Genomic DNA, 57,671 nt, shown 5'->3' on the forward strand with positions numbered 1-57,671 from the left:
CGCCATCACCGCCGTACGAAATCGACACCTCACCCGCGTCGGGCAACGTGCCATGCGTCGGCCTGCCATCAGCGGTGAAGCGGTCGAAGACCGTGCCGTCGGGGAGCTCCTCGCGGACGACGCGGCCGTCGTCGTCGTATTCCACAACTGTGCCGTCGGCGAGGTTCTGGGTGGGCACCGGCACACTCCTGCGGTCGACCGTCCCGGACAGCGACAGAGGCTATGAGCCGACCGGGATCGCGAACAAGACATCCGTTCGGGGACGTCCGGCATTTGTCGCCTGCGTCCTCGAACCGAGGGGCCCCCGCGTACGTCTCAGGTGAGATCTCCGGTGACACACCGGGGAAGTGCGTGGAGGAGCGCCGTGTACAAAGTCGCTGTGGTGGCAGAGCAGCCGATCTGGCGCGCTGGTCTCGAGAAGCTGGCCGGGGACGACCCGGACCGGCTGGTGGAGGTCGCGGTGGCCGACGTCGAGGAGTTGGTGGGCAGCTTCGACCTGGTGGTGCTGGATGTGGCACGGCCGGAGCCCACGGTGAGCAAGCTGATTACCCGGACAATTGCGCACGGTCCGGTGCTGGTCTGCGCGGAATGGCCGGGGCGCACCGGCCTGATGGAGTCGATTCTCGCGGGCGCGCGGGGCTGCGTGAGTCGGCAGGCGGATCAGGACGCGGTGCGTGGGGCGATGCGGGTAACGGTCAAGGGTGGGTTCTATCTGTGCCGACGTCTCGCGGATCGGCTGCCGGAGGAGCTTTCCCAGGTGTCGGCGGAGGAGCCGGGCGCGTTGGCGCCGCGCGAGGCTGAGACGCTGCGGTGGATCGCCTCTGGCTACACCCATTCACAGATCGCGACGCGGATGGGGTTGTCGCAGGCGACTGTGAACACGTACGCGAAGCGCATCCGCGCGAAACTGAACGCCGGCAACAAGGCAGAGCTGACCCGCCGCGCGATCGAACTCGGCCACCTCCTGCCCGTGGACCGCTGAGCACCGGGACGGAACTTCTCAGAACAGCGTCCGGCCCACCATCACCAGGTGGCCGAAGACGCCGAAGACGCCGAGCGTGAGGGGTGCGATCGCCATCGCGGCCCCCGCGCCGACGACCTCCGAGCGGCTGCGGCGGATCGGCGGTTTCGGGCCCGAACCGGTGTGCCGCTTGCGGGGTGGCACCAGCACGCTCATGCCGATGCCGAACAGCACTGTCGTGAGCCCGACGCCCACGAGCACCGCCGACGCGGCGGCACCGCCCATCGACATGACGAGCGCGGCCAGCAGGCCGAACCCACCGGCGGCTGTCGCAGCGCCGAGCATCCACAGCTCGACGGTGAAGGCGGCGATCCGTCCGCGGGCGAACAGGGCCAGGCAACAGATCCCCGAAAGGATGACAGCGACAGTACGTCCGGAGAACGCCATCAGCGGCAACGTGACGCAGAGTGCGACAGCCGGCCCGCCCATGACGACCCCGGTGATCCAGGCGGAACGGTTCACGAGCCCGGTGGTGGCCTCGGCGAAGGACTGCCGGCCTCGCGGCAACTTCTGGCCCCAGGCGGTGATGGTGGCGGCGAGCCGACGTGACACCGCCAGCATGCCGATGGCAACGGCCGCGACGACGGCACTGGATTCGACGGCGTCGGCTCCGAGGCCCGTGGTCAGCGCCACGAGGCCGGCTCCGGCGGCGAGAGACAGCTCGATCGCCACGAGGAGGACGTCGCCGAGCATGGCGATGGCCATGAGCATCGCGGTGTTGGCGCCGATCGCGGCGCCGGCCCAGCCGGAGAAGGTGAGGCCCTGCGCGATGAGGGCGCCGGCGGCGCCCATGGCCGGTACGGCGGTCAGCGCCATGAGTTGGACGAGCAGCGGCGGCGTCGCCGATTCCTTCTGGCGCACGCCCCACGCCATCCCGAGCAGCAGGAGCCCGCCCGTGGTGAGCCCGATCGCCGCCCCGGTGTCGGCGTTGTAGCGCAGGCCGACAAGCACCGCCGCGGCCAGCAGGAACAGCAGGCCGATGCCGATGACCACAGGGCCGGGATGCGCCGAGCGCAGCCGCAGTTCCTCGGTCTGCTCGGCGACGATCTCCTCGATGTCCTTGACGATCGGGGCGTCGACCGGGTCACCCGCCAGGTCGTAGAGGTAGAGCACATCACCGTCAACGATGCCGGCCTGCAACAGGCTGGTGTCCAGGGCGAGGGGGCCGGCGTCGGGGCGCGACAGGGTCCATACGGGTGGGAGCTGGTCGTTGCTGTCCTGACCGCACACCTCGGCGAGCCGCGCGGTGAACTCGCCGAGCGGGCTCAGCGACGGGAGGGCGACGTCGGCGCTGCGGTAGGTGCCTACCACTGTGACGCGGGTCTGTTCGTTGGCCATGACGGGTCTACCCCTGGGTGGTTTCGGTGACTGCGATCTGGACGAGGCGGTTGGGCTGGCCCCGGCGTACGAGCACGCCCCGGCCCGGGGGCCGCTGCGCCGCGCGTTCGTCGCCGAGGACGACGCCCTCTTTGGGGTCGCCGGAGAGGATGAGGCCACCGCACCCCATGTCGCGGATGCGTGTGGTGAGTGTGTCGGACATGCCGGTGCGGACCATTCCTGCGACGCGGCGGGCGAGGACCAGGTGCAGGCCCACCTCGCGGGCCTGCGGGATGAACGGCAGGAACGGCGCGAGCACGCTCTGCGGGCCGACGATCAGGTCGTAGTCGTCGACGACGACGTAGATCTCGGTGCCCTCCCACCAGTCGCGCGCCTTCAGCTGCGCGGGGGTGATGCCCGGCGGGGGTACGCGTTCCTTGAGCTTCTCCACCACCTGCTGCACGTACACCTGGGCGGTTCCCGCGTCACCGGCGTACGCCCCGAGGTGCTCCTCCGGCACGACGTCCATGAGCCCGTGCCGGTAGTCGAAGAGCACGACGCGCATGTCGTACGGCGAGGTCCGCTCGGTGAGCCCGGTGAGCCAGGTGCGCAGCAGTGAGCTCTTGCCCGACCCGGCGTCGCCGTAGATGAGGAAGTGCGGATCGCCGCCCAAGAGGTCGAGTCCGACCGGGGAGAGGTCGTGCTCGGCGAGGCCGATCGGCACGGCGTCACCGGCCAGCGGCGGCAACTCGTCGACGAGCACGCGTTGCGGCAGCAGCCGGACGGGCGGCGCCACCGGGCCGTTCCAGTGCTGGGAGATCTTGGCGAGCGCCTCGTCCTGTGCCTCGCGCAGCCCGTCGACGGAGTCGATGCCGTCGAGGCGGGGCAGGACCAGGTGGAAGAAGACGCCTGGCGTGCTGACTCCGCGACCGGCCATGTTGGCCGGGATCCTCGCGGCGAGCCGGCGGTTGACGTCCGACTCGGTGGGGTCGTTGAGCCGCAGCTCGATGCGGGTGCCGATGCTGTCGCGCAGGGCGGGACGGATGTCGTTCCAGCGCCCGGACGTCAGCACCAGGTGCACGCCGGCGCCGAGGCCACGCGCGGCGATCTCGGTGACGTACACCTCCGCGCTCTCGAACTCGGCCCGCAGCGCCCCCCAGTTGTCGATCATCAGGAAGACGTCGGCCATGCGCAGCCCGTCAGGTAGCAGCCCTGCCTGGCGGCGCTCGCGCAGCTCGGCGATCGACTCGACGCCGAGCTCGCGCATCTCCCGCTCGCGCTGCACGATCAGCCCGCGGATCTCGGCGAACATGCGATTGACCAGCTCGGGTTCGTTACGCCCCGCCACGCTGCCGACGTGCGGCGCGGCGGCGTACGGGTGCAACGTCCCACCGCCGAAGTCGATGCAGTAGAACTGCAGCTCGTCGGGGGTGTGGGTGAGCATCCCGGACATCATGATGGTGCGCAGGAACGTGCTGCGGCCGGTACGCGGAGCGCCGACAGCGGCCAGGTGCCCGTGCACGCCGCCGAAGTCCATGACCAGCGTCTCCTGGTCCTGCTTGAGTGGCAGGTCGATGAGGCCGATCGGCACGGCGAGGCGCCCGGCGAGCGGCCACACGCGGGCGGCGTAGCCGCGGCCGGCCTTGGGCGCCGGCCGCCCGATGAGGTGGTCGAGAGCCAGGGCGGCGGGCAGCGGCGGCAGCCACACCTGGTGCGCGGGGCTGGCAATCGCCTGCAACCGGTCGGCGAGGACCTGCAACTCGGTGGGGCCGGGCCGGGCGGCCAGCCGCGCGAGTTCGTCGCTCTCACGCTCGACGACTACAGCGTCGGAGCGCAGGTCGAACGGCACGATGGAGGTGCCGCCCGCGGTCATGCTGGCGAGGCGGTCCTCGGCGCTGACGTACGGCGCGGAGACGTGGGCGACACGGAACCGCTGGTAGACCGATTCGTCGACCTTCAGGTACGCGGACCCGGGGACCGGCGGCAGCTTGTACGCGTCGGTCGTCCCGATCACCGTCCGGCTCTCGGCGGCCGAGAACGTACGCAGGCAGATCCGGTACGACAGGTGCGAATCGAGGCCGCGCAGCTTGCCCTCCTCGAGCCGCTGGGTGGCCATGAGCAGGTGCATGCCCAGCGACCGGCCGACCCGGCCGATCTGCACGAACAGCTCGGCGAACTCGGGGCGGCCGGAGAGCAGCTCGCCGAACTCGTCGACGACGATGAGCAGCGTGGGCAGCGGTTCGAGGGTTTCCCCGTCGGGGCCGGCGGCGCCGGCGGCGCGGCGCATCTGGTACTCGCGTACCGTGTCGAAGTTTCCCGCGTCGCGCAGGATGCGCTGACGTCGCTGCTGCTCCCCCATGAGGGCGGCCAGGACGCGATCGATCATCGCCGCGTCGTCGGCGAGGTTGGTGATCAGGCCCGAGACGTGCGGAAGCTCCTTGAGGGGTGCGAACGCCGCACCGCCCTTGAAGTCGATCAGGACGAACGAGAGCAGCTCCGGCGAGTGGGTGAGCGCCAGGCCGGTGACGAGCGTACGGAGGAGCTCCGACTTGCCGGAGCCCGTCGCACCCACGATGAGCCCGTGCGGCCCGGAACCGCCCTGGCCGGACTCCTTGATGTCCAGGACGACTGTCTGGCCGTCGCCGTCGGTTCCGATCGGGACGCGCAGCATGCGCGGGTCGCCCGCCGTGACCCAGCGGCCCGTCAGGTCGGCACGGCCGGGGTCGGTGCCCAGCACCATCTCGCTGAGTGAGCGGGTACGCGTCAGCACCTGCTCCCGTTCGTCGCTGAGCCGCAGCGGGGCGAGGTTGCGGGCGATGAGCTCGGCGAACTGCGGGGTGAGATGGTCGGGCTTGCACCGGTGCGCGGGCGTGACCACCGTGTCGGGGTGCCCCTCGGTCACGATGTTGCCCTCGTCGTCGAAGCGGATCCGGAGGTCGACGCGGCTCGGCTCGTCCCGGTCCTTCTCGCTGAGGAAGATCAGGGTGATGCCGAGTTGCGGGCCGGCAGCCTGCAACAGGGCGTTCATCAGGTCTGAGCGGCCCCAGTCGGAGAAGGGCGCGAAGCCGGTGAAGAGCACGACCAGGCGGCGCTGCTTGGCGTCCCCGAGGCGCTCGCTGCTGAGCATGTTGCGCCGGCTCATCACCTGCTCGTTGCGCCGGGCCAGCTCACCGGCGAGGAAGGCGCCGAGCACCTCGGGGTCCTCGGCGACAAGCGACACCGTGCCGCTCTCGCCCTTCGCGTCGGGCTCGAAGGTGTGCGGCAGCCACTTGGTCCACTCCCAGTGCTCGGCGCCTGAGGTCTCGACGGCGATGGTGACGTCGTCCGGCGCGTGCAGCACCCCGATCTGGGTCAGCATGGAGCGGGCGAGCGTGTCTGCCCGCGTCGGGTCGCCCACGACGCTGATGACGCCGGCGCGGCCCACGTCGATGATCATCGGTTGCTTCTCGACGTGGCCCATCCGGTCGATGAGCCGGTGCGCGGCCTGCAACGAGTCCCAGTCGTAGTCGCCGAGCGGATCCATGCCGGGGTCCAGCCCCATCGGCGTGACCAACCGGACCGTGCCGTGGCCGACGCGTACCCGCAGGAAGTCCTTGTCGCTCTGGCGCCGCTCCCACACCCGGTGCCGGTTGGCGCTTATCGACCAGAGCCGGTGCGGGTCGGGGTCGACGAGCATCGAAACCGCGCGCTGGGCGTTCGCGACCTCGCGCGCCTCGTCACGGGCCCGGGCGAGGTGGCGCCGGTAGCGGACACGGGCCCTGCGAGCCTGCTTGCCGTTGGCACTGCGCTGCGACATCCGCATGCCGACGACCGCGCCTGTGGAGGTCAGGAAGAACAGCACGCCGATGATGATCAGGGCGGGTCTGCCGAACGTCACCATGTAGGCGGCCATGCCGACGCTGGACAGTAGCGGCAGCACGAGGCTCCACGCGTTGTTGCCCGGGTTCTCCTTGGGAGGCTCCGGCGGGTTGGGGAGGGTGACCTGCTGGGAGGGAAGCTGCGGCAGCAGCATCCGGGCGGGCCGGTGGAACGCCAGGCGGCTCATCGGGCTCCTCAGCCTCTTACGTCGAACGCGACGTCGGTCAGGTCGGCGGCCTCCAGGGTGCTCAGCTGCTCGTCGCTCGGGTCGTCGAGCTCGGCGATGCGGCCGGCGTGGTTCTCGGTCATCTCCTGGAAAACCTTGCGGGCGAAGCGGCCGTTGCCGAAGCCCTCACCGCGGTCGACGGTCCTGAAGTATTCGGTCAGGCGCGTGCGAGCCTCATCCGACAGCCGGTAGTCGTGGTCCCCCGCGTGCTTGTCGACGATCTGCACGAGCTCTGTCTCGTTGTAGTCGGCGAACGTCAGCGTGCGGGAGAACCGCGAGGACAGACCGGGGTTGACGCCGATGAAGCGGCCCATCTGGTCGGGATAGCCGGCCACGATGACCACCACCTCCTCGCGGTGGTCCTCCATCAGCTTCACGAGCGTCGAGATCGCCTCGTTGCCGAAGTCGCTGCTCTGCCCCTCGGACACCAGGGCGTAAGCCTCGTCGATGAAGAGGACACCGCCCAGCGCACGCTGGAACGCGGCCTGCGTCTTGGGTGCGGTGTGGCCGACGTACTCGCCGACCAGCGTGCCCCTGTCGACCTCGACGAGATGACCGCTGCTGAGCATGCCCAGCGCCGCCAGCAACTGGCCGTAGAGGCGGGCGACAGTCGTCTTGCCCGTACCGGGATTGCCGGCGAAGACGAGGTGGCGGGACATGGGCGGCGGCGCCAGCCCGGCTTCGCGGCGGCGCTTCACGAGGTGCATCAGCTTGACCATGGTGCCCACGTCCCGCTTGACGCTGACCAGACCGATGAGCTCGTCCAGCTGACCGAGCAGTGGCTGCAGCGTGTCCTCCGACGCCTCGGCCTCCGGCGGGGTGCCCGCCTCGGGTGCCTTTGACGAGGTCTGCGCTGCGGCGGGCGCCGGCCCCGCGGTCGCCGGCCACACCGCCGAACCGACCCGCTCGCTGCGACACTGCTCGAAGACGGGCTCGGCGTCCGCACCCAGGCTGACGTCCTCGTCGCAGTCGAGCACGACGCATCGGCGCAGTACGGGGTCAGCCGCGTCCCCGACGTAGAGCGCCGGGTAGCCCGTACGCGAAATCGTCACGTCCTCCGCCTCGCCGTGCGCACCGGTCCCGAAGTAGAGGCCGTTCTTCTTGACCTCGGTGATCGTCACCCGTCGCAGCGTCGGGCGGGCGCCCGTCCACACCGCGAGACCGCTGCCGCCGATCGTCTCGATCCGGCAGTTGTCGAGCACCGGCTCAGCGTCGACGTCAACGAAGACGCCCGCGGCCCCACAGCCCGCCACAGTGGTACGCACCAGCGTGGGCGCCGAACCGGCCGCGATCTCCACACCGGTCTGGGCGATGTCGCGCACGGTGCAGTCGGCGAGCAGAGGGCGGTGCGGTGTGTCCACGCGAACACCTGTGCGGCAGTTGGCGATTGTCACTTCGCGCAGGACCGCGTCGGCCACGTCGTCGACCTGCACGCCGGTGAGGTCGGCGCGGTCGATGCCGGTGCCCTTCGCGTGGAGCACCGAACGGCCGGAGGCACGGATGCCGAGTTCGGCGGTCGTGGTGACAGCGACGCCCAGCAGCGTCACCGACGCACTCCCGGTGAGATGGACGGCTGTGAAGCCGCTCTCGCGCACCTCCGCGTCGCGCAACTGCAGGTGGCTGTCGCCGACCGCGAAGACGCCGTTGGCCTTCGAACCGGTCAGCGAGCCGCCACGCCATCGCACCTGGGCGCTGTCGCGCAGCGCCACGCCGGTCTGGGTGCTGTTGCTGACGCGCACCGAGCGGACCACGACACGGCTGTCGTGCGCGGCCAGCACGCCCGCGCTGCCGGCCCGGTCGATCACCGTGTCGTCGACGAGCGTCACCGAATCGCCACCTGTCACGAGGCCGGCGGCTCCGGTACGGCGGATCTCGCACCGCCGCACCACGACTCCCCCGGTCGTGCCCGGCTCGGCGGGCGTCAGGTCGTCGGGCCGGCCGGGGTGCAGTTCGGGCCACCAGTCGGCGCCGAAGCCGGCGCTGCCGAGGACGCGTACACCGTCGCCCTCGATGTCGTGGATGTGGCTGTCGAGCAGGCGCAGGCCCGCGCTTTCGCGAACCTCCACGCCCGCGTCCCCGGCCGAGCCGATGACGCAGCGCTCCAGCACAGCGGTGGCGGTCTCGCCGACGCGTACGCCGACACCCCGCACGTCGTTGAGCACCGCGCCGGACAGCGCCAGGTACGACGAGCCGCCCGCCGCCACCGCGACGCCGGAAACGTTCGTGACGCGCAGGTCGTAGGCCTCCAGGCGAGCGCCGTCGGCCACGTTGAGCGCACACGTGGAGGTTTCCTCGACGGTGCAGCCGTTGAGCCTGGCCGCCGAACTGCCGGCCACGTGGACGAACCCGCCGCTGACCCGGCTGTCCGACAGCTCGAGGCGCCCGGCCGAGACCACCACTGCGGCGTTTCCCGTCCGGCTGCCGCGGATCGTGAGGCCCCGCAGAGTAGCCGAACCGCCGCGGAGCTGGACCGCGGGTCCCTCCGGCGCGATCAGCTCGACAGTTGCCGACTCGTCCTCGGCGACGATTGTGACGTCGCGGTCCAGGACCAGGCACTCCCGGTACGTGCCCGGGGAGACCGCGACCACCGCACCGGGCTTGGCCGCCCGCACGGCAGCACCGATCGTCCTGTGCCGACTCCACGCACGTGTGGAAACCCGTTCGATCTTGGCGGTCGCGGGCGTACGGGCGGCGGTTCCCGCGGCGAGAGACTCAGTACCCACAGTTCACCCGCGCCTGTCCGAACACCACACGGGCGTTGCTCGCACCAGAGGTGTTCGAGGCGTCGAGGCTGACAGCGAGCTGGTTCTGGTGCACGGGGTAGGTCCCCGCGTCGAACCATTTGCCAGCGTTCGCGTCCTGATCGACTGTGAAACTCGCGAACGGCGTGCCCGTCGCGCCGGCTCCGACCATGTACGTCGCCTTACTGACAAGCGCCGAGCCGGTCTTCGGCAGGTAGACGCTGACGGCGCAGGATCTGATGTTCGGCCCGGGGGTGAACCACCAGGTCGCCGACTGTCCGGTGGCCGCACGGCCGTCCCTGCTGGCGGGCCGCGGCAGCGTCACCGCGGTGCCGTGGCAGCCGCCCTGCGACCAGCCTCCCTTGCCGATCGTGCGCCACGCCCCGATCCGGCCACGGGCATCGAACCCGCGGTCCGCCGCCGCCTCGCAGTCCCAGCCGGCCACCGCGTCGAACGTGCCCGTCGGCAGGACGCTGGGTGCGACAGTGGTGCCCTTCGCCGCCGCCTTCTGCTGCGGGGTCATCGGCCGGACGAGGTGCCAGAACACCCCGACAACGAGCGCGCCGACCGCCACCGCGGCGGTCACGGTGATCAGGGTGGGCAGGCGTACTGTCACCCGCTCGCTCGCCGGGCGTTCCGCGGCGTGCTCCACGAACGCGCGAACGAACTCGCGCCGCTGGCTGACCTCTGCCGACGCCCGATGCTCAGGTGCCGGCGGCGCCGCCACCGTCGCCCGGCGCACCGGCTGCTCAGCCGCGGGATCCGTGCTCACAGGTCCAGTCATGTTGGTCTTTCGCGCTTCGCTCGACGTCCGTGACGCACTGAGACGGCTCGTGGGACGTGGGGGTTCACGCCCGCCCGAATTTTCTCCGCTCCCGTACCGCTACCCGGCGCCAACCTCCTCGGCCGGCTCGACATTTCGTGGCAGGAACAGGCACGACAGCGCGCGGTGCAGCCCGACGGCGCCCGCCTCGGCCGCCACGAAGCCGGCGTCGCGGGCATGCCTGAGCAGCCCCTCGTCCGGCGCGATGCCGTGTTCGCGCAGGTAGTAGGCGACGGCGTCGGTCCAGACCCAGGCCCCGTCGGTACGGAAGTTCGTCGGTACGACGGGGCCGCGCTGCGGGTCCACCACATCGTCCTGGGTCTGCGGCGTCAGCAACAACGTCTGGCCGCTCTCGAGGAAACCGAGCGCGGCGTCGCGCTCGGGGCCCTCCAACCGCGGATGCCCCTGGTCGAAGTACGGCCCGGCATACGGGTCGACGCCGTCGAAAACCCGCGCCACCTGGACCGGCTCGTCGGCGTCGAACGCCCAGAGCAGCGCGGAGGCGCCGAGCGCCGCGTGGGCCGCCGGAGGCACCAGGTCCCCGGTCGCGAACTCGATCAGCAGGGTGGTGTCGGGACCGGCCTCGGCCAGTGCCGAACGCACCGCCGCGGCGGCGACTTCCGGTTCCTCCGCCTCAAGCAGGTAGACGCGGGTCCCCGGACCGTCGGTCGCGTCGGCGGCGAAACGCCACGAGCGCCAGAGCGCCGACGTGCCCGGGGCGGCGAGCACCGCCGCCACCACAGCGTCGTCGTAGTCGTCGGTGGCCGCGGCCCACAGCGGCCCGGTCGCGGCCGTCAGGTCCAGCACGGGCGGCATCACCTCGCCCAGGGCCGGGACGTCGGTCCGCAGCACCCGATGGACGTGGGCGCTGTCGTCGATGCTGTCCATGTTCCTCGTTCCCCTCAGGTGCCGGCCCGGTGAACGGGCACCGCGCATCGTCGCGCGGGCCGTGGGGGCGCGGCCAACCCCCGCGAACGGGGGACCCGGCGGTACGCCCTCGCCGGCGACCTCGTCACCGGCAGTCGAAAACCAGCTCGGCGAGGCTGGCCAGCACCGCACGGTTCGCGCTCGCCGGACCCGCGAGGGACAGCAGGGCGTTCATCAGCGGGCTCTTCGTCCCGACCGACAGGCCATTCGCCGCGCCCAGGACCCGGTCGGCAGGTACCGGCTCGCCGCGCAGCGCCGTCTGGGCGTAACCGAGGACCGCCGCCAGCGCCACATCGGAGCGATCCGGGTTCGCCAGGCCGAGATGGAGCTCCGGCAGGGCCCCGCGGACGGCGTCGCCCGCACCGAGCAGGTCGAGCAGTATCCGGTCGCGCGCCGCCGCGTCCGGCTCGGCCAGGAACGCAGCCGCGGAGTCCCCGTAACCCGCGGCCCGGAGCGTGGTCAGGGCGTCGTGAGCCGGACCGGCGTGCGTGTCGACTGTCGGTACGCCGGTCAGCCCACCCGACGTCGCGTCCAGCTCGGGCGCGCTCTGAAGCATCGGCACGGGCGGGCGCTGCACCTCGGGGAGCGGGCTGAGCCACTGCACCCCCTGCCGCCCCGGCTCGACCGGAAGGCGCTCGATGAGGTCGAGACCGGCCCGCGCGACGGCCTCGGGGACCGGCACGCCTGGTACGCCGACAACTATCGACGCGTTCCCACCGTCGGAACCCGAGCGGACCCGTGTGGCGAGTTCCGGATCGGGCGACCCGGCGGGCCGTGCCCACACCCGCTGCGGCAGGTCTTCCAGCACCCAGCCCTCGGGCAGCTCGAACAGCCCGGAGCGGCTGCCCTGCCGGAGCCCGTACGGCGGCGGGGTCTCCTGGGTGGCCGGGCGGACGAGCCAGTGTTCCGCCCAGCGCTGCAGGGTCGGCGTACCGTCCGCGGTGACCGGCACCGCCCGGCGTGCCTGCCGCGCGTCGGTCGGCCGCTCGGTGTACGCGACAGTGACGCCGTAGCGGTTGCCCAGCGTCCTGAGCACCGCCTCGGGCACCGTCGGGGCATGCACGACGATCTTGGCGCGCTGTGCGGGGTCGGTGACCCGGCCGGTGACCTCGGTGAGGAAGCCGGCGACGTCGGCGCCGGGAGCCACGATGACACGCTGCTCCCCCGGGATCGGGACGAAGGAGTCCGCGACCATGGCCATCCCGTTCACCGGCGGGGCGCCCGGCTGGCGTAGCAACAGGCCCGAACCGACAGCCGCGGAACCGCCGGGCAGCGTCGCGGCCGCGTCGAGCAGCGCCTTACGCAGGGCGGCCGGGCTGAGCAGGTCGTGGTTCGGCAGCTCGATGCCCACCCGTTCTGCGAGATCCCGCAGGCCGGTCTCGGTCGCGGCGGCCTCGCCCTGGCTCGTCGCGCCTCGAAAGAGCCTGTCGTAGCGGGTCAGCCATTCGTACGCGAAGGCGACCGACAGCGTCGCGACGACGCTCGACGGCAACGCGTCGCGGGTGGCCAGCAGGCCCTCGAAGGCACGTTCGGCGTGATGCAGCTCGGCGCCGACCTGCGCGTGGTGCAGGAGGCGTGCGGGCACCGACTGGGCGAGGCCTGCCGTACGCTCCGCCAACTCGGCGACTGCCGCCGCGACCGCGATCTCGGTGTTGCCGCCCCGCTCGGCGCGGGCTCGGGCCGCGGTGCCCGCCTCGCGCAGCACCGCCTCGATCTCGCCGGCTATGCGATCGCGGACGTCGGCCGGGACCTCCCGGCCGTCGCGGTGCAGCGCCGCCGACACCCCGGCGCGTACGGCTTCGAGGATCGGTGCCGCCGCACTGTCGTACGCGGTCCCGGGTGTCCCCGCCGACTCGGGCAGTGCCGGGGCGCTCGGGTCGGCGTCGGCCGTCGCGGCGCGGGCGGCGTACTCGCGCAGCTTCTCGTCGTCGAAATAGCGCGCGATATCGCGCTCGATCTCGGCGGCGACGGTGTCCCAGTGTGCGCCCTGACTCTTCGCGAACGGGTCGAGCTGCTCCTTCACCGTCGCACGCAGCTTCGCCCCGGCGGCGGCGAGGAACTCCTCCCGGGCCATCGTGTAGGCCGACTCCGGCAGCGGATCCCGGCCGGATTCCGCGGACACCACCCTGTGGTTCGCAGCTGCGGCGTCCAACGCGGCGTCGTGCCGGTGCGACTGCAGGTGCACGAAGGCTTCCTGGCGGATGCTGGTGCGCAGGTGCTCGTACTGGTGGCGCCACTGGGCCTCGGCGTCGACGAAGAGCGCGTCGTACCCGTGCACACCCGCCGTGACCGCTGGGCCGAACACCTCCTCGAACCACCGCCGGCCGGTGGTGACGAAGTCCGCCCGGAACGCGTCGAGCACTCCCGGGCGCAGCCCGTCGAGCGTCGCCACGCCGGTGCGCTCGGTTTCCGCCACGGCATGAGCGAGCACGGTGTCGAAGTCAGCGACCAGGTCCGGGCGGTGCCGCTCGGCCAGCCGGGCCGTCTCCAGACGCTGGGCGTACTGCGCCTGCAGGGAACTCGCCTCCTGCTGCCAGCGCTTCGCCCGCTCGGCGTCGGTGAGCGCCGCGATCTCGTCCACCGGGTGCAGCAGCGCGTCCAGTCGCTCCTGGAACGCCTGGCGCTGGAGGTCCTCCAAGCCGTAGAAGTGATTCCCGCGCAGGGCGAGTTGCTCGGCGGCGAACCGCTCGCCGAGGGCGCGCAGGGACACCTCCGACAGGTCCAGATTCAACGCGTCCGTGGTGCCCGCGCCTACCAGTCGGTGGAACTGTTCCGCAGCGCTCTGCGCCGCCATCCAGGCCTTACGCGCCAGGATCACGTCAGCCTTGATGCTCGTGAACTGCCGGTCCTCGTACGCCTCCCACACCGCTTCGCGGCCGCCGTCCTCGGCGAAGCGTGCGTCGTCGCCCTGGTACCGGATGACGTCGTGGTGGTGCAGGACATCCGCGATGACTGTGCGGCGCATGCCATCCAGCACGCTTGTGGGCAGGTCCAAGCCGTAGTCGTAGTCCACCACGCCCACCGCACGGGTCAGGAGGTCGTCGGCCATCTCGGCCGCCTCAAGTTCCCGGGCGAATCGCGCCGGATCGCCGATCCACCGGTCCCGCAACAGGTCCCGGACCGCGGACGGGAGCGACTCCGGGTCCCGCAGCGCGTCCAGCGTGACAGTGAACTCCGCGTCGGCGACGGTCACGACCGGCTCGTCCACGTCGACGGTCGCGGTCGGCACGCCCTCGGTGACGGCCTGCGCGATGATCTGCGGCAGAGCGGATGCCACGGCGGCGACGTGCGGGCTCCACGAGTCGGCCTCCGGCTTGTCGCGCCAGGCGTCGACGATGCGGGCGTCGTATTCGGCTCGGACGGCGTCCACGTCGAAGCGCGCCTCAGGATTGGCCGTACGGAACTCCGCCACCCCGGCCCGGAATCGGCTGTCCGGGTCGAGGCCGGCCGCGTGCAGGTCGCGCTCAGCCGCGGCGGCAGCGAGGTTCCGGTCCTCAATGTTCTGCTCGGCCCGCTCGACAGGCGTCGGTGAATCCGTCCCGCGCCGCGGCGGATCGTCGGGCACGTCAGCACGACTCACAGTCGGCGGCGTGGCGTTCGGGTCGCGGGGCTGCGGTTTCGCCATGAGGAGGCCCTCGCCCGGCCCCTCCGGCAGGATGCTCTCGGGCCGGGTCTGCTTGCCGGGCAGCGGCTTGACGTCCTCCGCGTTCAGCCGTGCGGTGAGGTCGTCCATCACCTTGCCGAAGGCGCCCCGGTTCACCTCGGTCTGCTGGATCGCCCGCGCAGCCAGTTCGTCGGCGTGCTGCTTCGCCGTGATTTCGGAAACCTTCTCCGCGATCTCCAGGTGAACCTGGCCGGCCGCGTCGGGGTCGCCCGAGCGGTACGCCTCCGCCAGCCTGCTCCGGGCGCTGTTCACGAAGTCATCGGCGAGGTTGTAGCCGTTCGGCATCGTGAGGTCGGCGAGCCGGTCGCCCAGGCCCTTCGTCTCCTGCGCCGACATCAGCTCAGCGCGGAAGCCCGCCCGAGCCAGCTCACGCAGCTCGGCGTCACCGCCGACGAGGTCCTGGGTACGCACCTTGTTCGGTGTGAGGTCGTAGCGGCCGTACATCTCCTCGACCAGCGTCCTGCGCGCCGCGGCGGCGCTGGTGTCGTCCAGCAACGACGATCCCCACCGGTCCTCGATGGTCTTCAGCAGCTGCGTGGTGGCGGCGTCGTCGAGCCCCGCGTCCTCGGCCAGCCCCTTGCCGAAGGTTTGCAGCGAGCCGAGCCTCTCACCGTTGGTCGGCACCGTGGGCAGCACCGGAAGCTCCGGCACGTCTGCCGGCGGCGTCAACTCCTGCACCTGCCGCTGGTGCTCCTCGTCCCGCGCCCGGATCTCCGGGTCGGTGATCTCGTCGGTGCGGCCCATGCGGTCCGAGACGGACGGCTCGGAGCGCGGGCCGGGCGAGGGCTTGAGCGTGGTTCCGGCGTGCAACTCGGGCAGCACGTCCCGGCGGAACGCCTCCTGCACGGTTGCCAGGGCCTCGAGTTCTTCCGGCGTACGCGTCGCCGCAGGCGTCGGCGTGGGCTCCACCGGTTCGACCTTCGCTGCCGATGCGGGCCGCTCGCTGGGCTTCCCCAGCGCCTCGAGCCGGCCTTCGAGATCCTCTTGCTCCTGGTCCTGGATCCGGGTCGCACGCTGGTCCGCGACGGTCCGCGCTTCGTCCAGCGGGTCGGTGACCTCCCTGATTGCGGCCTCGTCCCCCTGCCGCAACCCGAGCGTCAGCCGCTCCCGCGCTGCGTCGTCGAACGGCAGCCCGAAGCGCCGGAAGTCGTCGTCGAGCAGCCGCACATAGCGGTCGATGAGGTGGTTGCCCTCGGCGAGCTGCTCCAGTTCGTCGCCGTACACCTGCCGCGCGTTGCCGCCACCGACGCCACCGTCGATGTCGCGCGCGGCGAGCGTCGCCGCACGATCCGGGTCCATTCCCGCCCGTACGGCGGTGTTCTCCAGCAGCGTCCGCTTCGCCTCGTCCAACGACAGGGTTTCGCGGTAGCGCGCCTGGATGTCCGCGCGGATCTGGGTAATCTCAGCGGGCGACAGTCCGGCCTTGGCACCGAGGTCATCGGCCGAGGCCAGCAGCTCGTCGAACTCCCGCTGATGCGGTGGCGTCTCGAGCTGGAGCTCCGGTTCACCGCCCTGCGGGTCCCGCTGGTACTGCGCCCACTCCTTCTCGGAGGCCACGATGTCGTCGTGTCGCTGCCGCGCCGGCGGTTCGACTCGCGTCGGCTCTGCAGGCGAGCGGAGGTTCATGGCCTTCGCCGGGCTCGCGCCATCGGCGGCGCCGACACGATACGTGAGTTCGGCGAGCGGTCCCTCGCGGAAGTCCTGGGTGAATTTCTGTTGGGCGGCCTTCTCGGCGGCGGCGTCCGACGCGGCGATGGCCTCCCGGTCCGCGCGCCACTGAGTGAGTTCCTTCACCCGGCGCTCCAGGTTCTCCATGGCATTGTCGTGCGTCGCCTTCGCCGTGGTCGTCCGGACCTCGATGGCGCGGTCGAGGTCACCGCTGATCTTGGCTGATGCCGCTTCGTCGCCGGCCCGCAGTGCCTGGGTCAGCTCCCTACGGGGGCCCTGCGTCATCGTGACGCCGAGGTCCTCGGCCCGTCCGACACGCAGGTTGACCAGACGCTCGATCATCCGGTTGTCATCCGCGAACGCCCTGATCTCGGCTCGGAACTCGGCGCGGGACACCTGCGCGGTGGCGGTGTTCGGTGATGTCGCACGCTCGGCGAAGCCGCGGGCCACGCTCGGGTCCATCCCCGCCCGTACGCCGATGTCCTTGATCAGCTCACGGGTCGCGGCCGCATCGGCGCCCTTGTCCAGCACACTGTCGCCGTACTTGGCTTTAAGGTTCGTCAGCAGCTCGTCGATCTCCTTCCGTGGCAACCCGGCCGCTTCGCCGAAATCTTCGACGAGCGCTCGCTGCCTTTCCGTGCCGGTCGGCACAGCCGGGAACTCCGGCAACTCGGGTTCCTTCGGCGCGGTCTTCGGGACCTGGAGCTCCTCGCTTCGCAACGCCTTCAACGCGTCCGGGTGCGACATCGAACTCCGGCCGGCGCCCAGCGCCTCCAGACGCTGCTCCAACCCACTGATCGACGCCGAATCCGATCCCTTCGACCCCTTCGAGCCAGGCCCACCCAACGCCTCGAACCGCTCCTCCAACGACCTGCCCTGCCCGGCATCGACACGCGCAGTCGCCGACGACTCCGACACCGGGGACTCCGACATCGACCGACGGGGCGGTGTCGCGGTCGGAACCTCGGCCGCGTCGGGCCGCGACGACGGCCCGACCGGACGACCCGTCGGCGTCTCGACGTCGGCAGGTCGGGGTGCGCTGCCGTGCGGGCCGGAGCCGGCGCGTCCGGCCGGCGTCCTCGCATCGGCCGGACGCGCCGCGCTGGCGTCCGGACCGGAGTCGACGGGCCGCACCGTGGACGAACCGACGTCGGTGGAGCGCTGCGGGCTGCCCGTGCGCGGCGATGCCGCGGTCGACGTCAGGTCCGTGCTGCTGCGCGGGGTGGTGGAGGCCTCCGCCGGCCGCGGCGCATCGGTGCCGGCGGGAATGTCGCGGGTTGGAACGACCTCGCCGGGCCGCGCGGTGCCGGGAGCGGACGTGCCGGCCTCGCGCGGAGGCGCAATCCCATGCCCGGCATTCACGCCCGCGGTGTTACCGGGGGTCGACGACGACACCGCGTCGCGGACCGGGGCCGGGCCTCGACCGGGATCGTGTACGGGGGCGTCCGGGAACCGGCCCGGCGTGGCCGACGGCAGGTGCTCGGCACCCACCACGCGCGCGGGCGGCGCGGTGACGTGGGTGCCGGCGGGCAGGTCCGGGAGCGCACCGGGGCGCATCGCCGGCGGCAGGTTGACGCCGTGCGGCACAGCCGCGGGGCCGCTCGTCGTCGTGTAGTGCAGTCCGCGGTTCTGCCCGGTTGCCGCACCTTCGGCAGTCGACCCGCCGCGCGCCGCGTTCGCGCCGGCCGCCGCCGCCTCATGCTCCGGCACCGCTGGCGGCGTGGCGTTGACCGCGCCGGACCGGGGTGCCGCGCCCGCGGGCACGTTCTCGCCCAGATGCGGCGGCGTGAAGGTCGTACCGGCGGCGTCCGGACGGCCGGTGGCCGGATTGACGACGTTCCCGCCTGTCGACGTGGCGGGCACGTCGGTCACGGCCTCCCGGCCGCCCGCGAAGCCCGTCGCGCGGTTGTCCGGCGTGACGGTACGGCCCGGCCCGTGCGTGTTGACTGACGAGGCGGCGACGTCGGCGCCCGCGAAGCCCGTCTTCGGCTGCGGCGTCGCGGTCAGGTCGCCGTGGCCGGAGATGGTGAGGTCGACACTGCCGGGGCGGGACGGCTGGGGCGTGAGCGGCGAGACCTGCCCCAGGTCCACACTGCTGCGGCCGCCCACCGAGGCGAGCGGGGGGACCTCGCCACCAGTGGAGACTCGCGGCGGCTGCCGGTCCAGGTTGGCGCCGCGATCGAGGTTGGCAACCGGCGGGGTGTCGGCTCCCGACACCGTGGGCGGCCGACTTGCGACGGTGCCGGGCGGGGCGGTCTGCACCTCGAAGGTGCCGGCCTTCCCCGGACCGGGCGGCGCGCTGAGGGTCTTACCTGGAGTGGCGCCACCGGGCGCGGCGGTGGTGGTCTGCGGCATCGGCGTCGCCGGGGTGGTGATGGTCTCCCCGGTGCGGGGGGCAGCCTGCGGGTTGGCGTGCTCGACCGTACGCCCGGCGCTGCCCACCGACCCTGCGCCGGAGTGGACCCGCTGGTCCCCCACGCCGGTGACGGGGGCGCCGCGGCCTCCGCCGGGGACGACCGGAGGGGCGATGGTGGTAGCGCTCGCGCCAACCCCGTCGATGCTCACCGCGCTGCTGTCCACAGTGGTGTTCGAGTAGGGCTTCGGCCCGGTGACCAGCGTGCCGTTCGTGGTCACGTCGGTGCTGGAACCGCCCTTGGGTGTGGGTGCGGGACTGGGGATCGGACCGGGCTTGGCGCCGGTGGCCGAGCCCTTGACCGGCACGTTGTTGACGCCCCGGATGGAGAACAGACCGCCCATGACACCGGCGATGACGGTGCTGATCGCGATGCTGGCGGTGTACTCGGCGGGCACGCCCATGATGCTGGAGACCACCGCCGTCGTGCCGAACTCCATGGCGACCTGCAGCGAGCCCCAGACGAGCATGCCGATGGCGACGTCGATGACCGCGGTGACGATCTTGCCCATGACCTGGCTCATCGCGGTGAGCAGGCCGGCCAGCAGGCGGCCGAGGGCCGCGAGCATGGGGCCGAGGACGGCGCCGAGGCCCATGGTCAGGATGCCCAGAATGGCCAGCACGATCTCGATGATCGTACGGGCCTTCTCCTTGTCGATCTGCTCCTGAACCTTGTCCGCGTACTCGTCGAGGAACTTCGCGAACTCGTGTGCCGCGTCCTTCATCTTGCGCAGCTTGAGGTCGACGATGTTCGTCGCGATGTCCGCGGACAGGCTGGCGAATCCGGTCCACTTGACGTCGTTGTAGGCGGCCAGCACGTTGTCGCCGAGGAGTTCCAGACGGTCGCCCTCGGCCCGCCAGTCGTTCGCGAGCTGGCGCAGCGCCGCGGGATCCGGACGTCCGTCCTTCGAATCGCCCACGGATCAGCTCTGCTCCGGCTTGTGCCACGGGTAGGGGTTGGCGGAGTAGTCCGCCTTGATCGGGTCGAGGGTGGTGTCGTCGCTCGGCGGCGGCGCGCTGTCGCCGGTGCTCTCAGCCTCCTGCCGCATCTGGGCGCAGAAGGCGTCCCACATGTCGGTGACGGAGTGCTCGGCGTTGTTGTAGTTCGCGGCTGCGACGACGACCCCGGAGCGCACCTTGTCGAGCAGGCCCGGCGTCTCGACTGTCTGCCCGTCGGCGCTCGGCACGCCGAACAGCCGCTCCTGGATGTCCTTGAGCCGGGCGTTGAACTCGTCAGCGGCCTCGGCGCTGTCGCCGATCCAGCCGAGCTTGAGGCTCTCCCAGGTCTTGCCGACGGCGTCCCAGTGCTCGACGAGGTTGGTCATGACGACCTTCATGTGCTGCGCGGCGTACCGATGCATCGTCTGCGGTGACACGTTGATCTCGGTCGACGTCAGGTTGTAATCGGCCAACTCGTCACCCCTGCTGCGTCCCTGGTCCACCCCGTCGCCGAGACGCTAGCCGCGCATGCGGCCAGTCTTCGAGACCCCACTTCGGGGACGTTGAACCTGTCCGCACCCGCGCGCAACAGTGCGGTATGGAAACCAACGCCGTGCCCGTCGATCTCACGCAGACCTGGCGGGAGGCCCGCAGCGTCGACGGCAAGGACTCCTCGATCGTCTTCACGCCGCCGAAGTCGGACGGAAAGGGCGGCTACGTCGACTCCGAGGGCAACCCGGTCGACAAGTACGGCCGCGACATCCCGCAGTCCGACGGCAAGGGTGGATGGGTCAACAGCGACGGCGAGCCCGTCACCGAGGAGGGCGCTCCGCTGCCGGCCGCCGACGGCTCGGTGCCCGAGCCGGACCTCAGCGACTGGCAGGTCAGCACCGGCGATATCCACGACGCCGAGAGCAAGATCCTCAAGCTGACGCAGACCGAGATCGACGAGTTCGAGAAGTTCCGCGACAGCGTCATGCAGCGGGCCAGTTGGATCTTCTACGCCCCGAGCTACGCGGCCACCCAGGTCTCCAAACACGCAGGTGACCCCATCGGGGGCAACCACTACGCCGCGTGGTCGGCCGGCCCGGACGAGTACTACCCGAGCGTCAAGGACCCGCACCCCGAGCAGACCGAGCAGATCCAGTACAACCAGTACCAGCTGCTACAGGGCGTCGGTGGCGTGCTCGAGCTGGTCGGCCAGTACGTCGCCAAGCTCAACAACACCGCCCAGATCTACGCCGCGGCCGACATCAACTCCGCACCGCCCACGGACTGACCCGCTCGGCAGCACTTTTCTGCGGCCGGCGTGAACCGCGACCCGACATCGTCCGTCTTAGGGCGGCCGCGCGACAGCGCGGGCGTAGCCGAGTCGAAGGAGCCCGGGGTGTTCGAAGTCGCCGTCGTGTCGGAGCAGCCCGTTTCCCTGGCCGGCCTGGAGAAGCTCGCGTCCGACGCCGCCGACATGCGCGTCACCGCCGCCGTCGCGACGGTCGAGGAGCTCCTGGAGATGGCGGGGCACTACGACGTTGTGGTCCTGGACCTGCCGGAGTACGCCGACGCCGCAGAGATCTCCCTGGCCGCGTCGCTGGGCTCACCGCTGGTCAGCGCCGGCTGGCGGCGCACCGGCCTGTTGACAGCGGTACGCGCCGGAGCACGCGGCTGCGTCGGCCACCGCACCGAGCAGCGGGACATCCGCGAGGCGTTGCACGTCATCGCGGGTGGTGGGTTCTACGTCTGCCCGCGGCTGGTCGGCCGCTTCCAGGAGGAGCTGGCCCGCGGCGGTGGCGAGGAGCCGAGTGGCCTGGCGCCACGCGAGATCGAGACGCTGCGCCTGATCGCCGCCGGCTTCACGCACGCGCAGATCGCCACGCGCATGGGGCTGTCACCGGCGACAGTCAACACGTACGCGAAGCGGATTCGCGCGAAGCTCAACGTCAGCAACAAGGCCGAGTTGACGCGTGCGGCGATCGAGCTGGGCCATTACCAACAGAAGCAACCCCTGAGCCGGGCCGCCGCCTGAACGCCTGCCGCAGTCACGGACATCGAGCGCCTTCGTCGGCCGACTGACGGCACTCGTCGTCCGCGCGCTGTCATCGCCGCGGTCGCCACCGACCGAAGCCGAGCCGACGGACCTCCGTACTCGCCCGCCGGTGGCGGGCGGGACGAAGGACCGGCCGTTGATCGGTTTCCCTGCCGCTCGTACGGGTACCGCCGCTGGTCAGGACCGAGGAAGGGGAGGCCCATGACCGAGCGGGAAGAACGGCGTGACGGGGAGCAGCCCGGGGTGCCGCAGGACGAGGCGGCCCGTGACACCCGGGAGGTTCAGGACGCCCATGGCGGCAGCATGGCGCCGGGGCTGGTCGACGACACCGGTCACCCGGTGACACAGACGCCTGCCGACCGGTTGGCCGAGACCGAGGGCGCGGACTGAGGCACCGGCGTCGGGCGTGTTCTCGGGGCTGACCGGCCGTGCTCGGCGCTCGGTCCCACCGTCGAGCACTGTACCTACCAGTAGGTACAGTGCTCGAATGAGCACTGTCGAACGACTCGTCGAGAGCACCCGGGAGCTGCTGTGGGAACGCGGCTACACCGGAACCAGTCCCAAGGCCATCCAACAGCGAGCCGGGGCCGGCCAGGGCAGCATGTACCACCATTTCTCCGGCAAGCCCGACCTGGCGCTCGCGGCAATCAGCCGCACGGCCGAGGAGATGCGGGCCAAGGCCGAGGCGCAGTTCGCCACCTCAGGCACGGCAATGGAGCGGATCACCGCCTACCTGCGGCGCGAACGGGACGTCCTCAAAGGCTGCCCCATCGGCCGCCTCACTCAGGATCCCGAAGTCATGGGCGATCCGACCTTGCGCGCCCCGGTCGACGCGACACTTTCCTGGCTACGCGAACGCCTCAGCGAGGTGCTGGCCGAGGGCCGGAACCGCGGAGAGCTGGCCGCCACCATGGATCCGACAGCCACCGCCGCGACAGTGGTGGCCGTTCTGCAGGGCGGCTACGTGCTGGCCCGCGCCGCCGACTCCACGGCACCGTTCGACCAGGCGATCACCGGTGTGCTGAACCTGCTGGCCGCGTACGTCGCGCCCGCCGGCTCGTAGCGCCGCCATCCCGGCGAGTGGCACTGGCACAGGAGCCAGGCCGGCCACCTTCATGACCCACCTGGCCAGCTGCATACCGACCTGGGAAGGCGACACCGTGTACGCCAAGCAGTACGACATCACCCTGCCCGCCGACTACGACATGCGCATCATCCGCAAACGCGTAGCCGACGGCGGCCATCTCCTCGACGACCGCGCCGGACTGGGGCTGAAGGCGTACGTCATCCGTGAACGCGGCATCAACGACTCCCCCGTCAACCAGTACGCCCCCTTCTACCTCTGGAACGACATCGGCGCCATGGCCCACTTCCTGCTCGGCGGCGGATTCCAGAACATCATCCGCGACTTCGGACGTCCGGTGGTCCGCCACTGGACCGGCGTCGCCTGCCACCCCGGCCCCGCACGCACGGCGTTCCCTCAGGCAGCCTCGCGGCGTCTCACCCCGATCCCTGCCGACTCGGATCCGGGCCGGACCGGCCTGGGGCTGGCCGCCGCGATCGACCAGGAGATCCAGGACCTTCGCGCGCTGGCCCGACACGAGGACGTACACACCGCAGCCCTCGCGATCGACCCCCAGCACTGGGAGCTGATGCGGTTCGTGCTCTGGAACGGCGCCGTCGCTCACGACGAGGCGGCCACCGAACGCTACGAGGTCCTCCACCTGTCGGCACCCGGGCTGGCGGATCTGCCCACCGGACGCAACTGGTAGGCCGAGCCACGAGGGCGCGTAACTGCCTGCCGCAGGAGTTGCGCGGCCCGCTGCTCGACGCGGTGGCGCCGGTGTTCACCGACGGCCTGCACATCGGGCTTCGTCGTGGCCGCGATCGGCACCCTGATCGGTGGGTTGTTCGCCCTTCTGGTGCTGCCCGGTCGCCGCCGGGCCGTGGCGAAGCCTGCCGCTCCCGCGCCTGCGGCCCCGGAGGTCCAACCGCGAGCCGAACAGCTCCCGGCGACCGTGGCTTCCCCGTGGCGACGGTCGCCGGGCTGTCCACATCCGGGGGGAACCTCAGGGTATTGGGGGCCGAAGGTCCCTCGGTTTCCGGCTTGCGGCCCCGGGTGGCCGACCACGGCTGCGCCTAACGTGGGTCCTGGCAGAGACGAGATCAGCGAAAGGACCACAGTGACCGCGGCCGTATCCGAACTCCGTACGCTCGCCGAGCTCGACGACACCGAACTCGCTCGTCTGGACGCGTGGTGGCGGGCGAACAACTACCTGACCATCGGGCAGATCTACCTGCAGGGCAATCCGCTGCTGCGCGAACCCCTGTCGGCTGAGCACATCAAGCCGCGCCTGCTCGGTCACTGGGGCACCAGCCCCGGCCTGTCGCTGATCTACGCGCACGTCTCCCGGCTGATTCGGCACACCGGTCAGCAGGCGATCTACCTGGCCGGTCCGGGTCACGGCGGGCCGGCGCTGGTGGCCGCGGGCTATCTGGAAGGCACCTACAGCGAGATCTACCCGGACGTCAGCCAGGACGAGGCCGGGATGCTGCGCCTGTTCCGGCAGTTCTCCAGCCCAGGCGGTATCCCGTCGCACGTGTCGGTGACCACCCCCGGCTCCATCCACGAGGGCGGCGAGCTGGGCTACGTCCTGGTCCACGCGTTCGGCGCGGTCATGGACAACCCCGACCTGCTGGCCATCGCGGTCGTCGGCGACGGTGAGGCCGAGACCGGGCCCCTTGAGGGCTCCTGGAAGGGCGTGTCCTTCCTCAACCCCGAACGCGACGGCGCGGTCCTGCCGATCCTGCACCTCAACGACGCCAAGATCTCCGGTCCCACGGTGCTGGGTCGCAAGGACCCCGAGGAGGTACGCGCCCTGCTGCGCGGCCACGGTTACGACGTCATCGAGGTCGAGGGCTCCGACCTGCCCGGCATGCACCACCGCTTCGCCGCCGCCCTCGCCACCGCCTGGACGAGGATCCGCGACATTCAGACCGCCGCCCGTGACGGTTCCTGGGACGGCACCCGCCCGGTCTGGCCGCTGATCGTCCTACGGTCGCCGAAGGGCTGGACCGGGCCGGACTCCGTCGACGGGATCACCGTCACCGGAACGTGGCGGTCCCACCAGGTGCCGCTGTCCGGCGTCAAGGACAACCCCGAGCATCTCGCGCTGCTTGAGAGCTGGCTCAAGTCGTACCGTCCGGAGGAGCTGTTCGATTCCGCCGGCACGCCCGTGGCGACCATCCGGGACCAGGCGCCCGACGGCGACCTGCGGATGAGTGCCAGCCCGCATGCCAACGGCGGGGTGCTGACCCGGGATCTGGACCTGCCGAACTTCCGGGCCTACGCGATCGACGTGCCCCGGCCCGCGCAGCAGCGGGCCGAGTCGACGCGCAAGCTGGGCGAGATGATGCGCGACATCTACACCCGCAACGCCGACCGGTTCCGGTTGTTCTGCCCGGACGAGACCAACAGCAACCGGCTCGGCAGCGTCTTCGAGGTCTCCGACCGTGCCTTCATGGAGCGCGTGACACCGGAGGACGTGGCGATCAGCCGCGACGGCCGGGTCATGGAGGTGCTCAGCGAGCACAACTGCCACGGTTGGCTGGAGGGTTACAACCTGACCGGCCGGCACGGGATGTTCGCCACCTACGAGGCGTTCGCCATGGTCAGCGCCTCGCAGACCGTGCAGCACGGCAAGTGGTTGCAGGAGGCCAAGAACCTGCCGTGGCGCGAGAAGGTGCCCAGCCTCAACGTGCTGCTCACCTCGACGGCGTGGCGCAACGACCACAACGGCTTCTCCCACCAGGGGCCGGGCCTGATCCAGGTGGTGCTCACCCAGCGCGGCGATGTCGCCCGGGTCTACCTGCCACCGGACGCCAACACCCTGCTGTCGGTGGCCGACCACTGCTTCCGGTCGCGGTCGTACATCAACCTGATCGTGATCGACAAGCAGCCGCAGCTGCAGTACCTCTCCATGGACGAGGCTGTCGAACACTGTGCTCGCGGCGCGGGCGTCTGGGACTGGGCCGGCACCGACGACGGCACCAGCGACCCCGACATCGTCCTCGCCTGCGCCGGCGACGTCGTCACCATGGAGACCGTCGCGGCGGCGCAGATCCTGCGCGACAAGCTGCCCGGCCTCAAGGTCCGCGTGGTCAACGTGGTCGACCTGATGACCCTCGTCCGGCCCAAGGACCACCCGCACGGCATGAGCGAGACCCTGTTCACCGAGCTGTTCACCGACAACGTCGACGTGGTGTTCTCCTTCCACGGCTACCCCGGCGCGATCCACCAGCTCGTGCACGGCCGCCCGGACGCCGACCGGTTCCGCGTCCGCGGCTTCATCGAGCAGGGCACGACCACCACCCCGTTCGACATGACCGTGCGCAACAAGGCATCGCGGTACCACCTCGTGATGGACGCCATCAACAACGCCAAGCGCCTCCCGCGCGGTGCCGCGGACCTCAAGGCGTGGTGCCAGAGCCAGCTCGACCGCCACGAGACGTACGTGGTGGAACACCTGGAGGACATGCCCGAGGTCCGCGACTGGGCCCTCGGCGACTGGGCCGCGCGCGGCTGAGATCGACCGCCCTGGTGGGCGCACCCGCACCTGGAGGTCCCGGACGGTCCCGACCGTCCGGGACCTCCGGCCCTTAACCGCTGGTCGTCACTCGGCGACGCTGGGAGGAGACCAAGGAGGGGCCATGGCCAGCACATCCCACGAAGCCTGGCGCGGGTTCCGCGGCACCGGCTGGCGCGAGACGATCGACGTCGGCGGGTTCGTCCACGACAACATCGAGCCGTACACCGGCGGGTCGGAGTTCCTGACCGGGCCGACGCCCCGTACCGAGCGGATCTGGCGGCAGCTGCAGCACATGTTCGTCGAGGAGAGTCGTCGCGGGGTCTACGACGTGGACAACCACACCCCGTCCACGATCACCTCGCACGAGCCCGGCTACCTCGACCAGGGCCATGAGCTCATCGTGGGTCTGCAGACCAGCGCCCCGCTGCGCCGCGCGATCATGCCGAACGGCGGGCTGCGGATGGTGGAGGCCGGTCTCCAGGCGTACGGCTTCACCCTCGACCCGACCGTGCACGCGATCTTCAGCCGGTACCGCAAGACGCACAACGACGGTGTCTTCGACGCCTACCCGGCCGACGTGAAGGCCGCCCGCCGCTCGCACATCATCACCGGGCTGCCGGACGCGTACGGCCGTGGTCGGATCATCGGCGACTACCGACGCGTCGCGCTGTACGGGGTCGACCGCCTGATCGCCGAGCGCCGGGAGGTCAAGGCGTCACTCGACGCCCGGCTGTCGTCGGAGGACGTGATCCGCGACCGCGAGGAGCTTGCCGAGCAGATTCGGGCGCTGGACGAGCTGCGACTCATGGCCAGCCGGTACGGCTGTGACATCTCCGGTCCGGCGAGCACCGGCCGCGAGGCGATCCAGTGGCTGTACTTCGCCTATCTGGCGGCCACCAAGGAGCAGAACGGCGCGGCGATGTCGCTGGGCCGAACCGCCACGTTCGTCGGCGCCTACCTGCAACGCGACATCGCCGAGGGCCGACTCACCGAGCGGGACGCGCAGGAACTCGTCGACGACTTCGTCATCAAGCTGCGGATCATCCGGTTCCTGCGCACACCGGAGTACGACCAGTTGTTCTCCGGCGACCCGACCTGGGTGACCGAGGCGCTCGGCGGGATCGGCTGCGACGGCCGCCCGCTTGTCACCCGCACGAGCTTCCGCTATCTGCAGACCCTGTACAACCTGGGTCCGGCCCCGGAGCCGAACCTGACGGTGCTGTGGTCGCCGGCGCTGCCCGAGGGGTTCAAGCGGTTCTGCGCCCAGGTCTCGATCGACACGAGCGCCATCCAGTACGAGAACGACGACCTGATCCGACCGGCGTATAGCGACGACACCGCCATCGCCTGCTGCGTGTCGGCGATGCGGGTGGGCAAGGACATGCAGTTCTTCGGCGCCCGCGCCAACCTCGCCAAGGCCCTGTTGTACGCGATCAACGGCGGCCGCGACGAGATGACCGGCGAGCAGGTCTTCGTCGCCGCGCCGATCGTCGACGACGTGCTCGACTACGACGCGGTCATGACCGCGTACGACCAGACGCTCGACTGGCTGGCCGAGACGTACGTCGACGCGCTCAACGTCATCCACTACATGCACGACAAGTACGCCTACGAGCGCATCGAGATGGCCCTGCACGACTACCCCGTGCACCGCTTCCTCGCCACCGGCGTCGCCGGCCTGTCGGTAGCCGTTGACAGCCTGAGCGCCATCAGGCACGCCCACGTCAAGGTGCTGCGCGACGAGAACGGCCTGGCCGTCGACTACGCCGTGGACGGCGACTTCCCCGCCTTCGGCAACAACGACGACCGCGCCGACGCGATCGCCGTCGACCTGGTCGAACGATTCATGGCCAAAATCCGGCGGCAGCCCACCTACCGGGGCGCCGAGCCGTCGCTCTCGGTCCTCACCATCACCTCGAACGTGGTCTACGGCAGACACACCGGCAACACGCCCGACGGGCGGCGCGCGGGTGAACCGTTCGCGCCGGGCGCGAACCCGATGAACGGCCGCGACACGCACGGCATGGTCGCCGCCGCGCTGTCGGTCGCCAAGCTGCCGTACCGCAGCGCGCGCGACGGGATCTCGCTGACGATCACCGTCACCCCGGACGGCCTCGGCCACGCCCGCGACGAACGGATCACCAACCTCGCCGGAGTGCTCGACGGCTACACCGACAGCGGCGGCTTCCACATGAACGTCAACGTGCTGAACAGGGCGACTCTCGAGGACGCCATGGCCCACCCGGAGAACTACCCGCAACTGACCGTCCGGGTCTCCGGGTACGCGGTGAACTTCGTCAAACTCACCCCCGAGCAGCAACGCGACGTCATCTCCCGCACCTTCCACGGATCGCTCTGATGACCGACGTCGTCACGGCGCCGGTGACCGGCTCGCTCCACTCCTTCGACATCTCCATCGGAGTGGACGGGCCGGGCACCCGGTTCGTCGCGTTCCTGGCCGGCTGCCCGCTGCGCTGCCTCTACTGCCACAGCCCCGACACCCAGTACCGCCGTTACGGCCGGCCCATCTCCGTCGACGACCTCGTCACCGAGATCCGCCGCTACGAACGCTTCCTGAAGGTCGCGCACGGCGGCGTCACAGTCAGCGGCGGCGAGCCGCTGCAACAGCCCGCCTTCACCCGCGAGGTCCTGCGCCGCTGCACGGAGATGGGGCTGCACACCGCCCTGGACACCAGCGGCCTGCTCGGCGACCGCGCCGACGACGCGCTGCTCGACGCCACCGACCTGGTACTGCTCGACATCAAGTCCGGCGACCCGGCCGCGTACCGGACCGTCACCCGCACCGGGCGGCTGACGCCGATCGTACGGTTCGCGCACCGCCTAGCCGACCGTGGCCTGCCGATCTGGGTCCGTTTCGTCCTGGTGCCCGGCCTCACCGACGACCCGGGCAACGTCGACGCCGTCGCGGCCATCGCGGCCGACCTGCCCACCGTCGAACGCGTCGAGGTACTGCCCTTTCACCGGCTCGGCGCGCAGAAGTACGCCGCCCTCGGCCTGCCGTTCCCACTGGCGGACACGCCGCCGCCGGATGAGGCGCTGCTGCGTCGGGTCCGTGGCCAGTTCGAGGAACACGGGCTGACGGCGTACTGACCGCCACCGCCTCGGGTGAGCGTGGGACGGACCGGTCAGTCGGACGGGCTCTCCCCGGTGAGCCTGTGGACGGCACGCCACGTTTTCGCACCACAGTGGATGGCAGTCGAGGCCGTGGCCGGAATCGAACCGGCGTACGCGGTTTTGCGGACCGCTCCCTCACCACTCGGGCACACGACCAGGCAGAAGCGCCCGCGGAGGGAATCGAACCCCCGACACCCAGCTCCGGAAGCTGGTGCTCTATCCCCTGAGCTACGCGGGCTTGCGTGGGAGTGGAGAGACTCGAACTCCCTGAGCGCGAACGCACCGGGGTTACAGCCCGGCCCACCTCACCATCGGTGGCGCACTCCCGTGGGGTGACTGGCGGGATTCGAACCCGCGACGACCCGGACCACAACCGGGCGCTCTACCACTGAGCTACAGCCACAACTACGGCCCGAAGGCCAGTACCCGCGGAAGGTGTCGAACCTCCGACCCCCTGGGTGTAAACCAGGCGCTCTCCCGTTGAGCTACGCGGGCTTGGCTCTGGCGACAGGGCTCGAACCTGTAGAGGGCTTGCGCCCGCCGGATTAACAGTCCGGACCGCTACCAATTACGGTTTACGCCAGATCGGCAGCGCGGACGGGACTCGAACCCGCACATGTCCCGGGTGAAAGCCGGGCGACTCTTCCAATTCGTCCACCGCGCCAGGTGGTGTGCGTGCCCCGAGCTGGTGTCGAACCAAGCGACCCCCGGTCTGTCGAACCGGTGCTCTCCCGCTGAGCTATCGGGGCGTGAATAGGCGGCCGGCCGCGGAGGGTACTGCCGCGCTTGCACCTGGCACTCCCTGTGCCAGGGCCGACCCGAACGGACAGGACCGTTGGGAGCGGGAGCCGGATTCGAACCGACGGCTCCCTGACCCCCAGTCAGGTGCGCTACCAAACTGCGCCATATCCCGTGAGTGCCCCCGAGACGATTCGAACGTCTGGCCTCTTGATTCGTAGTCAAGCGCTCTATCCACTGAGCTACGGGGGCATGTCGTGCGTGCGGCGAGGGAAGCCGGCCGGTACGCCGGGTTCTGTCTCATCCCGGCGACCCGGTGAGGGATTCGAACCCCCGGCAGTATGGCCCGCTCCGCGTCAGCAACGCGGCGCCATCGACCAGACTCGGCCAACCCTTCATGCGCGCCAACGACGGGGATCGAACCCGCGGCCCCCCGATCGACAGTCGGGTGCTCTAACCACTGAGCTACGTCGGCATGTGGCCGCTTCCGGCGGCGAATCGCCCACGCTTACGTGACCTTGGTACGGGGGAACCGCGGGCCGACCGGCGGGCCGGCGGCGTGGAGTCGGACGGAATCGAACCGACGGCCTTCCCGGTGCGAGCGGGACGCTCTACCAACTGAGCTACGACCCCAAGGTGTTGCTGAGTACCCGACCGCGGATTCGAACCGCGAACCTTCCCGCCCTGAACGGGACGCCTCTGCCAGTTGGGCTAGCCGGGCATGTGATTCCTCGTCTCGACCGCGAACGCCGCGTACTTCGAGTCGAGGACGATGTATTGCGCGCCACTCACCGCCTCTACCGGGATGAGGTAGTCGAGGGCCCCCGCTGTCGAGATGAAGAAAAAGTCGGTCTCGCCCTTTGTGTAGCCTGTGACTCGGATGCGACCACGAGCGGTATCCCCCGCGCTGGCGTCGTACACCGTCCGCCGCAGGACCGCCCGGTAGCGTCCATTGCTCTCGGTCGTGCCGGTGGTCGTGACCTGCACCCGTTGCAGTCCGGTGTCGGATTCCGCGATCAGGTCGTATGCGGCCGGCTCTAGCGGGATCGAGACGTTGTAACCCCGATCCATGAACCATCGGGCGGCGATGCTCAACCCCGATCGTCCGCCGTGCTGAGCTGGCTGGCTGAACGGGTGCGCTGGCGCTACGAGCTGACGAGGGTTGCTGCCGTGAGTCAGGTGCGACACGTCCAAGTCGAGGCGGGCCGCGACAGCTTGGACACTCGTACGACCTGCTGTCCGTGACTTGCCGATGGCTTCCATGACGTCTGCCCAGCAGGTCGCGCCCTGGACGGCGTTGCGGAGCTGGTCGTCGGTGTAGGTGCGCGGGTTGCCCATAACTAGCAATCCTGCACTAATCGAGTGCGGTGGCTTTGCGATTTTGCCCACCCGGACAGGTGGTGTTGCGTGCCGACACCCGGTGTCGAACCGGGGACCTTCCCGTTATGAGCGGGACGCTCTGACCACCTGAGCTACGTCGGCGAGAGAGCCACCGCCCGGACTCGAACCGGGTGCCTACGTCTTACGAGGACGTCGCTCTGGCCTGATGAGCTACGGCGGCAGGGTGTGGAGCCGGCGACCGGGATCGAACCGGCCCACTCGCGCTGACAAGGCGCGTGCTCTGCCAACTGAGCTACACCGGCTTGGTGCCCCCGACAGGATTCGAACCTGCCCTGTCGGCCGCCTCACGACCGCGCCTCTACCACTGGGCTACGAGGGCCTAGCTGGGAGCAGAGGATTCGAACCTCTACGCACTGGGTCAGAGCCAGCGATGCTGCCGGTTACATCAGCTCCCATCGCGGCCAGCGGGGTGATGGCCCGCCGGCCGGTGTCAGCGCTGCGCCAGCGACCCCCACGCCGGCACGACCGGGCTGGTGCGGAGCACCATGCCTGCCTCGGCCGGGGTCCGATCGCCCTTGCGCTGGTTGCAGGGCGCGCACGCGCTGACGGTGATCCGCCAGGTGTTCTTCAGCATCCGGATCGCGTGGGCGAACCTGACGCGGTGTGGGGGTCCGGCGTCCACCCGGGTCCCTCCCTTCTTCCGATCACGAACGGCCCGTTGAGGCCGGCGTCGGTGATGTCGCACTGTCTCTACCCGAGAGGCATCGAGCGGTTGACCCGATTCGAACGGGCGACCTCGACGTTGGCAACGTCGCGCTCTACCAACTGAGCTACAACCGCGTGGAGCCACCGGCGCGAATCGAACGCGCGACCTTCCCCGTACCAGGGGACGCTCCCCCAATCTGAGCTACGACGGCCAGGGCGCCTCCACCACTTGGACGGGAACGTGCCCGCTGGCGCACTTCGCGCCCACCGTTGCCCCACACCTGGGGCAGCTCGACAGGACGCGACACCTCCACGTTGGAAGCGGTGCGTTCAACCACGTGAGCTGGTACGCGATAGAGACCTTCCACGTAGGCCATGTCGGGCTCGAACCGACGATCTCCTGGCTGAGAACCAGGTGAGCTTTGCCGACAGCTCCAATGGCCCATGGAGCCGGGAGGGGCTGGGAAACCTGGAACGGTCCCCCGGCCAACATGCCCCTCCCCGACTCGGACGGGTCCGGGACCGGGGTGTCGAACCCCGTGTCTCTCGCTCCCAAAGCGAGCGGGTCAGCCGTCTCCCTCGTCCCGGAGGTAATCCTCCCGGCCGGCCCGTGTAGGCGCCGGCCGGGGTCTTGCTCATGCCATCCACTGTGGAGTTGAGAATCTACGACGTCGCCGGCCGCAGCCGGGACGAAAAGCAGGGGCGGCAGGACTCGGACCTGCGACCTTCGGTTTTGGAGACCGGTGCTCTACCAGTTGAGCTACGCCCCTATGACGTTGTTCCCGCAACGGAAAAGCCGCCCTGTCCCGGTCGGGGTGGGCGGCTTCGCAGCTTGCGCTGACGCTATTCGCGCCGCCACCCCGGATCCCAGTTCCGCTCAATTGCGCACAGGTTGTGGGCTCGCCCGATCGAGGGCAGCACGACACCGCCGCGCGGCATGAGCCGCGTGCTTTCGGTGTAGGCGTACTGCGCCATCGGGAACTCCTCGGGTGGGTCGGGACTGCCTTGCTCAATCAAGGTAGGCGCTGTGTCGATCGGCTGGCAATGGATATTCCGAGTGCACGTGGACCGGCCGCGGCTAATGGTGGTCCCGGCCGAGGAAGCACGACAGCAGTCGTCTGAACTCGTGCGGATGCTCGAGCGCCGGCACGTGCCCGCATCGCCCGAACACGTGCAGACGGACGTCGGCCAGGTGGCCGAGCAGGGGCTGGGCCGTCGTCGCGAACGGGGTGACCCGGTCCTCGGCGCCGTGAACGAGCAGGACGGGCGCGCGGATCGCGGCAAGCGTCTGCGCCGAGAGGGTGAGGTCGTCGACCCATCGTGCCCTGGGTGGAGGGAACAACGACGCGAAGGCGTCCGCCCCCGCTCGCATCGCAGCGGCACGGGCATCGACTGCCGAATCGGTCACGAGCGCCTGGTCGAGGACGAGGCGACTCAGCATGTCCCGTGCCCCGGTCGGGCCGGCCGGGGCGGCCCAGACGGCGTCGAGATCGGCGGACAGCGGCGCCCCGGGGGCGCCCACCGTCGAGACCGCCACGACACGGGTGACCTGCTGGGGGCGGGCGGCCGCCAACGCCAGCGCCACGGCGCCGCCCATGGAGTGACCCACCACGGCGTAGTGGTCGATGCCGAGAGCATTCATCAGGCCCGCGGCCTGTTCCGTCCACAGCCGGAGCCCGCCCCTGGAGCCCGCCGGGACGGGCGTACGGCCGAACCCCGCCTGATCCGGAGCCACCAGGTGCCAGGACGTGCCGAGCGCCTGCGCCGTCGTTGCCCAGGCGCCGGACCCGGTCGTGCCGGGTCCGGAGCCGTGCAGCATCAGCACCGCGGGACCGGTGCCGCTCTCCAGGACGTGAACGGGGGAACCGTCGACGGTGACGGTCCGAAGTGCCGTCACCGGGGCAGACCAGGTGCGCTCATGCCGAGGCGGAGTTGACGGACTTCGAGAAGAGCTCCATCATCGCCCGGCCGAACTGCGGCATGTCGGGCCAACCCCGGCAGGAGACGAGGTTGCCGTCCACGACGTCGGGAGCGTCGATGACCGTCGCGCCCGCGTTCTCCATGTCACCGGTGATCGGGGGGAAGCACGCCGTCTTCCGGCCCTTCAGCAGCCCGTACACCGCCGGCACCTGCGCACCGTGGCACACCAGCGCGATGGGGAGGTTGCGCGCGAAGAAGTGCTCGGTGATGCGCCGGACGTCGGCGTCGACCCGGATCCACTCGGGGGCACGTCCACCGGGGATGATGAGGGCGTCGTAGCGCTCGACGTCGACCTCGGCCCAGGGCACGTCGACCGGCAGCTTCCGGCCGTTCTTCTCCACGTAGGCGTCGGAGTTGGGGTCGAACTCGTGGATGACCAGTTGCACGTCACGCATCGTCCGGGACGAGACGTCGACGTCCCAGCCGCCCTCCTGCACGCGGTAGTAGGGATACATGGTGTCGAGTTCCTCGGCGGCGTCGCCGGTCAGGAGCAGCGCTCTGGGCACCTGCTTCTCCTCGCATGTGGGGACGGGCGGGGTGGATCAGATCCAATCCGATCTGATCGAGTTAGCATTCCTCGGCCCAGCCCGCCCGTCAACCCTCCACCGCCATCGGGTCCGCGTCCTTGACCTCGTCGAACAATCGACGGAAACGCTCGCCGGACCGAAGGATGTGCCGACGCATCGCGTAGGCGGCGGCGTCGGGGTCACGCGCGGCGATCGCTGCCACAACGTCCTCGTGCTCGGCCATGGCCAGGTGCGTGACCTGGGTGTCGTGGTGCAGCCGGAAGAGGTGCACGTGGCTGTGCAGGCGAGCGAGCGCTTCCCGGATGACCTGGTTCTCCGCGCTCAGGGCGACGAGATCGTGGAAAGCGGCGTCGCGTAGCCCGAAGGCACCGTAGGCCAGCAGCCCGCTGCCCCCCTGAAGCTCGGCCATCTCCTCCAGCATCCGCCGCAGACCGGCCACCTGCTCCGAGGACGCCCGTTCGGCGGATCTGCGTGCCGCCGCCGGCTCCAGGAGCAGGCGAACCTCGAGCATGTCCTCGAATCGGTGACGGGTGATCTGGGGTGGGATGCGGTAGCCGGCATGGGGCACACGCACGACCAGGCCCTCGGCCTCCATGCGGTTCAGGGCGTCGCGGATCGGCGTCTGCGAGACCCCCAGCTCCCGCGCCAGGACGTCGATCGTGACGCGGGAGCCAGGCTCGATCCGGAGCGACATCAGCTGTCCGAGCAGCGTGTCGTACACCTCGTCGGCGAGCCTGCCGCGAGATCTTCCCGGCGGCATCGCACCCGGCACGGCCCGCCGGCCCCGCCCGCTCATCGCTTCGTCGTCCATCGTGACCTGAGGTCCTTTCTTGCGCCTTCGGGAACCTGTTGACACCAGTCACGACGCTGCGGCATGCTGACGCCCCCACCCGGATCGTATAGGAAACGCGACGGATGATCTTCATCCTCCACCATCGCGGAACCACCCGCCATGGCGACTTCGATCACCTGGAGGACTGCCCGACGGTCTGCAGACCCAGCAGATGGCGGCGTACTCGTGACGCCGACCCCCGGGTCGACCCCCGCGACAGTCCAGCGACACGCCTGAACAACCCAGCAACTGCTCGGCGAAGCGCATAGCGAGGCTCTGGAAGTTCCCACCCAGAAAGCAGGCGAGAACATGCGGAATCCGAAGCGAATAGGAATCATGTCCGTTCCCGGCCGGAAGGCGCGGCTGGCGGCGGCGGCCCTGCTGCTGGTCGCCACGACCGTGACGGCATGCGGCGACGGCAAGGACGACGGCGAGAAGGCGAGCGCCCCCAAGGCGCCGGCGACCATCCCGGAACTCACCAAGGACCCGCTGACTCTCAGCTTCATCTGGTTCGACTGGCCCCCCGCCAAGGCACTGGAGGCCTTCGCGAACGCCGAGTACAAGAAAGAGCGGCCGAACACGACCATCAAGGTCAACACCGTGCCGAACGCCAACTGGCACGACGCGATGTTCACCCAGTTCGCCGCGCACAAGACCGACTTCGACATCGCGATCCTGGACTCGCAGCACATCGGCGAGGCCGTGACGAACGGCAACATCCTCGACCTCACCGACTTCGTCAAGCAGAACATCGACGTCGCGGCCTACAACCCGTACCTCCTGGCGGCCTACGGCCAGTTCCCCCAGGCGGAGACGGGCAAACGCGACGAGAACGCCAGCCTGTACGGGCTGCCGCTGCTCGGCGACACCTGGACGATGATCTACCGCAAGGACCTGATCGGTGACAAGCCTCCGCAGACCTGGGACCAGATGATCTCAGTCGCCGAGAAGTGCCAGGCGGAGAATCCCGGCGTCAGCGGGCTGGCGTTCCACCAGGCCAACGGCTCCGACGCGGCGGCCGTCACCTACAACACGGTCAACGGCGTCTACGGCGGCAACCTCTGGGACGCCAAGGCCCGCAAGATCAACGGCGTCCTCAACGACGCCGCCGGCCAGGAGGCGATGGACGTCCTGGTCAACAAGATGAAGCCGCTGACCGCCAAGGGCTCCGGCAACTGGTTCATCGACGAGGTGAACGCGGCGGTCGCCCAGGGCAAGGCCTGCATCGCGTTCAACTGGATCGCCGCGAGCGGCGGGCTGCTGGACCCGAAGCAGTCGACGCTCGGCACCACGCGGGAGCAGATTCTCGACAAGCTGGGCTTCGCCACCCTGCCGAGCCAGAAGACGAACCTGGTCCCCCTCGGCGGCATGGGGATGCACGTGTCGGCCTACTCCTCCGCGGCCAACCAGGCCGAGGCCCTGAACTTCATGAAGTGGTTCGAGCAGGCTGATGTTCAGAAGAAGTGGGCCGCGGCTGGTGGCGTGCCCTCGCGTACGGACGCCCTGCAGTCGCCCGAGTTCCTCAACGCCGGGCCCTTCAACCAGGTGTACACGGACTCGGTGCCGCGGATGCGGGACATGTGGAACGTGCCCGAGTACGCGCGCCTCGTCGACATCGAGAACACCAACGTGAACGCGGCCCTCAACGGCGCGAAGAAGCCGAAGGATGCGCTCGACGACATCGCCAAGGAGCAGCAGGGTGTGCTCGACTCCAGCGGCCGCAAGGGCGGCGGCGGGCTGTGAGTGACCCCGTCCCTCTGACGACCGACAACCCCGGGCAGGTGGCGTCCGTGCCGCCACCTGCGCCGGGTCGGTCCCGCCGGCTGACCGACCGCGGGCTCGCCGTGGGCTTCATCTCCCCCGCGCTGTTGCTGTTGCTCGCCATGTCGGTGTTCCCGTTGCTGTGGGCGTTGTACCTGTCCTTCACCGACTACTCGGCCACCCGCGGTGGGCCCGCCAATTTCATCGGGTTCGGGAACTACACCGCCATCCTGACGTCGGCGCAGGTCCACCAGAGGGCCCTGACGACGTTGATCTACGTGATCGGCGCGGTCGGCCTGCAGACCGTGCTCGGTTTCGGCATCGCCTACCTGATCTCGCGGCGTACGCACGGGCGAGGAGTGCTGACCACTCTGTTCCTGGTGCCGATGATGCTGTCGCCGGTAGTGGTCGGGCTGTTCTGGCGATTCATGCTCGACGCGCAGTTCGGCGTGATCAACAGCATGCTCGGCTCGCTCGGCCTGGGGCAGGTGGAGTGGCTCACCCGGCAGCGGACGGCACTGATCTCCCTGGTCGTGGTCGACACCTGGCAGTGGACGCCGTTCATCATGCTCATCGCGCTCGCGGGCCTGACGGCGGTTCCCAAGTACCTGTACGAGGCCGCCTCGATCGACCGGGCGTCCGAGTGGTTCCGGTTCCGCACCATCACTCTTCCCCTGGTGTGGCCGCTGCTCCTCATTGCCGTGATGTTCCGGGCCATCGAGGCCTTCCGGCTGTTCGACCTCGTCTACATCCTCACCAACGGAGGCCCGGGCGTCTCCACCGAGACGTTGTCGTTCCACGTCTACAAGGTGGCGTTCCTGGGCTTCAACACCGGAACCGCGTCGGCGTACGGGATTCTCATGGTCCTCGTCGTCATCGTCCTCACGCAGTTGTACCTGCGCTACCTGAACAAGCTCAAGGAGGACTGATGGCCGTCTCCGTCGACGAGGCCGTGTCCACAGGTCCTGCCCGGGATCACTCGCCCCCCGCGCGCCGCCTCGGCGGCCGGGGCCGCTCCGGGCTGGAGGTCGCGCTGCTGATCATGCTGGCCGTCGTGATGCTCTTTCCGGTGCTGTGGATGATTGAGACGTCCATCAAGGAGAACCGCGACGTCTACGCCATCCCGGCGAAGTTCTTCGACTTCAGAGTCACACTGGAGCACTACAGGGACGTGTTCGTCGCTCCCGATGGCGGTCGCTCGGCCCTGTCCGTCTCGTTCCTCAACTCCGCGGTGGTCGCGGGGGTCTCCACGGTGCTGGCCACCGTGTTGGGGGTGCCGGCGGCCTGGGCCTACTCACGCTTCGCGGTGAAGGCCAAGAAGGACCAACTGTTCTTCATCCTGTCCACCCGCTTCATGCCGCCCGTGGTGGTGGTGATCCCGATCTTCCTCATGTACCGCCAGGTCGGGCTCATCGACAGCAAGCTCGGGCTGATCCTCATCTACGCCGCGTTCAACGTCCCGTTCACGATCTGGATGATGAAGGGGTTCGTCGACGAGGTGCCCGCGGAGTACGAGGATGCCGCGATGCTCGACGGCTACACCCGTCTGCAGGCGTTCTGGAAATTCACCCTCCCCCTGCTCGTGCCCGGCATCGCCGCGACGGCGGTCTTCGCGCTCATCTTCTCGTGGAACGAGTTCGTGTTCGCCATCTTCCTCACCTCCAGCGACGACGTGCGGACGGCTCCGCCCGCCATCGCCGGCCTCATCGGTGGCACCACGACGGACTGGGGTCTCGTGGCCGCCGCCTCCGTGGTGTTCGCCCTACCGGTGCTCGTCTTCGCGTACCTGGTGCGCAAGCATCTCATCGCCGGTGTGACGCTCGGGGCGGTGCGACGCTGATGGCGGGCATCGAGGTGAACGCACTGCACAAGCGCTACCCGGACGGGACGGTAGCGGTTGATCACGTGGACCTGTCCATCGGTGATGGCGAGCTGTTCGTGATGCTCGGCCCTTCGGGTTGCGGCAAGACGACCACGCTGCGGGCCATCGCCGGCCTGGAAAGGCAGACGACTGGCGACATCCGCATCGGCGACACGCTCGTCAACGACCTGCCGCCCGCCGAGCGCGACATCGCCATGGTGTTCCAGTTCTACGCGCTCTATCCGCACCTGCGGACCCGCGACAACCTGGCGTTCCCCCTGCGGGCCGAGGGGCTGCCCAAGGCGGAGGTGCGCGGGCGGGTCGAGGAGGCCGCCCGGCTGATGCGGCTCGGACCGCTCCTGGACCGGCGACCGCGCCAGCTGTCCGGTGGGGAGCAGCAGCGCGTCGCGCTCGCTCGCGCCCTGGTGCGACGGCCGCGCGCATTCCTCATGGACGAACCTCTCACCAATCTGGACGCCGAGCTGAGAGCCGACATGCGCACGGAGATCAAGCACCTGCAGGGGGAACTGGGGGCGACGATGGTCTACGTCACCCACGACCAGGTCGAGGCAATGTCGCTCGGTCACCGGATCGCCATCCTCAACAAGGGCCGCGTCGAGCAGATCGGCACGCCGCTGGAGGTGTACGACCGGCCGGCGAGTCTCTTCTGCGCCGCGTTCATCGGCTCCCCGCCGATGAACCTGATCGAGGTGGAGGTGGCCGACGGAAAGCTGCGCGGTCAGGGCGGTCTGGTCCTCACGCCACCGCCCGGTCTGCCGCGCGACGCTCGCCTGGTGGCGGGCGTACGGCCGGAGGCTCTGGAAGTCACCGAGCCAGGGGCGGACGGCACTGTCCCGGCCCGCGTGGTCTCGGCGGAGTGGCTGGGCGACGAAATCATCTACGTGGTCGACCACGGCGGCGAGCGCGACGTACGGGTTCGGATGCCACCGACCGTCCGTTTCGCCGCTGACGCGAAGGTCGGGCTGCGGCACACCGGCGGGACCCCGGCGGTCTACGACGTGCGTACGGAAGAGCTGGTGGCCTGATGGGAACCGTGGCAGCGCGCGGGCTGAGCAAGTCCTTCGGGAAGGTCCAGGCCCTGGACGGGGTGACGCTGGACGTGCCGGACGGCTCGTTCTTCGTCGTGCTCGGGCCCTCCGGGGCAGGCAAGACCACGACCCTGCGAGCGATCGCCGGCCTGGAGAAGCTCGACGCCGGGTCGGTGCACCTGGACGGGAGGGACGCGACGGGTGACACCCCGGCCGCACGCGACCTGGCGATGGTCTTCCAGAGCTACGCCCTCTACCCGCGACACACGGTGTACGAGAACATCGCGTCGCCCCTGCGGGCACGCCGCTGTTCTTCCAGTGAGATCGCCGCCGCGGTCGAGCAGATGTCGAGCCTGCTGCACATCGAACGTCTGCTGCAGCGTCGTCCCGCGCAGTTGTCGGGCGGTGAGATGCAGCGTGTCGCCCTGGCCCGGGCGCTGGTCCGTCGCCCGCGCGCGTTTCTCATGGACGAGCCGCTCACGAACCTCGACCTCAAGCTCCGCGTCGAGATGCGCACCGAGCTCACCCGCATCCACCGGAGCCTCGGAGCGACGTTCGTCTACGTGACCAACGACCAGGTCGAGGCGCTGTCCATGGCCGACCAGGTCGCGGTCCTCAAGGAGGGCAAGGTGCAACAGGTCGGAACGCCGACCGAGGTGTACGAACGTCCCGCCAACCAGTGGGTCGCGGGATTCGTCGGGAGCCCGCCGATCAGCCTGCTCGCCTGCCGCGCCGAGGGAGATCGTCTGGTCGGCGCGGAGGGCTGGACGCTGCCACGACCCCGCTGGACCACCGCCGAGGACGGTCGTGCGCTGCTGCTGGGCCTGCGAGCGGAGGACCTGTCCGTCGAGCAGCGTGGGAACGCGTCGTTGTCCGGGGAACTCTACGGGCTCGAGCCGCTCGGTGACCGGACGCTTGTCGACGTCCGAGTGGGGACGAAGATCGTCAAGGTCAAGGCCCGGCCCACCGTCACCGGTACGCCGGGCGAACGGCTGCAGGTCACGGTCGACCTGGATCGGGCGCACCTGTTCGACGCGGACACCGGGCTGTCGCTGTCCGAGGCTGGGCGGTAACCGGGACGCCGAGACGGCAGTGGCGATCGGTGGTGCCGGGCGTCGCCCCGCCGACCGGGCCACTGCCCCATTCGACGCGCTCGACGAACCTCGCCCCCGACGAGGGCGGGTGACCCGTCCGTCTGCGCGCACAGCGCGATCGCTGCGGCACGCCGGACATCACCAAGAAGATCACAGGAGGCGACGCGATGAGTGACCCGATGAACGTCCTGGCCCCCGAGCACCGGCGGCTCCGGATCGGCGACGCCTGGCGCGACGCCGCAAGCGGAGCCACCTTCGCCGTCGAGGACCCGGCCACCGGCAAGACCATCGCCGAGGTGGCGGACGCCGACGTCGGTGACGGGCTCGCCGCTCTGGACGCGGCGAGTGCGGCCATGGCGCGGTGGGCGGCGACCCCGCCACGGAAACGGTCAGAGCTGTTGACCGCGACGTACCGGGCGCTGACCGAGCGAACCGAGGAGGTCGCCCGGCTGATCACGCTCGAGATGGGCAAGCCGCTCGCCGAGGCTCGGGCGGAGGTGGCCTACGGCGCCGAGTTCTTCCGTTGGTTCGCCGAGGAGGCGGTGCGTGTCGAGGGGCGCTACAGCGTCGCTCCCGCAGGTGGGTACCGCATCCTCACCGTGCCGAAGCCGGTCGGACCGTGCGTCTTCGTGACGCCCTGGAACTTTCCGTTGGCCATGGGTGCCCGCAAGATCGCTCCTGCGCTGGCAGCGGGCTGCACGACGATCACCAAGCCAGCCGCCCAGACGCCACTGACCATGCTGCTCCTGGCCCGCATCATGGAGGAGGTCGGCGTCCCCCCGGGCGTCGTCAACGTTCTGACCACCAAGCGTTCCGGCGAGGTGGTCTCGGCACTGCTGGCGGACAGTCGGACCCGCAAGCTCTCGTTCACCGGGTCGACCGAGGTCGGGCGCGTACTGCTCCGGCAGGCCGCGGACAACGTGCTGCGTACGTCCATGGAACTGGGCGGCAACGCGGCCTTGATCGTGTGCGCGGACGCTGACCTGGACGTCGCGCTCGACGGCGCCATGGTGGCCAAGATGCGCAACATCGGGGAGTCCTGCATCGCGGCCAACCGGATCTACGTCGAGGAGCCGGTGCGCGAGGAGTTCACGGCGCGCTTCGCCGAGCGGATGGGCGCGCTGTCGGTGGGCCATGGTCTCGACGACGGCGTGGACGTCGGAGCGTTGATCGACGAGGCCTCGGTCACCACGATCGACGAGCTGGTCGCCGACGCGGTCGATCGCGGCGCCCGGGTATTGGTGGGCGGCGAGCGTCCGGACGGGCCGGGCCACTTCTACCCGCCGACGGTCCTCGTGGACGTGCCCGACGACGCGCGGATGCTGCGGGCGGAGATCTTCGGTCCGGTGGCGCCGATCATCTCGTTCACGTCCGACGACGAGGTGCTGGCGAAGGCCAACGACACCGAACACGGCCTGGTCGGATACGTCTTCACCCGGGACCTCCAGCGGGCGCTCCGGTTCACCGAAGGGCTGGACACGGGGATGATCGGCATCAACCGCGGCCTCATATCGGACCCGTCGGCCCCGTTCGGAGGCGTCAAGCAGTCCGGGATCGGCAAGGAGGGGTCGCACGAGGGCATCCTCGAATACCTCGATCTCACCTACGCGGCGATCGACCTGCCGTGACCGCCCTGCTGCTCCGGCCGCCCGGCGCGCGCGTCCGCGCCATCCTTGCGGCCAACCCTGCCGACGCCGTCGGGGTCGCGCGGGTGACCCGGTCGCTCGCCCAGCACATCGCCGCCGACGTTCGAGAGAGGCACTGACATGCTTGAGACCGTCCGCGGACCACGCCAGCTGATCGTCGGCGAAGGGGTCGCGCAGAACATCCCACGAGTGGTGTCCGAGAGTGGCTCGCGGGTCCTCATCGTGACCGACCAGGTTCTGCTGGGGCAGCCGGGCGTGGCCGAGATCGTGGCCGCCGTGCGGGACACGGTCGAGGTCGTCGCGGTGTTCTCCGACGCGACTCCGGACGTGCCGCTCACCGATGTCGCCCTGGCCGTCTCGGCCGCCGCCGAGGTGGACGCCAACGTCATCCTCGCCATCGGTGGTGGCACGGTGATCGACCTCGCCAAGATCGTCGGCGTCATCCGGCGCCACGGTGGGACACCGCGCGACTTCTACGGCGAGTCGAAGGTGCCGGGGCCGACGATTCCTCTCGTCGCTGTCCCGACGACGTCAGGCACCGGTTCCGAGCTCACACCCGTCTCGGTGTTGACCGACCCGGACCGCGCGCTGAAGGTGGGGGTCTCCAGCGTCCACATCGTGCCCGACTTCGCCATCGTCGACCCCGAACTCACCTACACCTGCCCGGCGACCGTCACCGCCCACTCCGGAATCGACGCGTTCTGTCACGCGGTGGAGAGCTACACCGCGCGACCCCGGCCCCACGGACCGCGCGACCCGGTGGAGCAGGTCTTCCTCGGCCGCAACCCGATCACCGACCACTACGCGCTCCGGGCCGCGGAGCGGATCGCCCGTAGCCTGCGTCGCGCGGTCACCGACGGCGGCGACACGGACGCGCGCGCGGACATGTCCTACGGGTCCATGCTCGCCGGGCTCGCCTTCTCCCATGCGGGCAACGCGGCCCCGCACGCCCTCCAGTACCCCATCGGCGCGGCCACGCACACGCCACACGGCCTGGGTGTCGGGCTGCTCCTGCCCTACGCGCTGGACGCGGCCCGGGATGCGATCGCCGACCGGTTGGCCATCCTCGCCGGGGTGTGCGGGCTCGACGTGACCGACGCCTCGGATGCCGAGGCCGCGCAAACGTTCCTCACCTGGCTCGACGGACTCCTTGCCGACATCGGCATTCCTGCCACCCTGGCGGACATCGGCGTGGCACGCGCCGACCTCCCGCGTTTCGCGGAGATGGCCAGTGGCGTCACCCGCCTGATCCAGAACCATCCGGGCCCGACCGACACCGCCAGCCTGACCGCGATCCTCGAAGCGGCCTGGACCGGGGACCGGACCTGACACATCCGTGGGCGTGCTGCTGGCCGGCACACCGCTCGCGGCCGCCGTGGCGGTTGTCCCCGACTCTCGAATTCCACCGTTCGGCTCGACGCGTCCTGCTGATGATCTGATTTCGCTCCTCCGGGACGGTGCGATCTCCCGTCGACAAGAAATACTCCTGCGGACCCACGCCGATGGAGGCAGCCAGCCGCGCCTCTCGGCGCGCGACACAGGCGTGGCGGGTTCCGCCCGCCGCGCCGGTGGTCACCTCGGCCCGCGAGCAAGGAGAAACCCACCTCACCATGCCTAGAAGACTGCTCTGCGTGCTGATGTCCGCCGGCCTCGCGGTCGGTACGGCGCTCGGCGTCACGCAGCCCGCGCATGCCGCGGACCCGACCGCCGATGGTGGCGGCCGAGCGAACGCTGGCATCACCCCGGGCGCGCGCAGCGCCGCGACGTCCACGAGTGCCGCCATCCCGGCGGGCTACACGGTCAGGGGCATCGACGTCTCCAGCCACGACCACAACCTGGGCCCGATCAGCTGGCCCGCGGTCGCGGCAAGCGGCGTCAAGTTCGCCTACGTCAAGGCGACGGAAGGCAGGACGTACCTCAATCCGTACTTCGCCGAAGACTATGCCGCGGCCAAGGACGCCGGTCTGCTCGTCGGGGCCTACCATTTCGCCCGTCCGGACAAGCGCGACCCGATCAACGAGGCCAACTTCTTTGTCGACAGCGCGATGTTCACCAAGGACGGCCAGACCCTCGTGCCGATGGTCGACATCGAGTGGCCCTACTGGAGCGACGCGCCCACCTGCTACGGGCTGACCCCGACCGAGATGTCGAACTGGATCCGGTCCTTCACCGACCAGGTCAAGGCACGCATCGGCCGGCCCGTGATGATCTACACGAACACCAACTACTGGAACCCGTGCACCGGCAAGAACGCGTCGTTCGGCGCCAACCCGTTGGACATCGCCGGCTACACCACCACTCGTCCACCCCTGCCGGCGGGTTGGACAACGGAGACCATCTGGCAGTACGCCGCCGGCAACCCGAGCCAGCCCGGGAACTACAGCCAGAACGCCTTCAACGGCACCCACGCGGCCCTCACCGGGCTGACCGGCGCACCGGTGGCCGCGCCTCCGGTCGCCCTCCGCTCACGGACCAACAATCGCTACGTGGTGGCGGAGAGCGCCGGCGGCAAGCCGCTGATCGCCAACCGCACCACAGTCGCACTGTGGGAGCAGTTCGACGTGATCAGTGCCGGCGGCGGTTACGTCGCGCTCCGCTCGCGTGCCAACGGTCGGTACGTGACGGCGGAGAGCGCCGGCGCCAAACCACTGATCGCCAACCGCACCAAGGTCGGCACCTGGGAGAAGTTCACCATCATCAACAACTCGGACGGCACGATCAGCCTGCGCGCCGCGACCAACGGCAGGTACGTGGTGGCGGAGAGCGGCGGCACCAAACCCCTCATCGCCAACCGGACGGCGATCGGCGCCTGGGAGAAGTTCGACCGGATCGCTCTCTGAGCACCGCCGCTGCCCGGCATCCTCACCGCGGGGGCGCCGGGCGCGGGCCGGTGCAGCCATTACGATGCGAGCGTGGCTCACGTTGCCCAGGCCCGCAGGCCGTACCCGCTGCTCGTCGCCGCGGCGGTCCTGCTGGCGCTCGGCGCGGCCGCCGCCTGGGGGGTCGGCGACACGCTGGGGCTGAGCCACGCCCCCGCCGCCGTGCCGCGCGAGGACGCTGTCGCCGCGCCGGCGCGGACGCCCGCGCCGGTGCCGCCGTTGGCGTCCCTCGTCGTACCCGATGGTCTGCGGCTGAGAAAGGCCGCAACCGCCGTCGCCGACGCGGTCGCCTTTCGCGGCCTGCCCCGGCCGGTGCTCGTCCCGGCCGCGCCGCACCCGGCCACGCCCGCGACGACCGCACCCGGCACCGGCACGGCACCGGTCGCCACCCCGGACCTGTCGGCTGTCACCGCGCTGCGGGCGGGCGTGCTGTCCACTCTCGGCGGGCCGCCCGAGTCGTACCGGCTCGACGTGCGCGGCGCCGAGCTGACCGTCCAGGGCGGCGACGTCGCGGGCGTGGCAGCCGGGATGTACCGGCTGGCCGACCGGATCCGCTCCGGCGCCGAGGCGCTTGCAGCGGCGGACGCGGGTCGGTTGGTCGTCCCCCGGCTCGGCCTGCGGCTGACCGACGCGGGTTCGGTGGGGCGCGAGCCCGACCCGGCCGTCTTCGCCGCCGGCGACGACTATGGCCTGAACACCGACGTGGTCGGGACGGCGGTCCTGCCTCGCGCGCCGTGGGTGGACGCTGCCGCGGTGGCCCGTATCGACGCGCAGTTTCGGCAGTTCGTCGACCACTCGGTGGCGCAGGGATTCAACGGAGTCGTCGTGCCCGGCTTCCTGGAGTACGTCACGTTCGCGAAGGCCGGCGACGGGCGCGCGGTCTACCCGCCCGGCGACCCGCACGTCGACCGCGCACGGGCGATGGTCGCCGCGTTCGGCCCCGTCTTCAAGTACGCCGAGGACATGGGCGTGCGGGTCTTCCTGCTGACCGACATGCTCGCGGTGTCGCCGCCGCTGGAGGCGTACCTGACGCGGACCGTCGGCGGCCTCGACACGGCCGACCCTCGGCTGTGGACTGTCTACCAGGCCGGTCTGGCCGAGCTGTTCGAGAGCATGCCGTTCGTCGACGGCCTGATGGTCCGTGTCGGTGAGGGCGGCGAGGTGTACGCCGGGGCCGGCTGGGACTACTCGTCGAAGCTCGCGGTCACCACGGCGGCGTCCGTGCGCGCGATGCTGCGGGCACTGCTGGACACGGCTGGCACGGCCGGAAAGGAGATCATCTTTCGCACGTGGACGGTGGGCGTCGGCGCCGTCGGCGACCTGCACACCAACCCGGAGTCGTACGCGCAGGTCCTCGGCGGGCTCGACGACCCGCACCTGATCGTGTCCACCAAGTACACCCTGGGCGACTTCTACAGCCACCTGCCGCTGAACACCACGCTGCTGGGCGGCGGGCACCGCCGCATCGTGGAGTTCCAGGCCCGCCGCGAGTTCGAGGGGTTCGGCTCGCTGCCCAACGACCTCGGCCCGCTGCACGGCGAGGCGCTGCGCGCATTCCTCGCCGCCAACGGAAATGTCGAGGGTGTCTGGAACTGGACCCAGGACGGCGGTCCCCTGCGCGCCGGGCCCATGTCGTTGTACCTGCGCGCGGGGTTCTGGCAGCTCTACGACCTCAACACGTACGCCGTCGGCCGCCTGGCCTGGGACCCGAACGTCGACCCGGCGCAGATCACGGCGGACTGGGCGTACCGCACGTTCTCCGGCGATCCCGGCACCGTCGCCGCGATCGGTCAGGCCATGGCGCTGTCCCGGCAGGCGGTCACCAAGGGCCTCTACATCGGCCCGTACGCCGACCGGTCGGTGCGGGCGCTCGGGCTGGAACCGCCGCCCATGATGTGGATCTTCGAGTGGGACATCCCGACCGGCGACTCCGCCGCACTGGACAGCATCTACGCGGTGACCGGCGGCCGCGTCGACGAGGCGATCGAGGAGGGCCGGCAGGCAGTCGTACTGGCCCGGCGCATGCGGGACCTGGTCGCCGGAACCGAACCGGCGACCTGGCGGGACGCCGAACTGCGCGGGCGTTTCACCGCGACTCTCGACTACCAGGTCGACCTGTTCGAGACGCTGAGCGCGTACCGGGCCATGGTGCTGCGACACGCGCAGTGGCTGGACACGGGTGCCCCGGCCGCCCGCCACGACTGGCGGCTGGCCACAGCGGCATACCACCACGCGCGCGACGCGCACCGGCAGCGCTACGGCGCCGATGTGGACCTGCCGGCGTACAACTTCACCGCCGCCGACCTCGGGGCCCGGCGTGCCGACCGGGACCCGGCGATGGCCTGGGCGGCCCGGGCGATGCTCGGGTCGATCCTGCTGGTGGTGCTGCTCGGCCTCTACGGGCGTGGGTTCGGCGCCGCCGCCGCGCGCGGGTTGCTGCTCGGCGCGCTCCGGCCGTGGCGGGTCGCCGCGCTGCCGACGCCCACGACGCGGGCGGACCGGGTGTTGGTGTGGCTGGTCCCGGCCGTGGTGCTGGTGGCGAGCCGGCTCGTGTTGACCTGGTTCGCCGCGCCGGCGCACCTGCTGGTCACCCTCGGTGGGTGGGCGCTGTTCGCCCTCGTCGTACGCCTCGTCGTCGGCCGTCGGGACCCGTTCCACCTGTGGGCCGCGCTCGGCGGCGTCGCGCTGCTGCGCAGCGTGCTCCTGCTGGCGGCGCTCGCCGGGCGCGGACCGGGCGGTTACTGGTTCGCCTTCTGGACCGCGCCGAGCGTGCGCGCGGCGTACGTCACCGTCGCGTTCGCGGCGTTCTGCTGGTTGTTCGTGGTCGTCGCCGTCGTCCTGCGGGACCGGTACGGCAGGCGCCGCCGAAGCGCCGTCGGGTTGACCCTCACCGCCGCGGGTGTGCCCCTCGGCGTGCTCTCCGCCCTGGTCGCCGTGGTGGGCCTGGAACGCGCGCTGACGGTGTGGAACGACCAGCTCGCGCTGCTGCCCTGGGGCCTGTCCCGCATCCTCGGCATCACCGTCTACCTCGGCATCCCCGCCCAACTCCCTGAGTACACCGCCGCCGCCGGAATCGGGCTGGCCGCCGCCGGCCTGCTCCTGTCACTCGGCGGTCACCGGCAATCCGCCTGATGGCAGCCGCAGGTCAGGATGCCGTGGCACATCGCATGCCAGAATCCGGCATGACGATCCGCCGCGCCGTGCCCGACATCACCACCGCCGACCCGGCCGCGAGCAGCGGCTTCTACCAGCTTCTGGGTTTCCGGGAGGACATGAACCTGGGCTGGGTGGTCACCCTGGTCTCACCGTCCAACCCCACCGCCCAGGTCACCCTCGTCACCAGAGACACGGCGGCAGCCGTCAACCCGGACCTCAGCGTCGAGGTCGATGACGTCGACGCCGCCTACGAGGCGGTACGTGCGGCGGGCGCAGAGATCGTGCACCCGATCACCGACGAGCCGTGGGGCGTGCGGCGCTTCTTCGTCCGCGACCCCGACGGCAAGGTGGTGAACGTCGTCAGCCACCGCTGACCGGCACAAGGGCCACCGGCTACCGCTCCCGACAAGCCCTCTTGACGATTCTGGCGAGCTGGTGACTCGTGTGGAGCGTCGGCCACGAAACTGCCCCCACCCGTTCGACCGGGGCTGGTAGCGTGCGCCGAACATGAAGATCACGGGGGAACATCGATGAACCGAACTCGATTCGTCCTGGCCGGCTTGGCTGTTACGGCGGCGATCGCGACGTCCGGCTGCGATCCGCAGCCCGAATCCGAGGGCACCGCAACCTCGCCGTCGCCGGCGGCCTCGAGCGCCGCTCCGACCGGCGGTGCGGCCACCACCGCGGCCAGCACCGCAGCCAACGACGCGGCCACGGTGAAGGCCTGCGCCGACATCAAGAAGGACATCAAGGACAACGCGGCTAAGGTCACCAAGGCCGAGAAGATCGGCCCGCCGGCCGGGCACTTCGCGGTCAGCGCCCAGTGGGCCGCCGGCTCGGTAGCGATCCTGGCGCACTCGATGAGCGCCAACGAGGCAGTCACCGCCGCCTCCGAAAAGATTCAGAACGAGATGATGAGCCTGAGCGACGCGTACAACAAGTCCGCCGACGCCAAGCCCAGCAAGAAGGCCCTGGAAGCCGCCATCAAGGAGCTGGACACCGCCTGCTCGGCCGCCTGACCGGTTCGACCACGCTATCGGCGGTGACCCTCGCCCGGACGGTCACCGCCGATTCGCGGGTCCGTGCAGCCTGTGGCACCTGGACCAGTGGCCTCTGAGCAACCCACGGTCAGCCACTCCATCAGCGGCCGATCCGGAGCGATCGCGCCGGACGAATGTCGGCCGGGCCAGCGATATCCGTGCAGCAACTGCAGGGCAGCACCGTTGAACCAGGTCGCCGGCACGGCGCTCGGCGTACTTCTCGTTGAGCGGATCCCCGTGCTCGTCCAGATCGAGGACGTTAGCGAAGACGGCGAAGCGGATCGCCATCTGCCGCTGCTCACCCACTCACCGGATCGGTGTGAGCGCGACCCCAGCTCGCGGTTCGCCCGGCTGGCCGCCGCTCCGGTGGCAAGGTGATGTCCATGGAGAGGAAGCACGTCGAGGACTGGCTCGCCGCCTACGAGCGGCTCTGGCGGACGCCGGGCACGGACGCGCTGGTCACGCTTTTCACTGAGGATGCGAGCTACCGGCAGGGGCCGTACTGGACGCCGGTCGTCGGTCTGTCGGCCATCGCCCGGATGTGGGAGAAGCAGCGCAAGGGTCCCGACGAGGTGTTCCGGATGACCACGGAGATCGTCGCGGTCGAGGGCGACACCGCCGTGTCGCGCCAAGAGGTTCGCTACGGTGACCCGGTCGACCAGGAGTACCGCGACCTGTGGGTCATGCGCTTCGCCGACGACGGCCGGTGCCGGTCATTCGAGGAGTGGCCGTTCTGGCCGGGACAGCAGCCGGCCGACCCGTCCGACGACTCCTGATCCACCGATGCGCAGCGAATGACCGGCGACACCCCGACCGGCGGGTAGGAGACTGACCAGTCGGTCGCACTACCTACCGTGAGCTGGGGTGTCACCGTCACGACGTCGACGCGTCAGACCCTGGCTGCCGAGCTGCCGCACCACCCGCTGGGCCCCGTCGTACGGGTGGCCGGGTCGTACCGCCCGTTGAGCACCAGCAGCGGCGCGCTCGTCTGCCCCCGCAACTGATGGTGCGCGTTGTTCGCCGTCCAGCCCGGGCAGATCGCGGTGAAGCGGACAGCCAGCGGCGAGGCCCGCAGGTGTGGCGCCGCGGGGGTCCATCGCCTCATCGCGGGGCCAGAACCTCCGCTTCGTCGGCTGGACGGCCACAGCCCGAGCCCGTCGCCTGGTGCGCTCCGTCACGGAGCTGGGCATGGCCGGGCCGTTGAGGGTGCCGCGCGGTGGCTGCTACAGTCAAGATTGTTGCTGCAGCAAATTTATCAGCGGCAACTACTTTGGGAAGGATGCCTCCGATGACCAAGCTCTCCGTCATCTACTACTCGTCCACCGGTACCCTCCACGCCATGGCCAAGCGCCTCGCCGAGGCTGGTGAGAAGGCTGGCGCCGAGGTGCGGCTGCGTCAGGTTCCGGAGCTCGCCCCGGCGGAGGCCATCGCCTCCAACGCCGCCTGGAGCCAGCACTTCGACGCCACCAGGAACGAGCCGAAGGCCACCGCCGACGACGTCGTCTGGGCGGACGCCGTGCTGTTCGGCACGCCCACCCGTTACGGCAACGTCGCCAGCCAGCTCAAGCAGTTCATCGACACCCTCGGCCCGCAGTGGGCGCAGGGGCTGCTCGCCGACAAGGTGTACGCCGGCTTCACCGCGTCCATGACCGCGCACGGCGGCCAGGAGTCGACCCTTCTCGCGCTCTACAACACCGTTCACCACTTCGGCGGCCTGGTTGTCGCCCCGGGCTACACCGACCCGCTGAAGTTCGCCGACGGCAACCCGTACGGCGTCTCGCACGTCACCGGTGGCAGCAACGACGCCCCGCTGGGCGACGCCCAGTTCTCGGCCCTCGACCACATGGCCGAGCGGGTCGTCAAGATCGCCGGGAAGCTCACCGCCTGAGCGCGGCTGCCGCCCTGCCGGACGCCCGCCTCGACGGGGGTGTTCAGGCTGAGCGAGGGCCGGTCTCCCGCGACGGGAGGCCGGCCCTCGGCGTGATCACACCACGACCGCGGCCATGACGGGGTGCGGCCAGCGCTGGTCGTCGCCGGGTCGGGGTAGGCGTTCCACCTCCCGGAAGCCGGGCGTGGTGAGCCGCTCGACGAACGCGTAGAGGGGCCACCGGTAGGCGGTAGCGACCTTGTGGTCGAAGGCGCTGATCCCGTCGGCGCTTCAGTCGGACGCCGCTGCTGCGTCGACTGTGGAGTCGAGGGGGCCTTCCGTCCGACCTTTGCGCGGCGCTACGCCGGGCCTACCTCGCTGTCCGGAATCCCCCACGGAAGACGGCTAGGCTGGACGGACCCGGACGACCGCCCCGACCAGGAGGCACAGATGGAACCGCTGGACCTGGCAAGCGTCGCCGTCGGAGCGCTGACCGCCCTTTCCACAGGCGTGGCCGGTGGGGCAGCGCAGCGGCTGCTCTCCGGGGCGGACCGGGTGGCCCAGGTGATCCGGCACCGGTTCGCTGGTGACCCGGGAACGCTGGAGGTCATCGACGAGGTGACCACCGCGCCGACGCCGGCCGCCGAAGATCGGCTGACGCTGCGGCTGGCCCGGCAGATCACTTCCGACCCGGAATTCGCCGCGGCGCTGCGGGACGCGCTCGCCGGGGCCGACCCGACGATCATTCAGGCGAACGAGAGCGGCGCGGTCGCGGGCCGCGACATGCGCGTCTCCGGCCGGTACGCCGCCGGCCGGGACCTACACGTCGGTGGCCCGGACGGCGGCTAGGCTCGGGTCGCTCAGGAAGGCAGCGAGGCGGCGGGACAGGGCGAGGGCGGTCAGGGACGGGTCCGCCGCGCCGCCGCGGGGGTACGTGGCGCCTGCGACGTGGACACCGCGTACGCCTGCACGGTCGTGATCGGGGCCTGGCGCCCGGCAGAACGCGCTGTTCATCGACGGTCGAGCAGTCGCGTCGCCGTGCTCTCCAGCATTGGGTTTCCCAACCGCCGGGCGTTTTCGATCAGCCGCTGCAGGGTGAAGCGGGCCGCCGGGCCGGGCGCCTGGGCCTGGGCCAGGGTGAGCAGCACCATGGATTCGCTGTACGGCTCGTTGAGCTCCCGGAACCGACTGGCTGACCGTTCCAGCCGCGGTAGCGCGCCGGCGACATCGCCGGCCCGCAGAGCGAGCCGGGCACGGTGGTACTCGGCGATGTCCGCCCACCGGAGGTCGCCGATGTCGGTGAAGGTACGCAGCGCCCGGTCGAGCAGCAGGCCGGGCTCCTCCCGCACCTCCAGGTCCATCAGGCTCGCGGCCTGGTGCACGTCAGTGATCGCCTCCCAGAGCGAGAAGCCGAGCGCGGCGAAGATGTCCCGCGCCCGGCCGTAGAGGGGCAGCGCCCGGCCCGGCTCGCCCTGCTGGCGCAGCGCGCTGCCGTAGTGGACCAGGCAGTTACCCTCCCGGTGCCGGTCGCCGACGGCACGGAACAACTCCAGCGCCCGCTCGAAGGCTGCGCCAGCGGCGGGCCAGTCGGCCTGGTTGCGGTGGATGATGCCGAGAGTCCGGTATGCGTACGCCTGCCAGCCCGTCTCCCCGGTCGCCTCGAAGTGGGTGAGTGAGTCGAGGACCACCTCGCGGGCGGCCTGGTTCTCCCCGAGCAACCGGAGCAGCACCGCATAGATCAGTCGGGTCTCGGCCAACGCCCCGGCATCGCCCAGGTCGGCGAAATCGGTGATCGCGGCCTCAAGCTCCGCGCGCGCCTCCGCATACCGGCCGAAGTCCCGAAAGGCGCGACCCAGGTCCCGCCGCGCACCGGCGAGCTGGACCTGGTCTCCGGCCCGGGTGCTGGCCTCCAGCACCAGCCGGTGCACCCGGATGCGGTCCTCGGCGAACGGGGTGACGATCAGCAGAGCGAGCATCGCGTCGGCAAAGCGGCCCACCCGGTCCATCTGGCCGTCCTCGGCGACCCGGCGCAGGCTGGCGAGAATGCCGTCCCGCCCGGACGCGAACCAGGCGACGGGTGCCAGTGTGATCGTCCTGCGCAGCTCGGCGAAGTCGTCGTCCGGCGCCGGAGAGACGGGATCGGCAGCACGGCTGCCAGAGCCCTGCTCCCGCAGCGCCCGGGCGGCAGTCGCCACGAGGTCGAGGTAGCGGTCGTTCAACCGGACCGCCATGGCCGCACGCTCGGCGGCCGCGTCCGTGTCGGCCAACTCGCGGGCGAGGTCGCGGACCAGGTCGTGCAGGCGGTAGAGGGGCTGACCGGTGCCGTCCATCCGGGTGACGCGAACGAGTTGTGCATGGACCAGGCGCTCGACCAGGCGCTCGCTCTCCGCCATGCTCACCTGCAGCAACGGCGCCAGCATCCAACCGGGAAACTCGTCGCCACCGGCCAGGGCGAGCGCCCGAAACGCCCGCTGCTCGCCAGGGTCGCGCTCGGAGTAGCTGGTCAGCAGCGTCGCGCGCACCTCGAGGTCCCCAATCCGGAGTAGGTCGAGCCGGTTGGCCGCCGCCGCCATCCGTTCGGACAGCCGGCCCATATCCCAGTCGCCCCTGGTCTTCAGTTTCGCACCGGCGACACGCAGCGCCAGTGGCAACCTGCCGCACATCCGCACCAGCAGTGCCGCCTGGTCTGCGTTGGACGCGTCGATCTGCACCCGGGCGAGGCGGCCGAGCAGGGCCACGCTGTCCGGCTCGGGCAGCACCGGCACCTCGACCAGCTCAGCGCCGGGCAGGCCGGTCAGTGGCGGGCGACTGGTCACGATCGCGCCGCAACCAGCGGTGGTGGGCAGCAGTGGGATGGTCAGATCGGCAGAGGTTGCCCCGTCCAGCACGACCAGGACCCGGCGGCCGGCAACCGCGGTCCGGAACTCCGCAACCAGCCGGGACTCGGTGGCACCGTCAGCCGAGCGGCCCAGCAGGTAGAGGAATTCGGCGACGATGTCGGCGGTCTGCCAGGACTGGGTGCCGAGGGCCGCGTACAGGACGCCGTCGGGGAAGCGGTCGCGGAGGCGGTGAGCCGCCCGGACAGCCAGCGCCGACTTGCCGATCCCGCCGGGTCCGAAGAGATTCACCACCACCGGGGCGGCGCATTCCCCGAACATGTTGACAATGGCGCTGAACTCGTCCGTTCGATCGGCGAAGTCGGAGATGTCGAGTGGCACGGCGAATGGCGCTGGGCGTGACTCGGGAACGTTGTTGATCACCATATCGCGTCCGGCCGCGTACTCGCCCCTGATGCGGGTGTCCCGTCCAGCGATCGCGCCGGAGCTTCGGCTGTCCATCTCGGACATCAGGACCGCCCCTTCCGCTTGCAATCTGCGGCGTCTCCGGCCATGGTCGATTCTGCGTTACGGTTGCTTGCTCCAACAACGGCCGGAGGGCTGATGCTGGCACTGCTCGCCGCTGTGTTCGAGAAGATCCTGGTCACCGATGGCACGGCCTTCCGGCGATCGGTGACCGGACGGTGAACGGTGTCGTCCTGTGCCTTGACGCCCACTACGTCTGGCCCACCTGCGTGGCAGCCCGGTCGCTGGCCCGCAGCTGGCAGGGACCGGAGCCGCTGCACCTCTACCTGCTCTGCGACCCCGGCGTTCTCCCGGACTCGCTGGCGGCACTGACGGCCGCCGCCGCTCCGGCGACGGTGACCGTCATCCAACGCGACTTCACCTTTCCCGACATGCGGATCGGCTACATCACGCCGATGGGGTACGCGCGGATCGTCGCACCCGGCCTCATCGACGCGGACCGGCTGCTCTACCTGGACTCGGACATGATCGCCCGCGTCAGCGTGCACACCCTGCACCGGCCGATCGCGCACGACTACCCGGTCGCGGCGGCACGCGACCCGTACATTCCCGAGCTGGGCAGCCCGCACGTAGAGACCGACCGGTTCCCGCTGAGCGGCCGGGCACCCAGCTTCCCGTACTTCAACTCCGGCCTGCTGGCCATCGACGTGGCACGCTGGCGGGCCGAGCGGCTGACCGAGCGGGCCGCAGAGTTGATCGCCAACCCCGACTGGCGCCCCTTGTTCGGAGACCAGGACACGCTGAACTACCTGCTCGGCGGCAGGTTCGAGTTGCTCGATCCACGATGGAACGTGATGCCGGTCAGTGTCGTGCAGCAGCGCCTGGACTTCACCTACCACGGCGAGCGGTACGTGCCGATGCCGTACCAGGTGGATCTGGAACGGGCGCCGTTCATCACGCACTACGCCACCGAGGTCAAGCCCTGGACCGACGCGTTCCCCGACGGCATGCTGCGCCGCCGATGGCATGCGGTGGCCGCTGAGGCCGCTGTGCTGATCGAGGCCGCCGGCGTGCCGGTTCCCACGGTCAGCACGACGGTGCGCCCGGCGGATTCCCACTGACTGTCGGACGTTCGCGATGAGTGGGCGCTACCGCTGCACCGGTCGATTCCGGCGCTGCCGCCCGTCCCGTTCTGCCGCGCCCGCGGGCGCGGCCACGAGGGCGTCCCACTCCCGACTCCCACAGACCGCACCGAGTCGCCCAACCGTCAGCCCGGCATGGGACGCTCGAGCTCCACGACCAATGGGCCACGCCCCGTGACCCCGGACACCACCCCCACAGCCGCACAATTCCTTGGCATGACAGCACGACACCCCCGAACCCACATCCCTTGTGCCCGGAGGAACGCAGACCATGGACCGCGCAACTCAGCTCATCCAGGATCGCAGTGCCCCGCCGGCCGCCCTGGTGATCTTCGGCGCCTCCGGTGACCTGACCCGGCGTAAGCTGCTGCCCGCAGTCGAGAGCCTGGCTCGGCACGAGCGGCTCCCGGACCAGTTCGCGCTGGTCGGCGTCGCGCGCACGCCGATGACCGACGAGCAGTTCATCGAGAGCGCCCTCGGCGAACGTACCCTCGCCAGCAAGCGCCAGCTCCAGGGCGGCGTGCGGTACGTGGCGGGCGGCTACGACGACCCGGAGACCTACAAACGGCTCGTGGTGACCCTCGACGAACTGGACGCACAGCGGGGCACGTCCGGCAACCGGCTCTTCTACCTGTCCACCCCCGCCGGGGCCTTCGAGCCGGTGATCAACGGACTGGCCGGCGTCGGGCTCAACCAGCCACGCGAAGGCTCCTTCTCCCGCCTGGTCATCGAGAAGCCGTACGGGCGCGACCTGGTCACGGCCCGTGAGCTCGACCGCGTCGTGCACAGCGCGTTCGACGAGCACCAGGTCTTTCGCATCGATCACTATCTGGGCAAGGACACCGTCCAGAACGTGCTGGCGCTGCGCTTCGCGAACTCGATCTTCCAGCCCATCTGGGATCGCTCCTGGGTCGACCACGTGCAGATCACCGTCGCCGAGACCCTCGGCGTCGGCAGCCGCGGCGGCTTCTACGAGGACGCCGGCGCGATGCGGGACATCGTGCAGAACCACGTGCTCCAGGTCCTCGCGCTGGCACTGATGGAGCCACCGGCCTCGTTCGAGGCTGAGGGCCTGCGCAACGAGAAGGTGAAGCTGCTGCAGGCGATCCGGCTCCCCACCGACCGGGACATCGCCGAGGCCGCGGTCCGGGGACAGTACACCCGGGGCGGCACGCGCGAGGATCTGATGGCCGGCTACCGCGAGGAGGCCGGCGTGGACCCTTTGTCGCGCACCGAGACCTACGCCGCTATGCGGCTCAACGTGGACAACTGGCGCTGGGCCGGGGTGCCGTTCTACGTACGCACCGGCAAGCGCCTGCCGGCCCGGCTCACCGAGGTGGCACTGCAGTTCCAGCGGCCGCCGCACCTGCCGATCCCGACCGACCA

40 protein-coding genes, 23 tRNA genes and 1 pseudogene (1 of these 64 cut by a window edge) are annotated in these 57,671 nt (G+C 70.4%); 26 read left to right on the forward strand and 38 right to left on the reverse strand.

Translation table 11 applies throughout. From position 1 onward, the window contains the following. The first annotated feature begins 382 nt into the window (after positions 1-382). On the forward strand, positions 383-982 hold the full coding sequence (locus AB0B97_RS12075) for a response regulator transcription factor (protein ID WP_357493011.1): 600 nt from the start codon (positions 383-385) through the stop codon (positions 980-982). A gap of 18 nt (positions 983-1,000) precedes the next feature. Here AB0B97_RS12075 and AB0B97_RS12080 read toward each other — a convergent pair whose 3' ends face one another. From AB0B97_RS12080 to AB0B97_RS12110, 7 genes are all read right to left on the reverse strand, one after another. Continuing rightward, positions 1,001-2,359, reverse strand: a complete 1,359-nt coding sequence (locus AB0B97_RS12080) for an EsaB/YukD family protein (RefSeq protein WP_357493013.1) — start codon at positions 2,357-2,359, stop codon at positions 1,001-1,003. 7 nt (positions 2,360-2,366) lie between these two features. Next, positions 2,367-6,383 carry a type VII secretion protein EccCa gene (gene eccCa, locus AB0B97_RS12085; RefSeq protein ID WP_357493015.1) on the reverse strand — a complete coding sequence of 1,339 codons (4,017 nt, stop codon included), beginning with the start codon at positions 6,381-6,383 and terminating at the stop codon, positions 2,367-2,369. An 8-nt stretch (positions 6,384-6,391) separates the two neighbouring features. Continuing rightward, entirely contained in the window at positions 6,392-9,034 is a 2,643-nt protein-coding gene (locus AB0B97_RS12090) for a right-handed parallel beta-helix repeat-containing protein (protein WP_357493017.1), read from the reverse strand. Positions 9,035-9,134: 100 nt separating this feature from the next. Next, positions 9,135-9,935 (reverse strand): hypothetical protein, encoded by an 801-nt coding sequence (locus tag AB0B97_RS12095; protein ID WP_357493019.1) that lies wholly within the window; start codon positions 9,933-9,935, stop codon positions 9,135-9,137. Between the two features lie 111 nt (positions 9,936-10,046). After that, a complete protein-coding gene (locus AB0B97_RS12100; RefSeq protein ID WP_357493021.1) occupies positions 10,047-10,874 on the reverse strand; it encodes a hypothetical protein in 828 nt (275 codons plus the stop codon). A 124-nt stretch (positions 10,875-10,998) separates the two neighbouring features. Next, positions 10,999-19,578 carry a hypothetical protein gene (locus AB0B97_RS12105; protein WP_357493023.1) on the reverse strand — a complete coding sequence of 2,860 codons (8,580 nt, stop codon included), beginning with the start codon at positions 19,576-19,578 and terminating at the stop codon, positions 10,999-11,001. Between the two features lie 3 nt (positions 19,579-19,581). Next, a complete protein-coding gene (locus AB0B97_RS12110; RefSeq protein ID WP_357493025.1) occupies positions 19,582-20,100 on the reverse strand; it encodes a hypothetical protein in 519 nt (172 codons plus the stop codon). A 95-nt stretch (positions 20,101-20,195) separates the two neighbouring features. On the opposite strand from AB0B97_RS12110, the gene AB0B97_RS12115 reads away from it, so the two are divergent. From AB0B97_RS12115 to pflA, 8 genes are all read left to right on the forward strand, one after another. Continuing rightward, positions 20,196-20,876, forward strand: a complete 681-nt coding sequence (locus AB0B97_RS12115; protein ID WP_357493027.1) for a hypothetical protein — start codon at positions 20,196-20,198, stop codon at positions 20,874-20,876. A gap of 108 nt (positions 20,877-20,984) precedes the next feature. Then, the gene (locus tag AB0B97_RS12120) at positions 20,985-21,620 is read left to right on the forward strand and encodes a response regulator transcription factor (protein ID WP_357493029.1); all 636 of its coding nucleotides are present in this window, start codon (positions 20,985-20,987) and stop codon (positions 21,618-21,620) included. Between the two features lie 222 nt (positions 21,621-21,842). Next, positions 21,843-22,031: a hypothetical protein gene (locus AB0B97_RS12125; RefSeq protein ID WP_357493031.1), complete on the forward strand. Its 189-nt coding sequence runs from the start codon at positions 21,843-21,845 to the stop codon at positions 22,029-22,031. Between the two features lie 97 nt (positions 22,032-22,128). After that, entirely contained in the window at positions 22,129-22,704 is a 576-nt protein-coding gene (locus AB0B97_RS12130; protein ID WP_357493033.1) for a TetR/AcrR family transcriptional regulator, read from the forward strand. Positions 22,705-22,756: 52 nt separating this feature from the next. After that, entirely contained in the window at positions 22,757-23,413 is a 657-nt protein-coding gene (locus AB0B97_RS12135) for a DUF4865 family protein (RefSeq protein ID WP_357493035.1), read from the forward strand. Between the two features lie 411 nt (positions 23,414-23,824). Continuing rightward, positions 23,825-26,227: a phosphoketolase family protein gene (locus AB0B97_RS12140; protein WP_357493037.1), complete on the forward strand. Its 2,403-nt coding sequence runs from the start codon at positions 23,825-23,827 to the stop codon at positions 26,225-26,227. A 124-nt stretch (positions 26,228-26,351) separates the two neighbouring features. Then, a complete protein-coding gene (pflB, locus tag AB0B97_RS12145; RefSeq protein ID WP_357493039.1) occupies positions 26,352-28,589 on the forward strand; it encodes a formate C-acetyltransferase in 2,238 nt (745 codons plus the stop codon). After that, on the forward strand, positions 28,589-29,341 hold the full coding sequence (pflA, locus tag AB0B97_RS12150) for a pyruvate formate-lyase-activating protein (protein WP_357493041.1): 753 nt from the start codon (positions 28,589-28,591) through the stop codon (positions 29,339-29,341). The genes pflB and pflA overlap by 1 nt, the downstream gene beginning before the upstream one ends. A 109-nt stretch (positions 29,342-29,450) precedes the next feature. Here pflA and AB0B97_RS12155 read toward each other — a convergent pair. From AB0B97_RS12155 to AB0B97_RS12295, 29 genes and pseudogenes are all read right to left on the reverse strand, one after another. Continuing rightward, a tRNA-Cys gene (locus AB0B97_RS12155) sits at positions 29,451-29,521 on the reverse strand. Between the two features lie 9 nt (positions 29,522-29,530). Continuing rightward, positions 29,531-29,603, reverse strand: a tRNA-Arg gene (locus AB0B97_RS12160). A gap of 5 nt (positions 29,604-29,608) precedes the next feature. Then, positions 29,609-29,692: transfer RNA gene (locus AB0B97_RS12165), tRNA-Tyr, on the reverse strand. A gap of 1 nt (position 29,693) precedes the next feature. Beyond that, positions 29,694-29,768: transfer RNA gene (locus AB0B97_RS12170), tRNA-His, on the reverse strand. Between the two features lie 20 nt (positions 29,769-29,788). Continuing rightward, positions 29,789-29,860, reverse strand: a tRNA-Val gene (locus AB0B97_RS12175). Between the two features lies 1 nt (position 29,861). After that, positions 29,862-29,950: transfer RNA gene (locus AB0B97_RS12180), tRNA-Asn, on the reverse strand. A 4-nt stretch (positions 29,951-29,954) separates the two neighbouring features. Next, positions 29,955-30,029: transfer RNA gene (locus AB0B97_RS12185), tRNA-Glu, on the reverse strand. Positions 30,030-30,041: 12 nt separating this feature from the next. Further along, positions 30,042-30,114: transfer RNA gene (locus AB0B97_RS12190), tRNA-Val, on the reverse strand. An 87-nt stretch (positions 30,115-30,201) separates the two neighbouring features. Next, positions 30,202-30,280, reverse strand: a tRNA-Pro gene (locus tag AB0B97_RS12195). A gap of 2 nt (positions 30,281-30,282) precedes the next feature. Then, positions 30,283-30,355 (reverse strand) — tRNA-Arg (locus AB0B97_RS12200). Positions 30,356-30,412: 57 nt separating this feature from the next. Further along, a tRNA-Ser gene (locus tag AB0B97_RS12205) sits at positions 30,413-30,497 on the reverse strand. Positions 30,498-30,505: 8 nt separating this feature from the next. Then, positions 30,506-30,578: transfer RNA gene (locus AB0B97_RS12210), tRNA-Asp, on the reverse strand. Between the two features lie 85 nt (positions 30,579-30,663). Beyond that, a tRNA-Ala gene (locus AB0B97_RS12215) sits at positions 30,664-30,736 on the reverse strand. A 14-nt stretch (positions 30,737-30,750) separates the two neighbouring features. Next, positions 30,751-30,824: transfer RNA gene (locus AB0B97_RS12220), tRNA-Leu, on the reverse strand. After that, positions 30,815-31,441: a group I intron-associated PD-(D/E)XK endonuclease gene (locus tag AB0B97_RS12225; protein WP_357493043.1), complete on the reverse strand. Its 627-nt coding sequence runs from the start codon at positions 31,439-31,441 to the stop codon at positions 30,815-30,817. The genes AB0B97_RS12220 and AB0B97_RS12225 overlap by 10 nt, the downstream gene beginning before the upstream one ends. Before the next feature lie 70 nt (positions 31,442-31,511). Further along, positions 31,512-31,585: transfer RNA gene (locus AB0B97_RS12230), tRNA-Met, on the reverse strand. A gap of 5 nt (positions 31,586-31,590) precedes the next feature. Further along, positions 31,591-31,664: transfer RNA gene (locus tag AB0B97_RS12235), tRNA-Thr, on the reverse strand. A 6-nt stretch (positions 31,665-31,670) separates the two neighbouring features. Then, a tRNA-Thr gene (locus tag AB0B97_RS12240) sits at positions 31,671-31,746 on the reverse strand. Position 31,747: 1 nt separating this feature from the next. Next, positions 31,748-31,823 (reverse strand) — tRNA-Leu (locus AB0B97_RS12245). Between the two features lie 4 nt (positions 31,824-31,827). After that, positions 31,828-31,899 (reverse strand) — tRNA-Gln (locus AB0B97_RS12250). Between the two features lie 35 nt (positions 31,900-31,934). Continuing rightward, a pseudogene (locus AB0B97_RS12255) lies at positions 31,935-32,072 on the reverse strand (HNH endonuclease); the annotation flags it as partial. 139 nt (positions 32,073-32,211) lie between these two features. Further along, positions 32,212-32,284: transfer RNA gene (locus tag AB0B97_RS12260), tRNA-Gly, on the reverse strand. A gap of 1 nt (position 32,285) precedes the next feature. After that, positions 32,286-32,361 (reverse strand) — tRNA-OTHER (locus AB0B97_RS12265). A 157-nt stretch (positions 32,362-32,518) separates the two neighbouring features. Then, positions 32,519-32,593, reverse strand: a tRNA-Glu gene (locus AB0B97_RS12270). 253 nt (positions 32,594-32,846) lie between these two features. Further along, positions 32,847-32,919: transfer RNA gene (locus AB0B97_RS12275), tRNA-Trp, on the reverse strand. A gap of 73 nt (positions 32,920-32,992) precedes the next feature. After that, positions 32,993-33,124, reverse strand: a complete 132-nt coding sequence (locus AB0B97_RS12280; RefSeq protein ID WP_357493045.1) for a hypothetical protein — start codon at positions 33,122-33,124, stop codon at positions 32,993-32,995. 103 nt (positions 33,125-33,227) lie between these two features. Next, on the reverse strand, positions 33,228-34,046 hold the full coding sequence (locus tag AB0B97_RS12285) for an alpha/beta hydrolase (protein WP_357493047.1): 819 nt from the start codon (positions 34,044-34,046) through the stop codon (positions 33,228-33,230). Positions 34,047-34,065: 19 nt separating this feature from the next. Continuing rightward, the gene (locus AB0B97_RS12290; RefSeq protein ID WP_222952845.1) at positions 34,066-34,635 is read right to left on the reverse strand and encodes a DJ-1/PfpI family protein; all 570 of its coding nucleotides are present in this window, start codon (positions 34,633-34,635) and stop codon (positions 34,066-34,068) included. A gap of 88 nt (positions 34,636-34,723) precedes the next feature. Further along, complete coding sequence (locus AB0B97_RS12295; RefSeq protein ID WP_357493049.1) at positions 34,724-35,467, reverse strand: GntR family transcriptional regulator; 744 nt, start codon at positions 35,465-35,467, stop codon at positions 34,724-34,726. A gap of 357 nt (positions 35,468-35,824) precedes the next feature. Here AB0B97_RS12295 and AB0B97_RS12300 point away from each other — a divergent pair, with 357 nt between their 5' ends. The 13 genes from AB0B97_RS12300 to AB0B97_RS12360 all read left to right on the forward strand — a co-directional run bounded on the left by AB0B97_RS12300 (position 35,825) and on the right by AB0B97_RS12360 (position 50,750). Beyond that, positions 35,825-37,231 carry an extracellular solute-binding protein gene (locus AB0B97_RS12300; protein ID WP_234580973.1) on the forward strand — a complete coding sequence of 469 codons (1,407 nt, stop codon included), beginning with the start codon at positions 35,825-35,827 and terminating at the stop codon, positions 37,229-37,231. 47 nt (positions 37,232-37,278) lie between these two features. Further along, positions 37,279-38,178 carry a sugar ABC transporter permease gene (locus tag AB0B97_RS12305; protein ID WP_234580970.1) on the forward strand — a complete coding sequence of 300 codons (900 nt, stop codon included), beginning with the start codon at positions 37,279-37,281 and terminating at the stop codon, positions 38,176-38,178. Further along, positions 38,178-39,089, forward strand: coding sequence for a carbohydrate ABC transporter permease (locus tag AB0B97_RS12310; RefSeq protein WP_357493052.1), 912 nt, complete (start codon positions 38,178-38,180; stop codon positions 39,087-39,089). Before AB0B97_RS12305 ends, AB0B97_RS12310 begins: the two co-directional genes overlap by 1 nt. Further along, positions 39,089-40,156 (forward strand): ABC transporter ATP-binding protein, encoded by a 1,068-nt coding sequence (locus tag AB0B97_RS12315; RefSeq protein WP_357493054.1) that lies wholly within the window; start codon positions 39,089-39,091, stop codon positions 40,154-40,156. The genes AB0B97_RS12310 and AB0B97_RS12315 overlap by 1 nt, the downstream gene beginning before the upstream one ends. After that, complete coding sequence (locus AB0B97_RS12320; RefSeq protein WP_357493056.1) at positions 40,156-41,232, forward strand: ABC transporter ATP-binding protein; 1,077 nt, start codon at positions 40,156-40,158, stop codon at positions 41,230-41,232. Before AB0B97_RS12315 ends, AB0B97_RS12320 begins: the two co-directional genes overlap by 1 nt. Positions 41,233-41,420: 188 nt before the next feature. After that, entirely contained in the window at positions 41,421-42,881 is a 1,461-nt protein-coding gene (locus tag AB0B97_RS12325) for an NAD-dependent succinate-semialdehyde dehydrogenase (protein ID WP_357493058.1), read from the forward strand. Positions 42,882-43,019: 138 nt separating this feature from the next. After that, on the forward strand, positions 43,020-44,228 hold the full coding sequence (locus tag AB0B97_RS12330; protein WP_357493060.1) for an iron-containing alcohol dehydrogenase: 1,209 nt from the start codon (positions 43,020-43,022) through the stop codon (positions 44,226-44,228). Between the two features lie 173 nt (positions 44,229-44,401). Continuing rightward, the gene (locus tag AB0B97_RS12335; protein ID WP_357493062.1) at positions 44,402-45,739 is read left to right on the forward strand and encodes a GH25 family lysozyme; all 1,338 of its coding nucleotides are present in this window, start codon (positions 44,402-44,404) and stop codon (positions 45,737-45,739) included. 72 nt (positions 45,740-45,811) lie between these two features. Beyond that, positions 45,812-48,910 carry a hypothetical protein gene (locus AB0B97_RS12340; RefSeq protein ID WP_357493064.1) on the forward strand — a complete coding sequence of 1,033 codons (3,099 nt, stop codon included), beginning with the start codon at positions 45,812-45,814 and terminating at the stop codon, positions 48,908-48,910. A 50-nt stretch (positions 48,911-48,960) separates the two neighbouring features. Then, positions 48,961-49,308 carry a VOC family protein gene (locus AB0B97_RS12345; RefSeq protein ID WP_357493066.1) on the forward strand — a complete coding sequence of 116 codons (348 nt, stop codon included), beginning with the start codon at positions 48,961-48,963 and terminating at the stop codon, positions 49,306-49,308. A 156-nt stretch (positions 49,309-49,464) separates the two neighbouring features. Continuing rightward, a complete protein-coding gene (locus AB0B97_RS12350; protein WP_357493068.1) occupies positions 49,465-49,953 on the forward strand; it encodes a hypothetical protein in 489 nt (162 codons plus the stop codon). A gap of 204 nt (positions 49,954-50,157) precedes the next feature. Next, positions 50,158-50,352: a hypothetical protein gene (locus tag AB0B97_RS12355; protein ID WP_357493070.1), complete on the forward strand. Its 195-nt coding sequence runs from the start codon at positions 50,158-50,160 to the stop codon at positions 50,350-50,352. A 5-nt stretch (positions 50,353-50,357) separates the two neighbouring features. After that, a complete protein-coding gene (locus tag AB0B97_RS12360; RefSeq protein WP_357493072.1) occupies positions 50,358-50,750 on the forward strand; it encodes a nuclear transport factor 2 family protein in 393 nt (130 codons plus the stop codon). 113 nt (positions 50,751-50,863) lie between these two features. On the opposite strand, the gene AB0B97_RS12365 is transcribed toward AB0B97_RS12360, so the two are convergent. Next, positions 50,864-51,079: a hypothetical protein gene (locus tag AB0B97_RS12365; RefSeq protein WP_357493074.1), complete on the reverse strand. Its 216-nt coding sequence runs from the start codon at positions 51,077-51,079 to the stop codon at positions 50,864-50,866. A 183-nt stretch (positions 51,080-51,262) separates the two neighbouring features. Between AB0B97_RS12365 and wrbA the strand changes: the two genes are divergently transcribed. Both wrbA and AB0B97_RS12375 read left to right on the forward strand, forming a co-directional pair. Next, positions 51,263-51,862: an NAD(P)H:quinone oxidoreductase gene (wrbA, locus tag AB0B97_RS12370; protein ID WP_357493076.1), complete on the forward strand. Its 600-nt coding sequence runs from the start codon at positions 51,263-51,265 to the stop codon at positions 51,860-51,862. 429 nt (positions 51,863-52,291) lie between these two features. Continuing rightward, positions 52,292-52,690 carry a hypothetical protein gene (locus tag AB0B97_RS12375; RefSeq protein ID WP_357493078.1) on the forward strand — a complete coding sequence of 133 codons (399 nt, stop codon included), beginning with the start codon at positions 52,292-52,294 and terminating at the stop codon, positions 52,688-52,690. Between the two features lie 161 nt (positions 52,691-52,851). Here the strand turns inward: AB0B97_RS12375 and AB0B97_RS12380 are convergent, their stop codons facing one another. Beyond that, a complete protein-coding gene (locus AB0B97_RS12380; RefSeq protein ID WP_357493080.1) occupies positions 52,852-55,179 on the reverse strand; it encodes a tetratricopeptide repeat protein in 2,328 nt (775 codons plus the stop codon). 182 nt (positions 55,180-55,361) lie between these two features. Between AB0B97_RS12380 and AB0B97_RS12385 the strand changes: the two genes are divergently transcribed. Next, entirely contained in the window at positions 55,362-56,264 is a 903-nt protein-coding gene (locus AB0B97_RS12385; protein ID WP_357493082.1) for a glycosyltransferase, read from the forward strand. 292 nt (positions 56,265-56,556) lie between these two features. Continuing rightward, positions 56,557-57,671, forward strand: partial view of a glucose-6-phosphate dehydrogenase gene (gene zwf / locus AB0B97_RS12390; RefSeq protein WP_357493084.1) — the 5' portion only. Its footprint extends 379 nt past the window's final position; the window shows 1,115 of its 1,494 coding nt (coding positions 1-1,115); it begins with the start codon at positions 56,557-56,559; its stop codon lies beyond the right edge, outside the window.

The organism is Micromonospora sp. NPDC049004 (assembly GCF_040649315.1).
Classification (GTDB): domain Bacteria; phylum Actinomycetota; class Actinomycetes; order Mycobacteriales; family Micromonosporaceae; genus Micromonospora.

Bases quoted from the DNA above. Each gene is read 5' to 3' on its own strand.
- AB0B97_RS12080 (WP_357493013.1), bottom strand. From the start codon at position 2,359: ATGGCCAACGAACAGACCCGCGTCACAGTGGTAGGCACCTACCGCAGC.
- eccCa (WP_357493015.1), bottom strand. From the start codon at position 6,383: ATGAGCCGCCTGGCGTTCCACCGGCCCGCCCGGATGCTGCTGCCGCAG.
- AB0B97_RS12100 (WP_357493021.1), bottom strand. From the start codon at position 10,874: ATGGACAGCATCGACGACAGCGCCCACGTCCATCGGGTGCTGCGGACC.
- AB0B97_RS12115 (WP_357493027.1), top strand. From the start codon at position 20,196: ATGGAAACCAACGCCGTGCCCGTCGATCTCACGCAGACCTGGCGGGAG.
- AB0B97_RS12125 (WP_357493031.1), top strand. From the start codon at position 21,843: ATGACCGAGCGGGAAGAACGGCGTGACGGGGAGCAGCCCGGGGTGCCG.
- AB0B97_RS12130 (WP_357493033.1), top strand. From the start codon at position 22,129: ATGAGCACTGTCGAACGACTCGTCGAGAGCACCCGGGAGCTGCTGTGG.
- AB0B97_RS12135 (WP_357493035.1), top strand. From the start codon at position 22,757: ATGACCCACCTGGCCAGCTGCATACCGACCTGGGAAGGCGACACCGTG.
- pflB (WP_357493039.1), top strand. From the start codon at position 26,352: ATGGCCAGCACATCCCACGAAGCCTGGCGCGGGTTCCGCGGCACCGGC.
- pflA (WP_357493041.1), top strand. From the start codon at position 28,589: ATGACCGACGTCGTCACGGCGCCGGTGACCGGCTCGCTCCACTCCTTC.
- AB0B97_RS12225 (WP_357493043.1), bottom strand. From the start codon at position 31,441: ATGGGCAACCCGCGCACCTACACCGACGACCAGCTCCGCAACGCCGTC.
- AB0B97_RS12280 (WP_357493045.1), bottom strand. From the start codon at position 33,124: ATGGCGCAGTACGCCTACACCGAAAGCACGCGGCTCATGCCGCGCGGC.
- AB0B97_RS12295 (WP_357493049.1), bottom strand. From the start codon at position 35,467: ATGGACGACGAAGCGATGAGCGGGCGGGGCCGGCGGGCCGTGCCGGGT.
- AB0B97_RS12300 (WP_234580973.1), top strand. From the start codon at position 35,825: ATGTCCGTTCCCGGCCGGAAGGCGCGGCTGGCGGCGGCGGCCCTGCTG.
- AB0B97_RS12310 (WP_357493052.1), top strand. From the start codon at position 38,178: ATGGCCGTCTCCGTCGACGAGGCCGTGTCCACAGGTCCTGCCCGGGAT.
- AB0B97_RS12315 (WP_357493054.1), top strand. From the start codon at position 39,089: ATGGCGGGCATCGAGGTGAACGCACTGCACAAGCGCTACCCGGACGGG.
- AB0B97_RS12320 (WP_357493056.1), top strand. From the start codon at position 40,156: ATGGGAACCGTGGCAGCGCGCGGGCTGAGCAAGTCCTTCGGGAAGGTC.
- AB0B97_RS12325 (WP_357493058.1), top strand. From the start codon at position 41,421: ATGAGTGACCCGATGAACGTCCTGGCCCCCGAGCACCGGCGGCTCCGG.
- AB0B97_RS12330 (WP_357493060.1), top strand. From the start codon at position 43,020: ATGCTTGAGACCGTCCGCGGACCACGCCAGCTGATCGTCGGCGAAGGG.
- AB0B97_RS12335 (WP_357493062.1), top strand. From the start codon at position 44,402: ATGGAGGCAGCCAGCCGCGCCTCTCGGCGCGCGACACAGGCGTGGCGG.
- AB0B97_RS12345 (WP_357493066.1), top strand. From the start codon at position 48,961: ATGACGATCCGCCGCGCCGTGCCCGACATCACCACCGCCGACCCGGCC.
- AB0B97_RS12350 (WP_357493068.1), top strand. From the start codon at position 49,465: ATGAACCGAACTCGATTCGTCCTGGCCGGCTTGGCTGTTACGGCGGCG.
- AB0B97_RS12360 (WP_357493072.1), top strand. From the start codon at position 50,358: ATGGAGAGGAAGCACGTCGAGGACTGGCTCGCCGCCTACGAGCGGCTC.
- AB0B97_RS12365 (WP_357493074.1), bottom strand. From the start codon at position 51,079: ATGAGGCGATGGACCCCCGCGGCGCCACACCTGCGGGCCTCGCCGCTG.
- wrbA (WP_357493076.1), top strand. From the start codon at position 51,263: ATGACCAAGCTCTCCGTCATCTACTACTCGTCCACCGGTACCCTCCAC.
- AB0B97_RS12375 (WP_357493078.1), top strand. From the start codon at position 52,292: ATGGAACCGCTGGACCTGGCAAGCGTCGCCGTCGGAGCGCTGACCGCC.
- AB0B97_RS12380 (WP_357493080.1), bottom strand. From the start codon at position 55,179: ATGGACAGCCGAAGCTCCGGCGCGATCGCTGGACGGGACACCCGCATC.